The 56,531-nt window shown below is 67.8% G+C and carries 52 protein-coding genes (2 of these 52 cut by a window edge); 30 read left to right on the forward strand and 22 right to left on the reverse strand.

Going from position 1 to position 56,531, the window contains the following annotated elements; translation table 11 throughout:
- Together ACT54L_RS23820 and ACT54L_RS23825 are read left to right on the forward strand one after the other, a co-directional pair.
- Positions 1–531, forward strand: the 3' portion of a protein-coding gene (locus ACT54L_RS23820) for a GNAT family N-acetyltransferase (RefSeq protein ID WP_476088147.1). It extends 9 nt beyond the left edge of the window; only the last 531 of its 540 coding nucleotides appear in the window; the start codon falls outside the window, past its left edge; it ends in the stop codon at positions 529–531.
- Between the two features lie 49 nt (positions 532–580).
- Complete coding sequence (locus tag ACT54L_RS23825) at positions 581–1,162, forward strand: cytochrome b (RefSeq protein WP_476088148.1); 582 nt, start codon at positions 581–583, stop codon at positions 1,160–1,162.
- A 4-nt stretch (positions 1,163–1,166) separates the two neighbouring features.
- Here the strand turns inward: ACT54L_RS23825 and ACT54L_RS23830 are convergent, their stop codons facing one another.
- Positions 1,167–4,322 (reverse strand): multidrug efflux RND transporter permease subunit, encoded by a 3,156-nt coding sequence (locus ACT54L_RS23830; protein WP_476088149.1) that lies wholly within the window; start codon positions 4,320–4,322, stop codon positions 1,167–1,169.
- Positions 4,322–5,491, reverse strand: coding sequence for an efflux RND transporter periplasmic adaptor subunit (locus ACT54L_RS23835; RefSeq protein ID WP_476088150.1), 1,170 nt, complete (start codon positions 5,489–5,491; stop codon positions 4,322–4,324). Before ACT54L_RS23835 ends, ACT54L_RS23830 begins: the two co-directional genes overlap by 1 nt.
- Positions 5,492–5,762: 271 nt before the next feature.
- Between ACT54L_RS23835 and ACT54L_RS23840 the strand changes: the two genes are divergently transcribed.
- The 3 genes from ACT54L_RS23840 (at position 5,763) to ACT54L_RS23850 (ending at position 7,812) form a co-directional block, all read left to right on the forward strand.
- Positions 5,763–6,494 carry a FadR/GntR family transcriptional regulator gene (locus tag ACT54L_RS23840; protein ID WP_476088151.1) on the forward strand — a complete coding sequence of 244 codons (732 nt, stop codon included), beginning with the start codon at positions 5,763–5,765 and terminating at the stop codon, positions 6,492–6,494.
- Positions 6,491–7,210, forward strand: a complete 720-nt coding sequence (locus tag ACT54L_RS23845) for a nitroreductase (RefSeq protein WP_476088152.1) — start codon at positions 6,491–6,493, stop codon at positions 7,208–7,210. The genes ACT54L_RS23840 and ACT54L_RS23845 overlap by 4 nt, the downstream gene beginning before the upstream one ends.
- Positions 7,211–7,299: 89 nt before the next feature.
- A complete protein-coding gene (locus ACT54L_RS23850; RefSeq protein ID WP_476088153.1) occupies positions 7,300–7,812 on the forward strand; it encodes an SDR family oxidoreductase in 513 nt (170 codons plus the stop codon).
- Here the strand turns inward: ACT54L_RS23850 and ACT54L_RS23855 are convergent.
- Complete coding sequence (locus ACT54L_RS23855; protein ID WP_476088154.1) at positions 7,696–8,502, reverse strand: AraC family transcriptional regulator; 807 nt, start codon at positions 8,500–8,502, stop codon at positions 7,696–7,698. The two genes, ACT54L_RS23850 and ACT54L_RS23855, sit on opposite strands and share 117 nt — an antisense overlap.
- Positions 8,503–8,739: 237 nt before the next feature.
- Here ACT54L_RS23855 and leuA point away from each other — a divergent pair, with 237 nt between their 5' ends.
- A complete protein-coding gene (gene leuA / locus ACT54L_RS23860; protein ID WP_476088155.1) occupies positions 8,740–10,419 on the forward strand; it encodes a 2-isopropylmalate synthase in 1,680 nt (559 codons plus the stop codon).
- Positions 10,420–10,484: 65 nt separating this feature from the next.
- Here leuA and ACT54L_RS23865 read toward each other — a convergent pair whose 3' ends face one another.
- The gene (locus ACT54L_RS23865) at positions 10,485–10,955 is read right to left on the reverse strand and encodes a MarR family winged helix-turn-helix transcriptional regulator (RefSeq protein WP_476088156.1); all 471 of its coding nucleotides are present in this window, start codon (positions 10,953–10,955) and stop codon (positions 10,485–10,487) included.
- Between the two features lie 85 nt (positions 10,956–11,040).
- On the opposite strand from ACT54L_RS23865, the gene ACT54L_RS23870 reads away from it, so the two are divergent.
- The 4 genes from ACT54L_RS23870 (at position 11,041) to maiA (ending at position 13,742) form a co-directional block, all read left to right on the forward strand.
- Positions 11,041–11,769 carry an NAD-dependent epimerase/dehydratase family protein gene (locus tag ACT54L_RS23870; RefSeq protein ID WP_476088157.1) on the forward strand — a complete coding sequence of 243 codons (729 nt, stop codon included), beginning with the start codon at positions 11,041–11,043 and terminating at the stop codon, positions 11,767–11,769.
- Positions 11,766–12,227, forward strand: coding sequence for a GNAT family N-acetyltransferase (locus tag ACT54L_RS23875; protein ID WP_476088158.1), 462 nt, complete (start codon positions 11,766–11,768; stop codon positions 12,225–12,227). The genes ACT54L_RS23870 and ACT54L_RS23875 overlap by 4 nt, the downstream gene beginning before the upstream one ends.
- Before the next feature lie 265 nt (positions 12,228–12,492).
- Positions 12,493–12,969, forward strand: coding sequence for a GNAT family N-acetyltransferase (locus ACT54L_RS23880; protein WP_476088159.1), 477 nt, complete (start codon positions 12,493–12,495; stop codon positions 12,967–12,969).
- 119 nt (positions 12,970–13,088) lie between these two features.
- Positions 13,089–13,742: a maleylacetoacetate isomerase gene (maiA, locus tag ACT54L_RS23885; RefSeq protein ID WP_476088160.1), complete on the forward strand. Its 654-nt coding sequence runs from the start codon at positions 13,089–13,091 to the stop codon at positions 13,740–13,742.
- Positions 13,743–13,857: 115 nt separating this feature from the next.
- On the opposite strand, the gene ACT54L_RS23890 is transcribed toward maiA, so the two are convergent.
- Entirely contained in the window at positions 13,858–15,060 is a 1,203-nt protein-coding gene (locus tag ACT54L_RS23890; protein ID WP_476088161.1) for a citrate synthase family protein, read from the reverse strand.
- Between the two features lie 98 nt (positions 15,061–15,158).
- Between ACT54L_RS23890 and ACT54L_RS23895 the strand changes: the two genes are divergently transcribed.
- Complete coding sequence (locus tag ACT54L_RS23895; RefSeq protein ID WP_476088162.1) at positions 15,159–16,610, forward strand: CoA transferase; 1,452 nt, start codon at positions 15,159–15,161, stop codon at positions 16,608–16,610.
- A 391-nt stretch (positions 16,611–17,001) separates the two neighbouring features.
- The gene (locus ACT54L_RS23900) at positions 17,002–17,349 is read left to right on the forward strand and encodes a cupin domain-containing protein (protein ID WP_476088163.1); all 348 of its coding nucleotides are present in this window, start codon (positions 17,002–17,004) and stop codon (positions 17,347–17,349) included.
- A 97-nt stretch (positions 17,350–17,446) separates the two neighbouring features.
- Here the strand turns inward: ACT54L_RS23900 and ACT54L_RS23905 are convergent, their stop codons facing one another.
- Positions 17,447–18,190: a GntR family transcriptional regulator gene (locus tag ACT54L_RS23905; RefSeq protein ID WP_476088164.1), complete on the reverse strand. Its 744-nt coding sequence runs from the start codon at positions 18,188–18,190 to the stop codon at positions 17,447–17,449.
- A 233-nt stretch (positions 18,191–18,423) separates the two neighbouring features.
- Here ACT54L_RS23905 and ACT54L_RS23910 point away from each other — a divergent pair, with 233 nt between their 5' ends.
- The 3 genes from ACT54L_RS23910 to ACT54L_RS23920 all read left to right on the forward strand — a co-directional run bounded on the left by ACT54L_RS23910 (position 18,424) and on the right by ACT54L_RS23920 (position 21,661).
- Complete coding sequence (locus tag ACT54L_RS23910; RefSeq protein ID WP_476088165.1) at positions 18,424–19,236, forward strand: maleate cis-trans isomerase family protein; 813 nt, start codon at positions 18,424–18,426, stop codon at positions 19,234–19,236.
- A gap of 88 nt (positions 19,237–19,324) precedes the next feature.
- Complete coding sequence (locus tag ACT54L_RS23915) at positions 19,325–20,311, forward strand: Bug family tripartite tricarboxylate transporter substrate binding protein (protein WP_476088166.1); 987 nt, start codon at positions 19,325–19,327, stop codon at positions 20,309–20,311.
- 240 nt (positions 20,312–20,551) lie between these two features.
- Positions 20,552–21,661 carry a TRAP transporter substrate-binding protein gene (locus ACT54L_RS23920; protein WP_476088167.1) on the forward strand — a complete coding sequence of 370 codons (1,110 nt, stop codon included), beginning with the start codon at positions 20,552–20,554 and terminating at the stop codon, positions 21,659–21,661.
- A gap of 114 nt (positions 21,662–21,775) precedes the next feature.
- Here ACT54L_RS23920 and ACT54L_RS23925 read toward each other — a convergent pair whose 3' ends face one another.
- Positions 21,776–22,483 (reverse strand): GntR family transcriptional regulator, encoded by a 708-nt coding sequence (locus ACT54L_RS23925; RefSeq protein ID WP_476088168.1) that lies wholly within the window; start codon positions 22,481–22,483, stop codon positions 21,776–21,778.
- 255 nt (positions 22,484–22,738) lie between these two features.
- On the opposite strand from ACT54L_RS23925, the gene ACT54L_RS23930 reads away from it, so the two are divergent.
- The 9 genes from ACT54L_RS23930 to ACT54L_RS23970 all read left to right on the forward strand — a co-directional run bounded on the left by ACT54L_RS23930 (position 22,739) and on the right by ACT54L_RS23970 (position 32,345).
- Positions 22,739–23,641 (forward strand): VOC family protein, encoded by a 903-nt coding sequence (locus ACT54L_RS23930; protein ID WP_476088169.1) that lies wholly within the window; start codon positions 22,739–22,741, stop codon positions 23,639–23,641.
- A gap of 20 nt (positions 23,642–23,661) precedes the next feature.
- Positions 23,662–24,549, forward strand: coding sequence for an alpha/beta hydrolase (locus ACT54L_RS23935; protein ID WP_476088170.1), 888 nt, complete (start codon positions 23,662–23,664; stop codon positions 24,547–24,549).
- Complete coding sequence (locus ACT54L_RS23940; RefSeq protein ID WP_476088171.1) at positions 24,546–25,598, forward strand: Ldh family oxidoreductase; 1,053 nt, start codon at positions 24,546–24,548, stop codon at positions 25,596–25,598. Before ACT54L_RS23935 ends, ACT54L_RS23940 begins: the two co-directional genes overlap by 4 nt.
- A 57-nt stretch (positions 25,599–25,655) precedes the next feature.
- Entirely contained in the window at positions 25,656–26,507 is an 852-nt protein-coding gene (locus ACT54L_RS23945; protein WP_476088172.1) for a fumarylacetoacetate hydrolase family protein, read from the forward strand.
- A 38-nt stretch (positions 26,508–26,545) separates the two neighbouring features.
- Complete coding sequence (locus tag ACT54L_RS23950; RefSeq protein WP_476088173.1) at positions 26,546–27,694, forward strand: ABC transporter substrate-binding protein; 1,149 nt, start codon at positions 26,546–26,548, stop codon at positions 27,692–27,694.
- Positions 27,695–27,768: 74 nt separating this feature from the next.
- Complete coding sequence (locus ACT54L_RS23955; RefSeq protein ID WP_476088174.1) at positions 27,769–28,803, forward strand: branched-chain amino acid ABC transporter permease; 1,035 nt, start codon at positions 27,769–27,771, stop codon at positions 28,801–28,803.
- A 3-nt stretch (positions 28,804–28,806) separates the two neighbouring features.
- Positions 28,807–30,582: a branched-chain amino acid ABC transporter ATP-binding protein/permease gene (locus ACT54L_RS23960; RefSeq protein WP_476088175.1), complete on the forward strand. Its 1,776-nt coding sequence runs from the start codon at positions 28,807–28,809 to the stop codon at positions 30,580–30,582.
- Entirely contained in the window at positions 30,579–31,316 is a 738-nt protein-coding gene (locus ACT54L_RS23965) for an ABC transporter ATP-binding protein (protein ID WP_476088176.1), read from the forward strand. Before ACT54L_RS23960 ends, ACT54L_RS23965 begins: the two co-directional genes overlap by 4 nt.
- Positions 31,317–31,349: 33 nt before the next feature.
- Positions 31,350–32,345: a zinc-dependent alcohol dehydrogenase family protein gene (locus ACT54L_RS23970; RefSeq protein ID WP_476088177.1), complete on the forward strand. Its 996-nt coding sequence runs from the start codon at positions 31,350–31,352 to the stop codon at positions 32,343–32,345.
- Between the two features lie 70 nt (positions 32,346–32,415).
- Here the strand turns inward: ACT54L_RS23970 and ACT54L_RS23975 are convergent, their stop codons facing one another.
- From ACT54L_RS23975 to ssuD, 12 genes are all read right to left on the reverse strand, one after another.
- Positions 32,416–32,817 carry a nuclear transport factor 2 family protein gene (locus tag ACT54L_RS23975; protein ID WP_476088178.1) on the reverse strand — a complete coding sequence of 134 codons (402 nt, stop codon included), beginning with the start codon at positions 32,815–32,817 and terminating at the stop codon, positions 32,416–32,418.
- Between the two features lie 190 nt (positions 32,818–33,007).
- Complete coding sequence (locus tag ACT54L_RS23980) at positions 33,008–33,796, reverse strand: ATP-binding cassette domain-containing protein (protein ID WP_476088179.1); 789 nt, start codon at positions 33,794–33,796, stop codon at positions 33,008–33,010.
- Positions 33,793–34,689, reverse strand: coding sequence for an alpha/beta hydrolase (locus ACT54L_RS23985; RefSeq protein ID WP_476088180.1), 897 nt, complete (start codon positions 34,687–34,689; stop codon positions 33,793–33,795). The genes ACT54L_RS23980 and ACT54L_RS23985 overlap by 4 nt, the downstream gene beginning before the upstream one ends.
- On the reverse strand, positions 34,686–36,713 hold the full coding sequence (gene fhuB, locus ACT54L_RS23990; protein WP_476088181.1) for a Fe(3+)-hydroxamate ABC transporter permease FhuB: 2,028 nt from the start codon (positions 36,711–36,713) through the stop codon (positions 34,686–34,688). Before fhuB ends, ACT54L_RS23985 begins: the two co-directional genes overlap by 4 nt.
- Positions 36,706–37,623 carry an iron-siderophore ABC transporter substrate-binding protein gene (locus tag ACT54L_RS23995; protein WP_476088182.1) on the reverse strand — a complete coding sequence of 306 codons (918 nt, stop codon included), beginning with the start codon at positions 37,621–37,623 and terminating at the stop codon, positions 36,706–36,708. Before ACT54L_RS23995 ends, fhuB begins: the two co-directional genes overlap by 8 nt.
- Positions 37,620–40,067, reverse strand: coding sequence for a TonB-dependent siderophore receptor (locus ACT54L_RS24000; protein ID WP_476088183.1), 2,448 nt, complete (start codon positions 40,065–40,067; stop codon positions 37,620–37,622). Before ACT54L_RS24000 ends, ACT54L_RS23995 begins: the two co-directional genes overlap by 4 nt.
- A gap of 192 nt (positions 40,068–40,259) precedes the next feature.
- Complete coding sequence (locus ACT54L_RS24005; RefSeq protein ID WP_476088184.1) at positions 40,260–41,237, reverse strand: FecR family protein; 978 nt, start codon at positions 41,235–41,237, stop codon at positions 40,260–40,262.
- Positions 41,238–41,331: 94 nt separating this feature from the next.
- Positions 41,332–41,841: an RNA polymerase sigma factor gene (locus ACT54L_RS24010; protein WP_476088185.1), complete on the reverse strand. Its 510-nt coding sequence runs from the start codon at positions 41,839–41,841 to the stop codon at positions 41,332–41,334.
- 254 nt (positions 41,842–42,095) lie between these two features.
- The gene (locus ACT54L_RS24015; RefSeq protein ID WP_476088186.1) at positions 42,096–42,848 is read right to left on the reverse strand and encodes an ABC transporter ATP-binding protein; all 753 of its coding nucleotides are present in this window, start codon (positions 42,846–42,848) and stop codon (positions 42,096–42,098) included.
- Positions 42,848–43,684, reverse strand: a complete 837-nt coding sequence (locus ACT54L_RS24020) for an ABC transporter permease (RefSeq protein ID WP_476088187.1) — start codon at positions 43,682–43,684, stop codon at positions 42,848–42,850. The genes ACT54L_RS24015 and ACT54L_RS24020 overlap by 1 nt, the downstream gene beginning before the upstream one ends.
- On the reverse strand, positions 43,681–44,655 hold the full coding sequence (locus ACT54L_RS24025) for an aliphatic sulfonate ABC transporter substrate-binding protein (protein ID WP_476088188.1): 975 nt from the start codon (positions 44,653–44,655) through the stop codon (positions 43,681–43,683). The genes ACT54L_RS24020 and ACT54L_RS24025 overlap by 4 nt, the downstream gene beginning before the upstream one ends.
- A 24-nt stretch (positions 44,656–44,679) precedes the next feature.
- Positions 44,680–45,894, reverse strand: coding sequence for an FMNH2-dependent alkanesulfonate monooxygenase (gene ssuD / locus ACT54L_RS24030; protein ID WP_476088189.1), 1,215 nt, complete (start codon positions 45,892–45,894; stop codon positions 44,680–44,682).
- Between the two features lie 175 nt (positions 45,895–46,069).
- Here ssuD and ACT54L_RS24035 point away from each other — a divergent pair, with 175 nt between their 5' ends.
- From ACT54L_RS24035 to ACT54L_RS24060, 6 genes are all read left to right on the forward strand, one after another.
- Positions 46,070–47,707 (forward strand): ABC transporter substrate-binding protein, encoded by a 1,638-nt coding sequence (locus tag ACT54L_RS24035; RefSeq protein ID WP_476088190.1) that lies wholly within the window; start codon positions 46,070–46,072, stop codon positions 47,705–47,707.
- A 68-nt stretch (positions 47,708–47,775) separates the two neighbouring features.
- A complete protein-coding gene (locus tag ACT54L_RS24040; RefSeq protein WP_476088191.1) occupies positions 47,776–49,395 on the forward strand; it encodes an ABC transporter substrate-binding protein in 1,620 nt (539 codons plus the stop codon).
- A gap of 5 nt (positions 49,396–49,400) precedes the next feature.
- Positions 49,401–50,369, forward strand: coding sequence for an ABC transporter permease (locus ACT54L_RS24045; protein WP_476088192.1), 969 nt, complete (start codon positions 49,401–49,403; stop codon positions 50,367–50,369).
- Positions 50,370–50,506: 137 nt separating this feature from the next.
- Positions 50,507–51,262, forward strand: coding sequence for an ABC transporter permease (locus ACT54L_RS24050; protein WP_476088284.1), 756 nt, complete (start codon positions 50,507–50,509; stop codon positions 51,260–51,262).
- On the forward strand, positions 51,259–52,272 hold the full coding sequence (locus ACT54L_RS24055; protein WP_476088193.1) for an ABC transporter ATP-binding protein: 1,014 nt from the start codon (positions 51,259–51,261) through the stop codon (positions 52,270–52,272). Before ACT54L_RS24050 ends, ACT54L_RS24055 begins: the two co-directional genes overlap by 4 nt.
- Positions 52,265–53,248 (forward strand): ABC transporter ATP-binding protein, encoded by a 984-nt coding sequence (locus tag ACT54L_RS24060; protein ID WP_476088194.1) that lies wholly within the window; start codon positions 52,265–52,267, stop codon positions 53,246–53,248. The genes ACT54L_RS24055 and ACT54L_RS24060 overlap by 8 nt, the downstream gene beginning before the upstream one ends.
- Before the next feature lie 130 nt (positions 53,249–53,378).
- Here ACT54L_RS24060 and ACT54L_RS24065 read toward each other — a convergent pair whose 3' ends face one another.
- The 3 genes in view from ACT54L_RS24065 to ACT54L_RS24075 are tightly spaced (at most 39 nt apart) and all read right to left on the reverse strand, a layout consistent with a single transcriptional unit that may run on beyond the window.
- Positions 53,379–54,242, reverse strand: coding sequence for an NADPH-dependent oxidoreductase (locus ACT54L_RS24065; RefSeq protein ID WP_476088195.1), 864 nt, complete (start codon positions 54,240–54,242; stop codon positions 53,379–53,381).
- A 39-nt stretch (positions 54,243–54,281) separates the two neighbouring features.
- The gene (locus ACT54L_RS24070; protein ID WP_476088196.1) at positions 54,282–55,685 is read right to left on the reverse strand and encodes an LLM class flavin-dependent oxidoreductase; all 1,404 of its coding nucleotides are present in this window, start codon (positions 55,683–55,685) and stop codon (positions 54,282–54,284) included.
- Positions 55,686–55,699: 14 nt separating this feature from the next.
- A protein-coding gene (locus ACT54L_RS24075) for an acyl-CoA dehydrogenase family protein (protein WP_476088197.1) crosses the window boundary here: on the reverse strand, positions 55,700–56,531 show its 3' portion. Its footprint extends 371 nt past the window's final position; only the last 832 of its 1,203 coding nucleotides appear in the window; its start codon lies off the right edge, out of view; the stop codon is at positions 55,700–55,702.

Raw genomic sequence — 56,531 nt, forward strand, 5'->3', positions numbered from 1 at the left:
GATCACGACATTGTCAGTCTTGAGCCGGTGGCCTCCGCCGACCTGCCACGCTACCGGCAGGCGCTTCGGGAGGCGTTCGCCGTCGCCGCCGAGGCGGAGTTTGGCGCGCTGGCGGAGGCCGCCATCCCGCCAGAGGAGATCATCCGGGAGTCCTGCGAGGCGCCGGGCGCGGAGGTTCTTCACCTTGTTCGGAACGGACACAGGGTGGGCGGAGCGGTGGTGGCCATCGACAGGCTGACCGGCCAGAACGCCCTGGACCTGTTCTTCGTGGCCGTGGGCCATGAAGGCCAGGGCATCGGCAGGCGCGCCTGGTCGGCGATCGAAGCCCGCTATCCGCAAACGCGGGTGTGGACCACCCATACCCCCTATTTCGAGAGGCGGAACATCCACTTCTACGTCAACACATGCGGCTTCAGGATTGTCGCTTATTATCATGCCGGCCACCCCGATCCCCACCGCGACGATCAGCCCGCACTGCCGGGCGGCGGCGGCATGTTCAGGTTCGAGAAGGTCATGGCCGGCCGGACCTAGACCGGCCCTGCGGGCGCGGCACATCGCGACACAGAACAGGAAAAGAGACATGCCTCCATCGCTGCACGCCGCAGACGGCGTCGTCTACCCCCGCTCCATGCGCATCCTGCATTGGGTGCGGGCGGTGCTCATCCTCGCGCTGATCGCGGCCGGCTGGCACATGACCCGCCTCTCCGAAGACGATCCGACCGCCGGCTTCTTCTATGTGAACCACAAGCAGTTCGGCATCCTTGTCTGGCTCGTGGCGCTGGTGCAGTTGACCTTGCGCTGGCGCTACCGGGCCGTCCTCCCCGGCCTGCCCCCGGCTCTGCGGGGCTGGGAGAAGGTGCTGTCGCATGCCATCCACCGCCTGATGATCGCGCTCACCGTGCTCATCCCGCTGCTGGGCTACGCCATGTCGAGCAGCTTCACCCAGAGCGACGGGGTGCCGTTCTTCTTCCTGCCCCACCTGCCCGAACTCCTGCCGAAGAACGACGCGGCCTTCGTCGTGTTTCAGGCGCTCCACAAATATGCGGCCTATCTGCTCCTTACCTGCGTCATCCTGCACGTGGCGGGCACGCTGAAGCACCATTTCGAGGACAGGAACGGCCCCACCGACGTTCTGCCGCGCATGTGGCGCAGGCGCGCCTGACGCCCTAACCTGGGTCGGTGGAGCCGGGCAAAGGATTGGCCAAAGGATCGGCCACGGGGCGGCGCCCGGACCGCCCGGCCAGCCGCTCCGCCAGCCGCGTCACGACGACGAAGAACACCGGCACGAAGAGGACCGCGAGGACGGTGGCGCTGATCATGCCGCCGAAGACGCCCGTGCCGATGGACTGCTGGGTCTCGCTGCCCGCCCCGGAGGCGACCATCAGCGGCACGATGCCCAGCGTGAAGGCAAGGCTTGTCATCACGATGGGCCGCAGCCGCAGCCGCGCCGCCTCCACCGCCGCCTGCGCCGGATCAAGCCCGCGCGCGCGGGCCGCCCGGGCAAATTCGACGATCAGAATGGCGTTCTTGGCCGAAAGCCCGATGATGGTGACCAGCCCGACGGTGAAGAGCACGTTGTTCGGCATGGCGCGCAGCATGACGGCGGCCACCGCGCCGATCAGGCCGAGCGGCACCACGAGCATGACGGCGAGCGGCACCGACCAGCTTTCGTAGAGCGCGGCGAGCACCAGGAACACCACCCCCATGGAGAGGGTGAGCAGCAGCGGCGCCTGCGCGCCGGCCTGCTCTTCCTGCAGGGACTGGCCGGTCCAGGTGACGGCGAAGCCCGGCGGCAGACGGCGCGCCAGCATCTCCATCTCCCGCATGGCCTCTCCGCTGGAGCGACCTGGGGCGGCGGCGCCGGTGATCCGCGCGGCCGGATAGCCGTTGTACCGCACAAGCTGGAGCGGGCCGTTCTCCCAGGCGGGCGTGGCGAGCTCCGACACCTGCACGGCACGGCCACCGGCGGCGCGCACTTCGAGCCCCAGAATGTCGTCCAGGGTCATTCGCGCCGCCGCGTCGGCCTGCACGATCACTTGCTGGACACGGCCAAGATTGGTGAAGTCGTTGACATAGGACGAACCCAATGCCGCGCTGAGCGTATCTGCGATGTCGGCGAAGGAGACGCCGAGGACGTGCGCCTTCCGCCGGTCGATCTCAAGCCGGATGCGGTTTCCGGGCGGCAGGCCCTCCTCATAGACGCCGGTGAGCACGGGGCTCTCCGCCGCCGCCGCCAGCAGCCGGTCCTTGGCCGCCGCGAGCGCGGCCGGTCCGCGGCCGGCGCGATCTTCCAGGCGCAGCGCGAAGCCGGAGGTCGTGCCGAGCCCGTCGATGGCCGGCGGCAACATGCTGACAACACTGCCCTCCCGGATGGACCGGGCCGCCACGTTGGCTTGCGCCACTTCGTCGGCGGCGCTCGCGCCGCGGCGCGCGGTCCAGTCCGTCAGCATGGTGTAGATCATCGCCGTGTTCGGGCCGGAGCCCGAGAATCCGAACCCCATGATGCTCTCGGTGTGACGGACGGCAGGCCGCGTGGCATTGTGGCGTTCCATGGTCTCCACCGCCTCGCGCGTGCGGTTCGCGGTCGCGTCGGGCGGCAACTGGATGGAGGTGAGGAAATAGCCCTGGTCCTCCTCCGGCAGGAAGGCGGAAGGCAGCCGCGCGAAGGCGAGGCCGAGCAGGATCACGATCAGCGCGAAGCCTGCCATCATCCGCCAGGGCCGGCCCACCAGCCGGGCAACCCGGCGGGCGTAGCCGCGCGTCAGCCCATCAAAGCGCCGATCGAACCAGCCGAAGACGCCCCGCTTCTCCCCGGGCCCCGGCATCGGCTTCAGCATGGTCGCGCAGAGCGCGGGTGTGAGCGTAAGGGCGAGGAAAGCCGACAGCAGGATCGACACCGCCATCGTCAGTACGAACTGTCGATAGATGACGCCGACCGACCCCCCCGCCAGCGCGATCGGCACGAACACCGCCGAGAGCACCAGCGTGATGCCGACGATCGCCCCGGTCATTTCGCCCATCGCCCGCAGGGTCGCCTCGCGCGGGGCGAGGCCTTCCTGCGCCATCAGCCGCTCGACGCTCTCCACCACGACGATGGCATCGTCGACGATGATGCCGATGGCCAGCACCATGCCGAACATGGTGAGCACGTTGATGGAATAGCCCGCCGCCAGCATCACGGCGAAGGTGCCGAGCAGCGCGATCGGCGCCACGATCGCCGGCACCAGCGTGCAGCGGACGTTCTGCAGGAACACGAACATGACCAGGAACACCAGCGCCATGGCCTCGAGCAGGGTGACCATCACCTTCTCGATGGAGACGCGCACGAAGGGCGCCGTGTCGAAGGGGATCGAGAAGCTCATCCCCTCCGGCATCGCCTTGGCCAGCTCTGTCATCCGCGCGGCGATGGCCGAGGAGGTGGCCACCGCGTTGGCGCCCGGCGCAAGCTGGACCGCGAGCGTCGCCACGGGCTTGCCGTTGGAGCGGGTCGCGAAAGCATAGGATTGCCCGCCCAGTTCCACCCGTGCGACCGCGCCGAGGGTGAGGCTCGATCCGTCCGGGAGGGCGCGCAGCACGATGGCGCGGAACGCATCGGGCGTCCGCAGCCGTCCATCCACCTCCAGCGGCACGGTGACCCGCTGGCCGGCGGTGGTCGGCTCGGCCCCGAGGGCGCCCGGCGCGATCTGCACGTTCTGCTGCGCGATGGCGGTGGTGACATCGATGACGGTGAGCCCGTGGGCGGACAGCCTGACCGGATCGATCCAGATCCGCATCGCGCGCTCCGTCGCGAACATCTGGACGCGGCCGACACCCGGCACGCGCTTGAGCTCGTCGGCGACGTTGCGCACCGCATAGTCGCCGAGCGTCACCTCGTCATAGCCGCCTTCGGGGGCCGTGATGTCCAGCAGCAGCAGGAAGCCGGAGGCCACCGCCTCGACCGTCAGGCCAAGCTGGCGGACCGCCTGCGGCAGGCGCGGCTCCACGGTCTTCAGGCGGTTCTGCACGTCCACCTGCGCCAGTTCGGGGCTGGTGCCGGGTTTGAACGTCGCGGTGATCGTGGCGGTGCCCGAGGTGTCCGTGGCGCTCTCGAAATAGAGGAGATTGCGCACGCTCGACAGTTCGCGCTCGATCAGGCTGACGACCCCCTCGCTCATCGCCTGCGGCGAGGCGCCGGGGTAGGTCGCATAGATGCTGAGGCTGGGCGGCGCGATGGCCGGATAGCGCTCGGTGGGAAGCTGTGGGATGGCGAGGGCTCCGGCGAGCGCGATGACGATCGCGATCACCCAGGCGAAGACCGGCCGGTCTATGAAGAAAGCGGCCATCAGCGCTGCCCCTCCGCACCCGCCACACGCTCGCCCCGCCAGGGCAGGGCGGTCACCGGGGCGCCCGGCTGGACATGGTCCTGTCCTTCCACGATCACCCGCTCGCCGGGGCGCAGCCCGCGCTCGACCACGATGCGCCCGTCGATCTGCGCGCCGGTCGCGATGTCGCGCCGCGCGACCTGCCCGGGCGCCTCGACAATGCTGACGTATTCCGTTCCGTTGCCGTCACGCTGGACCGCCTGCAGCGGTACCAGCAGGGCTGCCGGCCTGTGCTCCCGCGCCACGCGGGCCCGGACGAACATGCCCGGCAGCAGGAGGCGCTGGGGATTGTCCGCCTCGACGCGCACCAGGACCTCGCCTGTTCCCGGGTCTACGCTGATCCCCGAGAACAGCAGCCTGCCGACCACGGGAGAGACCTTGCCGTCCGCCGAGAGGATATCCACCGCGCCGGCATCCGCTCCCTCGGCCCCCGCCAGCTGCCGCAAGGCATCCAGGCGCCGCGCCGGCTGGCGCAGGTCCACATAGACCTTGTCGATCTGCTGCACGATCGCGAGCGGAGCGGTGCCTGCCGGCGTTGCCAGCGCGCCCTCGCTCGTCAGCGCATGGTCGATCCGCCCGCCAATGGGCGCGCGGAGGGTGGCGAAGCCGAGATCGAGCCTTCTGCGCTCCAGCGCCGCCCGGCCGTGGGCGACATCGGCGGCGGCCTGCTCGCGCGCGGCGATGGCGTCGTCATGGGCCTGCTGGGTCGCGGTGTTGGTCTTGAGAAGCGCCTCGACGCGCCTGACCTGCACCTCCGCCCGATTGAGCACCGCCTCCGCCCGGCGCAGGCTCGCCGCCGCCATGTCGACTTCGGCGGCGAGCGCGGCCGGTTCGATCTGGAACAGCGGTTGGCCCGCCTCGACCTCGCTCCCCTCGCGGAAAAGCCGGTGCTGGACGATGCCGCCCACCTGCGGCCGGATCTCCGCCACCCGATAGGCCACAACCCGGCCCGGCAGCACGTCGTGGACCGTAACGGGCTCGGCCCTCAGCTGCACGACCGAGACCTCGACGGGCTCGAGCGTGGCTGCCGGCTGGTTCTCCGCGCAGGCCGCGAGGGCGATTGCCCCTGCCAGAAACAGGTTGTAAGTCTGGAGCCACACAAGGCATCGGCGCGGACGATCGATTTTCATGGGCAGGGCTATCACGCAGCGTGATTGCCTAGAAATTACAATGCCCGAAGAACGGCCGAATGCGTCGCGCCGAGCGGCCGGACCGCCCATATGCTCCACCTGTCAGCGATCGCACGCAGACCGGCGGCAAGGTGTGTCATGCGGCGGGTGTGGGAGATGGCGCCTGAGTGAGCTGACCTTGCCGAGCTGCCGAAGACCATGACCGGGAAGGTGCAACGCAAGGTATTGTGGGACCTGGAGAAGGCCCGTGCCACCGGGAGGATGGTTTCCGATGACGCTCGCGCTTGATCCGGTGCAGGTGGAGCCCGCATTTCGTCTCGTCGCCCGCACCATCGAGGACAAGATCCTGGCCGGCGAGATCGCGCTTGGGGATCTCCAGCCCTCCGAGGCGGGGCTGGCGGAGCGGCTCGGCGTGAACCGCTCCACCAGCCGCGAAGCCATCCGCATGCTGGAGCAGAACGGCTTCGTCCGGCGCGAGGCGGGTCGCAAGAAGCTCTATGCCTCCATTCCCCAGTCCGGCGACATTTCCCGCCGGCGCACGGCGGCGATGGTGCTGTATCAGGTCAGGTTCGAGGACTTGTGGGAGGCGATGTTCGCCATCGAGCCAGCCGCCTCCGCCGCCCACCGCAGCGATGAGGCCGACCTTGAGGGCCTGGAGCGCAACCTCGAGGACAGGCGCAAGGCGCAGAAGGATTCCACCAGTCTCGCCGCCCTCGACATCGAGTTCCACGACCTGGTGGCCCGCGCCACCCGCAACCGCGCCCTCCAGATGGCGCGCCTGCCCATATCCGAGCTTTTCTATCCGCCCTTCCTAAAGGTGATGTCGCGCCTTAATGCCGGCGAGCGCCTGCTGGTGGCCCATGAGGCGATCTTCGCGGCAATCCGTGATCACGACGAGAAGCGCGCGCGGGAGTGGATGGAAAAGCACATCCTGGACTTCAAACGTGGCTACGAGCTCGCCAATCTCGACATGGCCACCCCCGTGGACATGCCGGAAAAATGAGCCCTCCCGCTTCCTCCGCCACCCCTGTCGCCTCTGGCGCCCTCTCGGCCGCCGATGCCATCCGTTCGCGCCGCTCCATCCGCGCCTTCCTGCCGACGCCGGTCCCCGACGAGACTGTCGCGGCCCTATTGGAGCTGGCGGCCCGCGCGCCCTCCGGAAGCAATATCCAGCCCTGGCACGTGTTGGTCCTGCGGGGCGAGCCGCTGGCGAGGCTCACGCGCGAACTCCATTCCCTCTCCCTCGCCGGCGATCCCGGCGCCGAGGAATATCCCTATTATCCCCGCCAGTGGCGCGAGCCGTATCTTTCCCGCCGCCGCAAGGTGGGGTGGGATCTTTATGGCACGCTCGGCATCGCGAAGGGGGACGCCGAGCGGATGCGCCGCCAGCATGCGCGCAACTTCCTCTTCTTCGACGCGCCGGTCGGGCTGATCTTCACCATCGACCGGGACCTGGAGCGGGGCTCCTGGCTCGACTATGGCATGTTCCTTGAGAACATCATGATCGCCGCGCGGGCGTTCGGTCTCCACACCTGCCCCCAGGCGGCCTTCAATCCCTATGGCGCCGTCATCGCGCGCCGCCTCGCCATTCCCGCCACTCAGATGATGGTCTGCGGCATGGCTCTCGGTTTCGCCGATCCTGACGCCCCGGAGAACGCCTTCACCACGGTGCGCGAGCCCCCGGAGCGCTTTGTGCGTTTCGTCGACACGATCGACTGAGCCACAGGCGAAATTTCATTCCCGACCCTATCGCACGTCCCGCCGCCGCGGGGCGATCGCCGCCCCATACCTTGAGGAATGAGGAAGCCTTGGATCTGAAGGACTACGTTGCCATCGCCACCGCACGCCGCCTTGCCTTGGTGGACCTGACGGCGCCGGGCATGTCGGCCCTCGCGGACGAGACCGGCGCGCTCGCCCTCATCTGCGATGTGACCGACGCAGCAGCGTCGGAGGCCGCCCTTTCCCGGGTCCTGTCGGAACGCGGTCGTCCCCACCTGCTGGTGAATTGTGCCGGCATCGCCCCTGGCGCCCGGATGGTGGAGAAGGAGGGGCCGGGCTCGCTCGCGGCGTTCGAGCGCAGATGGAACCACGTCGCGGTGCCATCTGGTCGGATCGCCCTCTCGACGGCGCGCCCGACAGCGCCATCAGATGTCTCTGCAGCTTGGCCGGCGGACGAGCCGGAGGACGTGGCGTTCGTCCGCCCGTCAATGTCCCGGTCTGCCACGGTCTGCCGCGAGATGATCGCCGGCGGCGCCCTGCCCGGGGCGCTGCTCGAAGTATTCGCGGGGCGTTCGGCCGAGCGAGCGGCGGAACATGGCTGAAAAGGCGCTCGGGCTGTTGTAGCCGCAGGCGAGGGCGACATTCAGGATCGAGTGACCGTCCGCCAGGAGCAAGAGGGCCTGCAGCAAGCGCGCCTGCTGCCGCCAATGGGCGAAACTCAGGCCGGTCTCCCGCTGGAACAGCCGCATGAAGCTCGACCGGCTCATATGAAGCTGGCGCGCGGCCTCCGCCACGGAAAGGGGGCGGGCAGGATCGCGCTGCAGCCCGTCGCAGAAGCGCGCGAGCGGGGCATGCCGAGGCAGGGGCAGGCTCAGCGGCTCCACCGGCAGGACCGCCAGTTCCAGCAGCAGAAGCCGTGTGACGGCACGGGCGAATTCCCCGTCGCGGGGCGCCTCTGCCAGAACCGCGAGCCGCAGGATCAATTCGCGCAAGAGAGGCGTCACCTCCACCACCGCGCAGGCGTCGGGCATGCCCGTGGCCTCGTCTCCATCGATCAGCAACGCACGGAACCGCACGCCGGCGAAGCTGCGGGTCTCATGCTCGGTTCCACCGGGCACCCACACCGCCCGGCTCGGGGGAACGACCCAGGTCCTGCCTGACGCGGTCACCGAAACAACGCCGCTGATCGCATAGATGAGCTGCGCCTGGCGATGGGCATGGCGCGCGCTGGCGAAGCGGTGCGCGTCCTGGCTGACAACCCTGATGCTGCCCGAGACGGCGTCCGGCGACATGGGGATTTGATCCTTTTGCGACGAAATATGCTCCGCACTCGCGAGAGTATCATCCCGGCCCCCGGTACGGTAGCGCCGGTTCCACCAGTGACTGTGCCCTGTCGTGTCTGCGATCGTCCTCCCCAGCCGTCGTTCCCCCGCGCTGCGACTTACAGGCGGTCGTCCGGACTGACGGCATCCTGGCGACCGTATGCAGCCGTGCCCGCCTCTTCCCCTTGCGTGCACCGGACATCGATCATGTTGAAGAACCCGGAAACCAAATATCGCCCGTTCATTTCGCCCATCGTGCTGCCGGACAGGCAGTGGCCCGCGCGCCGCCTGGCGAAGGCACCCCGCTGGCTCTCCACGGACCTGAGGGACGGCAATCAGGCGCTGGCCAACCCCATGGGCGTGGAAAGCAAGTTGCGCTTCTACGACATGCTGATCGGGATCGGCTTCAGGGAAATCGAGGTTGCTTTTCCCTCCGCGTCCCAGACGGAATTCGACTTCGTGCGTCGGCTGATCGAGGAGGACCGGATCCCCGATGATGTGGCGATTCAGGTTCTGACCCAATCTCGGGCCGATCTGATCGCCCGCACCTTCCAATCCCTGGAAGGGGCGCGCCGCGCCATCGTACACCTCTACAATGCAACGGCGCCGCTGTTCCGGCGCGTGGTCTTCGGCATGGAGCGCCATGATATCGTCGCGCTGGCGGTCGCGGGCGTCACGGCGATGCTGGAAGAGAGCCTGAAGCGCCCCGAGACGGCCTGGACCTTCCAGTATTCGCCCGAGACCTTCTGCTTCACCGAACCGGACTTCGCGCTGGAAATATGCGAGCGGGTGCTCGACGTCTGGCAGCCCACACCGGCGCGCCCGGCCATCCTCAACCTGCCGGCGACGGTCGAGGTCGCGATGCCCAACGTCTATGCCGACCAGATCGAATGGTTCTGCCGCAACATCTCGCGGCGCGATGCGGTTGTCATCAGTGTGCATCCGCACAATGACCGGGGCACGGCGGTGGCGGCCGCAGAGCAGGCGCTGCTCGCCGGTGCGGACCGGGTGGAGGGCTGCCTGTTCGGCAATGGCGAGCGGACGGGGAATGTCGACCTGGTGACGCTGGCGCTGAACCTCTACTCGCAGGGCATCGATCCCGGCCTGTCGTTCCCCGCCATGCGCCGGATTGTCGAGACCGTGGAGCAGTGCAACGCCATCCCGGTTCATCCAAGGCACCCTTATGCGGGTGAGCTGGTGCACACCGCCTTTTCCGGTTCCCATCAGGATGCCATCCGCAAGGGCTTTGCCGCCCATGACCAACGCAACGACGACGTGTGGGAGATGCCGTATCTGCCGATCGATCCGATGGACATCGGCGAGACCTATGAGGCCGTCATCCGCGTCAACAGCCAGTCTGGCAAGGGCGGGGTGGCCTGGATCCTGGAGCAGGATCGCGGCCTGAAGCTGCCCAAGCGCTTGCAGGCGGATTTCAGCCCGCATGTGCAGCGCCTGGCCGACGCCATCGGCCGCGAACTCGATGCCGCCGACATCTGGCACTGTTTCGAGACGGCCTACCTGCCGCGCCCGGCCGATCGGTTCGTGCTGGTGGACTATGAGGAGAGGGGGCCTGTCGGCCAGCGGCTTTTCGTCGGCCGCATCGCCATGGATGGCGAGGTTCGCTCGCTGTCGGGACGCGGCAACGGCCTGATCTCCGGCGTCGTGGCGGCGCTGGCGCACGCCGGCGGGCCGGTGCTGGATGTGGCGGACTATCAGGAACATGCCATCGGACGCGGCACGAACGCACGAGCGGCAGCCTATATGGAATGCCGCACGGCCGATGGCCGCACGGTGTTCGGTGTGGGCATCGATCCGGATGTTGCGACCGCCTCCGTCCGAGCGCTCCTCAGCGCCGCCAACACCGCCGCCCAGGCCGCCGGGGCGTGATCTGATCTCCCGCCGGCTGCCCCGGAGCGGCCGGCGGGAGAGGGGCATTGCGGCTGCGTCCGGTTCTAAGGCTGGCTTTTGGCGATGCTCGTAAGCCATCGCCTGACGACCGCCTCGTCCGCTTCCGTGAGCAGGTCGGAGACCTCGCGCTCCAGCACCTGCACGCGTGCCCGACATTGCTGCAAGAGCGCCAGGCCCTCCGGCGTCAGCTCGATCTGCAGGATGCGGCCATGGACATCATGAGGCAGCCGCCGGATCGTCCCGGCGCGCTCCAGATTGGCGACGATGACGCTCACCGTCTGCGGGGTCAGCATGGCCAGCCGGGCAATGTCGGCGCTGGATATGCCGGGATAGCCGTTCAGCATCGTCATCACCGCGAACTGGGGCGGCGTGACGTCGAGATCGGCAAGGGCGCGATCCATGCGGTGGCGATAGGCCCCCGCCGCCTGGCGGAGCAGATAGCCGAGGTACCCATCCTCGCCCCGCTTGCCCTCGCCGGGCTGGGGCAGGATCGGCGCTTTGGGAGGCTTGCGCATAATATCAGAACTCTGATAACTTATTCGTACTCTGATATACACCATCCGACGGCCGGCGCCTATCGGCCCGGAAGGGAGAGGGACCATGGATCGAACGGTTTTCCTCGCCGGCGCCACCGGCGCCATCGGCAGCCGCCTCGCACCGCTGCTCCTCGCCGAGGGGTGGCGGGTTGTGGGCATGACGCGCGCGCAGGACAAGGCCGCGCGGCTGCGCGACCGTGGCATCGAGCCGGCCGTGGTGGATGTCTTTGACGCGCAGGCCCTCCATGCTGCCGTGGCCGCAGCCCAGCCGGAGGTGGTCATCCACCAGCTGACCGACCTCCCGCCGGCGCTCGATCCGGCGCGGATGGCGGAGGCCATGGCCCGCAACGCCAGGATCCGCGAGGAGGGAACCCGCAATCTGATGGCAGCGGCGCTGCGCGCGGGCGCGCGGCGCTTCATCGCGCAAAGCGTTGCCTTCGCCTATGCCGACGGCCCGACACCCCACACGGAAGATGATGCGCTGGCGGTGACCGCAGAGGGGCGCGCCGGCGTCTCGGCGCGGGGCGTCGCCAGCCTTGAGGCGCAGACCCTGACCGCCCCACTTCAGGGCGCCGTGTTGAGATATGGGCGCCTCTACGGCCCGGGAACGGGCTTTCAGGCCCCCGCGGGCCCGGCGCCGCTGCATGTGGATGCCGCGGCAAAGGCGGTGCTCCTGGCGCTCGCCCATGGGGCGCACGGCATCTACAATTTCGCCGAAGACGACGGTGCCGTGAGCAGCGAGAAAGCCAAGCGCGACCTGAACTGGTCGGCGGACTGGAGGATCGGCCTGTGACCGCCTCTCGGTATGCCCCGGGCGAGATCCGATTGATCGAGACCGAAGCGGAGGTGGCGGCCTGTTTTCCGCTCATGCGGCAACTGCGTCCGCACCTCGCCTGCGAAGAGGAATTCGTCGCGCGCTGGCGGCGCCAGGCGGCGACCGGCTACACGCTCCTGGCCTTGTGGAATGGCATCGGCCCCTCCGCCCTTGCTGGCTTCCGCCTTCAGGAAAACCTCTTTCACGGCGTCCATTTCTATGTGGACGATCTGGTCACCGACGAGACGGCCCGCAGCACCGGGCACGGCCGGCGGATGATGGACAGCCTCAAGGCCGAGGCGCGCCGCCGGGGCTGCACGCGGCTCGTGCTGGACACGCCGCTGACCAACATGCTCGGTCACCGCTTTTACTTCCGGCATGGCCTGCTCGCGCGCGCCCTGCGCTTCAGCATCGACCTTGGCGAGGACGCGGCGTGAGCCAGCTGCTGCCTGCCAGCGCCAGCGCGCGGGGAGGCGCATCCCACAGCCGGCGCTTCGGCGGCCAGGTGGTGGCCGCCTTGCGGCATGTGCTCTCGACCATCGGGCTGGTGTCCGTCCAGATCCTGAAGCCGGATCGCCTGGCGCGCGGGCGGCCACCTGGATGGACCATGTGCTGTCAGCCGGCGGTCCGGGCGCACCGCAGGCCCAGGTCGAAAATACCGAGACGGGCGACAGCGGGATGTTGCGAACAGGATCATTGGCCATGGACATTCGCGAGGACAATCTGACGAGCCCCCAGACGCTGCATCTTCTGCGCCTTCATCTGGCCGGGATGAATGCCACTTCGCCGCCGGGTCACGTCTACGCCCTGGACCTCACCGGCTTGAAGCGGCCGGACATCACCGTGTGGAGCGTCTGGGACGGCGACGCCATCTGCGGGATCGGCGCGCTGCGACAGCTCGACGAGGTGGTGGGGGAAGTGAAATCCATGCGCACGCATCCCGCTCATCTCCGCAAGGGGGTCGGGCGCCTGCTGCTGGAGCATATCATCGAGGTGGCGCGCCGCCGGGGCCTGCGCCGCTTGAGCCTGGAGACCGGGAGCGGCGCGGCCTTCCAGCCGGCGCTGCGGATGTATCGCCAGCGCGGCTTCGTCACGGGCGAGGTGTTCGGCGACTATGTCGCCAACGGCTTCAACCAGTTCCTGCATCTGGACATGGCCCCGAGCCCGCCAACGCGCTGATGGCAGGCGGCGGCGCCCCCGCTGCGACCTGTCGGCGAGGTGCGGCTCCGCCGGAATGCTGCGTGCGAAGGGGCGCGCCCGGCGCCTTTCCCGGGATCACCACGGTAGCGAGACATTCAATGACACTGCAGCTCTATGGCTTCTGGCGCTCGAACGCAGCATTTCGCGTTCGTGTCGCGCTGGGATTGAAGCAGATGGCCTTTGAGGAGATCGAGGTCGACATCCTGTCCGGGCGGCAGTTTGACGCCGAATATGCCGCTTTGAATGCGGGGCATGCGGTGCCCACCCTGGTGCATGACGGCCACCGGCTGTCCCAGTCCCTGGCCATCATTGAATATCTCGACGAGATCCAGCCGGAACCGCGGCTTCTCCCCGTGGATGTGCGCGAGCGCGCTTATGCACGTGCACTCGCATTGGTCTGCGCCGCCGATGCGCATCCCCTGACGGTGCCGCGGGTGCGCAAGCATCTCAGCGCGGCGTTCGCCGCCGACGCGGCCGCCGTCACCGCGTGGTGCCGGCATTGGACGAGCGAGGGGCTTGCGGCTTACGAGCGGTTGCTTGCCCGCCGCCCCGCCGCCCCCTTTGCACTGGGCACAACGCCGACCATTGCTGACATCTGCATCGCCAGCCAAATCGCCCTTGCGGATGTCTACCAGGTGGGCCTTGAAGCCTTTCCCTTGGTGGCCAATGTGGGCGAGCGTTGCTTTGCCCTTGCCGAATTCGCGGCCGCCCATCCCTTCCGCCAGGGCGGCTACAAGCGCGCCGGCGCATGATCCCTCGGGCGCGCTTCCTGCATCGCGCGTGCCGGCACTCGCGGCGTCTTGCCGTGCATCTCGGCCGCTCCGCGCGCGTTCCGGCGCGGAGCGGCCTGGTCCAAACGCGCGCGGATCATCGCCTTGAAGCAGGCCTCTCTGGCGGAAGGTATCGGCCCGTATAGGCCGCACGTGGCCGGATGATGTCTGGATTGTCCCGCTGTTCCAGGCCGTGGGCGATCCAGCCAATGGAGCGGCCCAAGGCAAACATGCCAAAGGCGGAGCCAACCGGCAGTCGAAGCTGGCGGCGCAGGGCCACCAGCGCAAAATCGATGGAAGGCGGGGCCCCGGTCAAACACTGTCCATGATGGATGAACGCTTCGCAGTCGCGGTCGAGGGGCGCCATGGACGCCAGCAGCTCGGTCGCGCGTACGTCTCCCGCAGGATACAACCGATGCCCGAAGCCGGGAATGTCGTCCCCTCGCGCCAAGCGCTGGCGCATCTTCGTGCCGACATCTTCCCCGCCGATTTCGTCCCAGAGCGCTTCGCCGCGGGCGGTGGTCGCCCCATGACGCCGGCCCGTCAGCGCGGCCAGCCCCCCAATGATGCCGGCCCTGAGGCTCGCTCCGGTCGAGACGATGCAACGCGCCGTGAAACTCGAGGCATTCAATTCGTGATCGGCGCACAGCACGAGAGCCCTGCGAATGAGGTCCGCCCCCCTGGCATCGACGCCCCAGGCCTGCGCGCATTGCTGATGCAGCGGCTGCGCGCTCGGGTCCCTGCCAAGCAGGCAGGCGGCCAGCATGCGCACCAGATCGACGCAGCCTTCCGCCAGGCGTTGCGGTGATGTCTGCCACAGGGCAGTCCCGGCATCGTCGCTCGCCAAGGTGAAGAGGGGCAACAGCGTCTCCTCGGCACGCCGGCCATGGAAGCTCTGCATCACAGCAGGGAGGGAGCCGGGAGCCAACGGGGCGTTACGGTCGAACGCAGAGATGTTGCTCCGCCACAGATGCGCGGCCGTCTCCTCGACCGTGCGCGTGCGGGCGATCTCCAAGGCATCGACGCCGCGATAATAAAGGCGCTCGTTCTCTATGAGGGTGATCTCCGATTCCAGAACGGGCAGGCCAAAATTCAACGTGGCTTTCGCCACTTCCTTGGGCTTGCGGCCCTTTTCCTTCCGCTCTGCGAGCCGTTCCACGTCGGCGGCAAGGTAGCGGCTTTCACGCTGGCCCGGGCCGGCCTCCGCGTGAAGAAGGCCGCGGCTGACATAGGCATAAAGGGTTTGCCGGGATACCCGCAGATAAGCGGCTGCTTCCTTGGACGTCATGTAGCGCGGCATTCCGAGCCTTCGGCGGACTATATTGACAACATTAATCAACGTTGACAATTATTTACGGGTGGCAAAGTTTGCAACCTCTTTCAAGTTGCGAGGCTGCAATGTCCGGCCATCTTGCCCCTGATCTAACCCCGACCCTGCCCGACGCGGCTTCGGATACGCTCCTCCGGACGGTGTGGACTGCTGTCGGCGGCGCCCCCGACCCGTTGAAGCACGTCACACTCTCCGGGGTCGGTGCGCTTCCATCGGTGTTCCGCGTCACCGATCTGGCGGCTGCCACGATCGGTGCCGCCAGCCTTGCTGTCGCGGAGCTGTCGGCCATGGCCTCCGGGACCTTTCCTGCGGTCGCTATCGATCGGCGTCTTGCGTCCTTCTGGTTCTTGACCTCCCTGCGCCCGCAGGGCTGGTCCCTGCCGCCGCAATGGGACCCGATCGCCGGGGATTACCGGGCGGCCGATGGTTGGATCCGGCTGCATACCAATGCGCCACATCACCGCGACGTCGTCCTGTCCGTCCTGGGAACATCTGTCGATAAGGGGGCGGTCGCGCAGGCGGTCGAAAAGTGGAACGCCGGCGATCTGGAGAGCGCGATCGTCGAGCGTGGCGGCTGTGCGGCCGCCATGCGCACGCAGCAGGCCTGGGCCGAACATCCCCAAGGTCGAGCGGTGAATGACGAGCCGCTGATGCATCTCACATCGGCTGCCGAGGCTGCACCGAGGCAATGGCAGCCCACTGCAGCGCGCCCCCTGCAGGGCATCCGCGTCCTCGATCTGACACGCATCCTCGCAGGTCCGGTCGCCACACGTTTTCTGGCGGCCTTTGGCGCCGATGTCCTGCGGATCGACCCCCATGGCTGGGAGGAGCCTGGAACCGTCCCTGAAGTCGTGCTCGGCAAGCGCTGCGCCCGCCTTGATCTGAAGACGGCCGAAGGGCGCGATCGGCTTTCCCATTTGATTGGAAAGGCCGATGTGATCGTCCATGGCTACAGGCCGGGCGCCCTGGCAAAGCTCGGCTTCGACGTGGCAGAGCGCCGGACGATCAATCCCGGACTGATCGACGTGTGTCTCGACGCCTACGGCTGGACGGGACCTTGGAAAACTCGGCGGGGCTTCGATAGCCTGATCCAGATGAGTACGGGCATCGCCGACACCGGCATGCGTCTGATGGAACGGGACCGCCCGACGCCCTTGCCCGGACAATCCATCGACCACGGGACCGGTTACATGATGGCCGCCGCCGTGGTCCGAGGATTGACCGAGAGGGTGCGCACGGGCCGGGGCCTGGAGGCCCGCGCATCTCTGGCGCGAACGGCCCAATTGCTCACGTCTGCCGGCCGTCCGCCCGCGGAGACCACGGCATTGGATGCAGAGCGACAAGACGATCTTGCCGAAGCGGTCGAGGACACGGCCTGGGGACCGGCGCGGCGCCTGCGGCCGCCCGCGGCGATCGATGGCGTCGTGATGCGCTGGGATCTGCCCGCGTCGAAGCTTGGGACTTCGCCCCCGGCCTGGTCGACCGAGGGATCGACGCTATCGATGGAGTGCAAGCCATGACGCCCACGCCATGACGCCCACGCACCTGAACCGCCTGCCATGGGCAAGACCGCCGGCTCTTTGAGTGCCATCATCACTGTAGCTGGCCGGCACGGCGTCATCTGGCGCAGCCTGGAGCGGGGACGCGGACCCGCCTTCGCTCCCGCTTTGACGCTCTGCCCGCGACGCGAGCTTGGCAAGGGGCATCGTTCCTGACGTGCGAACAACGGCGTTCAATCCGTTGCGGAGCTTAGGTTTGACCTAAACCCAGCCAAGACCTTGTCTGGAAATATGGGCGCGAGGACGACCTGCCCGTGAAGGCATGTCGGGCGTCAGACTTATTTGGGATTATGGGTATCGGCCTATCACGGGACCTGGGCGGGTCGGCTCCCGATGACCATAGGAGGCGGTTGTGAAGCGCAGCATTGAGAATGCCGAGCATTATGTCTGGGGCGGAAATTGCGACGGATGGGTCCTCGCTCCTTCCTCGGATATGATGGTGATCGAAGAAAGAATGCCGGCCGGCGCCCGCGAGCGCAGGCATTTTCATTCCATCGCTCGGCAGTTCTTCTACGTTTTGTCCGGTGAGCTGACGATGGAGTTGGAAGACGTCCATCATTCAATCGCTGCCGGTTCAGGCATCGAAATTCCACCTCAGGCCCGTCATCAGGCGCGGAACGACAGCACCGCCGATGTCCGTTTTCTTGTTGTGTCGAGCCCTTCAACCCGGGGCGACCGGATCGATCTCACGCAAGAATAATCCTCTCGCAACCGGGCGCCCAACGAGGCCGCCAGGCGCCCTGGCGAGATGATCGAAACGGCATGCCCGAATGGGATCTGCCGGCAGCCGGCACCGGTCAGGGTTCGGCGAGGGCTTCCTTGGCCCGCGCGCGCCCGCGGAGGCCTGCCTTGGGCGTCGCACGGCCAGGGGCGCCGGCGTCCGTCGTGTCGATGGCGAAGCCGGCTTCCACCACCTGCTTGCTCTTGTTCTTCAGGTGCTGCTTCAGGATGGCGGCGAGAATGGCTCCGTCCCGGCGGAGGAGGGCATTGAGGATCCCCTCGTGCTCGCTCATGGCCTCGTCCCATCGGTCGAAGGGCATGGCGGCCACGAAGCGCGCGCGACGGATGCGGGCGCTGACCTGCTCATAAAGCCCCTGCAGCACATGTGAGCCCGAGGCCTGGACGATGGCCTCATGTATGCGCCGATTGATGGCGTAATAGGCCGGCAGGTCGCGGCGGGCGTGATAGAGCGCCATCTCGTAATGCAGCGCCTTCAGCTCGGCCACCTCGGTATCGGTGATGCGGGCGCAGGCCAGTTCCCCCGCCAGCGCCTCGAGGGCGCCGGAGACCTCGAACAATTCTTCCACGTCGCGGGTGGTCAGCCGGGTGACCCGTGCGCCCTTGTTGGGCAGGAGGCTGACGTGGCCCTCCGCCGCCAACACCTTGAGCGCCTCGCGCAGCGGCGTGCGCGAAACCCCAAAGCGATCGCACAGGTCCCGCTCCGGCACGCGAGTGCCGGGCGGCAGTTCGCCGTCCACGATCATCGTTCGCAGCTGCGCCACCAGGTCGTCGTGCAGCATCGCAGGGCCGTTGCTTCCCAACACCATCTCCTTGTTCGCCCGCTCCAAACTAGGGTGGTTTGCATGCATTTTGAACCCCTGATCGGCGGCGGCGAGGGGGCACCGGTCCCCGGTCGGGCTGTTTCGAGGCGTTGAAATGGAATTTTTGAATTCATTTTGTCAGTTTTTCCCTTGCGACCCGCGGATTGACTCCGTAGTTTGCAGAAAATGAATTCAAAAACCCGCCCCGGCGGGCATCGCAAGGAGGAAAGACCATGACCACGGCCAGCGCCCTCAAGCAGAGCGACGACCTGCACTCCGCCATCCGCTTCGATGAAGACAGGTTTCCCGATGCCATGGGCTGGCGCGCGAAGTTCGGCGTGCTCACTCCCGCGCCCAACACCATCGTGGAAAATGAATTCCATGAAATGGCCCCGCGCGGCGTCATCAACATCGTCAACCGCTATTATGTGCCCAACCAGAAGGTGCGGTCCGACGACGACTGGCGGCTCATCATGGCCCACACCCGCCGCAATGTGGCGGATGCGGTGGACGCCCTGGTGCAGGGGCAGATGGATCATCTCATCATGGGCATGTCCTCGGAGAGCTTCATGGGCGGCGTTGAAGGCAGCATGGCCCTGCGGCAGGAGCTGAGGGAGCGGGCCGGATGCGAGGTCACCGTGGGCGCCGAGGCCGCGGAGCGCGCCTTCGAGGCGGTGGGGGCCAAGCGCATCGCGCTGCTGACGCCCTATTACCCCGTGATCGACCAGAATGCCGTGCGCTACTTCACCGAGAAGGGCTATGAGGTGGTCGCCGTGGAGGGCCTGAAGTGCAAGAGCATCATCCATGTGGGCTCGCAGCGCGCCGACACGCTCATCCCCGCGGTGAAGGCGTTGGCCGCGCACAAGCCGGACGCCATCATCCAGCTGGGCACCAACCTGCGCTTCGCCCGGATTGCCGATGAAGCCGAACGCTGGCTGGGCCTGCCCGTCTTCTCGGTCGGCACCGCCATCTATTGGACCGCCCTGCGCAAGATGGGGATCAACGACCAGATGAGCGGCTTCGGCAGCCTGCTCGAGCACCACTGAGCTGCAACCGGCGCCGAGCTCGCCAGGAGCCGCGCCCCGCGCGGCTCCAAGAAGCTGGCCGGCGCCAAGGGACCCAAGGAGACACGCCATGCCATTCCGCTTGACCCGAAGGGGCGTCCTCGCCGTCATCGGCACCGGCCTTTCCGCCCTCGCCCTGCCGGCCGCCGCCCAGGAGAAATATCCCATACGCCCCATCACCATGGTGGTGGGCTTCGCCCCCGGCGGCGGCACCGACATCATCGCCCGCCTCATCGCGCCGAAGGTCTCCGAGGTCCTCGGCCAGCCCGTGGTGGTGGAGAACCGCTCCGGCGCCAGCGGCACCATCGCCACGGCGGCGGTGGCCCGCGCCAAGCCCGACGGCTACACCATGCTGATGGGCCATGTGAGCTCGAACGCCATGGTGCCGGCGGTGACGAGTGTCACCTATGACCCCCTGCACGCCTTCACCCCCATCATCATCGTGGGCACCGTGCCGCAGGTGGTGGTGGTGCCGGCCTCCTCGCCGGTGAAATCGCTGCAGGAGCTGATCGCCTATTCCAAGGCCGACAAGCAGCAGCTCAATTACGCCTCGTCCGGCGTCGGCACGCAGCAGCACCTGGCCGCCGAGCTGTTCAAGCAAGCCACCGGCGCGCGGATGATGCACGTGCCCTACAAGGGCAGCGGACAGGCCATCAACGACCTCGTGTCCGGTGTCGTGGACCTGAATTTCGACACGGTGCCCACCGTGCTGCCGCACATCAAGGCCGGCACCTTGCGCGCCCTCGCCGTGACCACGCCACAGCGCGTCGCCGCCCTGCCGGACGTTCCCACCGTGGCGGAAAGCGGGGTGCCGAACTATGACGTGAGCACCTGGTACATGGTCATGGGCCCGGCCGGCCTGCCCGAGCCCATCGTGAAGGCCTGGAACAGCGCGGTGAATACGGCGCTGGAAGATCCCGCCGTCCGCCAGCGCCTGACCGACCTCTCCACCGAGATCATCGGCGGCACGACAGCCGACGCCGTGCGGGTCCTGAACGAGGATGTCGCCAAATGGGCCCGCGTCGTCAAGGACGCCGGTATCAAGGCGAACGATTAGAGCATTTTTGAGCGAAGCAGGACCCGGTTCGCGCGACGGAAATGCGCAAGAACAAAGAGTTGGTCGCTTCCGTGATCCCGAGCCACCTGAAGCGATATTGAGCCGGACCCGATCCGGTTGAACCCACCTGATCGGGCCATCCGTCTCTTACTTCGTGACGGAGCACGCCCCGCGCCAACCGGGCGGCTGCGCTCTGCTTCCTCTCATTCTTCGCAATCTCATTCTTCGGAGACAGCGACCATGACCCATCCTCTCATGGGGCGCCGGCGCGCGCTCGGACTTCTTGCCTCCGCTGCCGGGGCAGGGGCGACCCTGGCCGCGCCCGCCATCGCCCAGACGCCCGCCATCAGCCAGACGTCGGTCATCACCTGGCGCATGGCCACCTCCTGGCCCGCCGGCCTGCCGGTGCTGGCGGACAGCGCCCAGGCCTTCGCGCGCACGGTGGGCGAGGCCAGCGACGGCCGCCTCAGGATCGAGGTGGTCGACCCCTCCGTTCACAAGGCGGCGGGTGGGATCTATGACCTCGTGCGCTCCGGCGCCTACGAGGTCGGCCACACCACCGCCCATTACTACAAGGACAAGGCCCCGGCCTTCGACTTCTTCACCGCCACGCCCTTCGGCTTCACCGCCAGCGAAAACTATGCGTGGCTCTATGGCGCGGACGGATTGGTGCTGATGGACGAGGTGTTTCGTCCGCACGGCATCGTGGCGCTGCCGGCGGGCAACACCGGCGCCCAGATGGGCGGATGGTTCCGCAAGGAGATTTCCAGCGTCGACGACATCCGGGGTGTGCGCATGCGCATTTCCGGGCAGCCCGGGCAGGTATGGGCGCGGCTCGGCGGCGTTGCCGTCTCGCTGCCCGGCGGGGCGATCCCCAAGGCGTTCGCGGACGGACAGATCGATGCCGCAGAATTCGTCGGGCCGGCCATCGACCTCGCGCTCAAGCTGGAGACCTTCGCGGACCATTATTACGGCACCTGGCACGAACCGAGTGTGGAACTGCACGCCTTCATCAATGCCGCCCGCTTCGATGCCTTGCCCGACGACCTGAAGGCGGCGGTCCGCGTCGCCGCCCGGGCCGCCGCGTTGGAGACCTTGAGCGTGTCCATCGCGCGCAACGCGGCCGCATGGCAGCTGGTGAAGGCCAATCCTGCCATCAAGGTGCGCAGCTTCCCGCCGCAGGTGCTCGCGGCCATGAAGGCGGCAAATGCCGAGGTGCTCGCCGAGATCACCGCGAAAGATGCGGACGCCCGCCGGGTCGTGGACAGCCAGACGGCATTCCGCGCGCTCACCCGCGGCTATTTCGCCGTCACCGAACTGGTCGCCATGGGGGGAACGAGCTGCGGCTGAGACCGTGGAAGCAGATCTCCTCGCGTGGCGGCGCGGGGAAGGATGTCTGTGCGCGCGGAACGTCGTCGGAGGGTGGCCTCATGGCCTTGTTCGGCGCCGGTTTCCGCGCGCCGCCTATTCGGCCGCCTCGCCATGGGCCCCGGCGAACAGGTGGCCCGCATGGGCAATCACATTCTCGCTGGTTTCGCGAATATGCCGGGCAATGAGGGCGAGAGCCTTGTCCTCGTCCCGCGCAAGGGCTGCGTCGGCGATCATCTTGTGCTCCACATCCTTCTTGCGCCACTTGGTGCGGAACTGGGACGAGATGCGCCGGTAACGATGCGCCCGCTCGAACAGCTTGTTGCGGATTTCCACGAGGGTGGGGGAGGCGCAGGCCGCCACCAGCGAGGCATGGAAGGCGCCATGCACCTTGCCCCAGTCTTCTGAGAGGTAATATTCGCGCCCGAGGCGCGCCTGCATGCGGTCCATGCGATGGAAGGTGGACAGGATTTCCGCTTCCCATGCATCATCGCCGTGGCGCATGGAGCGGCGCAGCATCTCGATCTCGATCAGCACCCGCGTCTCGGTCAGGTCGTTGAGGTCGGCGATGGAGACGGGCGCCACCATGAAGCCGCGCTGGCCTTCCGCCAACACCAGGTTTTCCGCGGTGAGCCGTGAGAGCGCCTCGCGCAGGGTCGAGAAACTCACGTCATAGCGGGCCCGCAGCGCCTCGAACCGCAGCTTTTCGCCGGGCTTCAGCTCGCAATTGATGATGTCGCTGCGCATCCTCTGGAGGACGTCGCCGGCCCGCGTTTCCTTGCCGGCCTTCTGAATGTCGCTCATGTCCGCCTCGGTTTCCGCTCCCGCAGCCGCAGAGCCTGCCCGCCGGTGACTCTGGCACCCACCCTAACGGAATTTCGAAATCATTCAATCTCAGGCGGATGTCTGATTTTGTCGCAAATCTATCGCGACGGTCGATTGTGTGCCATATTTCGATATAGAAATTTTTTTCGAAAATTATTGCCGACCTCCGAGATTGTGCCTATCACTTGGCCATGGCCGCGCAGAACGGCCGGTCTACCCCCTAGCGAGGAAGCAATGGCGCATATTGTTCACGCCGTTGGCCATCTGAAGGTTCTGGTCAGCGACCCGGACGCCGTCATCCATGACGCGACCGGCATTCTCGGCCTCCACGTCACGCACCGGGAGGACGGGCAGACCTGGCTGAGCTCCAACGGGCGCGCCGCCGAACTGGTCCTGCTCCATTCCGACCACAACGCCACGCACACGATCGGGCTCGAGGCCCTCACCGTGGAGGCGGTCCGGGCGGCCGAGGCCCGCGTTGCCGACTTTGGGTGCCGTATCGAATCCTCACAGCCGAGCCTGCCCTGCATGGCCGCCGGCGTGACGTTCGTCACCCCGGAAGGGCTGCGCTTCGAGATCCACACGCCGGTGCGGGACATCATCTATGGCCGCCGCCAGCCCACCACGGGGGTTGGCGCGAACCGGATGGATCACATCAATCTCATCACCCCCGATCCGGCCGCCACGCGCGCCCAGCTCGAGGGGATCGGCGGCATGCGCCTGTCCGAGCGGCTGGTGGATGACAGCCTGAGCTGGATGTATGGCGGAAATCGCCAGCATCATATTCTCGGTTTGGTGAAGGGCGCCGCCGGCCTGCACCATTATTCGTTCGAGTTCCTCGAATTCAACCAGTATCTGCGCCTCGGAGATACGCTCGACCGCGTCGGAAAGCAGATGTTGTGGGGGCCGGGCCGCCACCGTCCGGGCGACAATACATACGCCTATTATATCGAAGCGTCCGGCGCCATGGTGGAGTGCTCCGGTGCCATGGCCTTGGTGGCGGATGATGCCACCTTCGTGCCGAACGTCATCACCAATCTCCAGCGCCCCGGAAACGTCCGCGAGATGAATGTGTGGGGCACCCCCGCGCCGCTGGAATGGCGCACCCATCACTTCCCCTTCGCCGCCATCGGCTGATCGAGGCCCGGGATACGACCATGCAAGAGAAGCTGACTTTCATGTCGGACGGCCTGAAGCTGTCCGCGGTGCTCCACGTGCCCGAAGGCCGCCGCGCCGGCGAGCGCCTGCCGGCCTTCATCGTCCTCCACGGCTTCGTGGGCTCCAAGGATGAATCCCACGCCGAGATCCAGGCCCGCATGCTGGAGGATTTCGGTTATGTGGCGCTGCGCTTCGATTTCCGCTGCTGCGGGGAGAGCGAGGGCGAGCGGGCACAGGTGCGCTGCTTCGACCAGGTGGCGGACGCCAAGAATGCGCTGACCTTCCTCGCCCAGCGCCCCGAGGTGGACCCCGCGCGCATCGGCGTGGTCGGCCATTCCTTCGGCGCGGCGGTGGCGGTCTATTCGGCGGGTGTGGACAGCCGCTTTGCCTGCGTCATCTCCTCCTGCGGCTGGGGCGACGGGGAGCGCAAGTTCCGCGGCCAGCACCCGACGCCCGAAGCCTGGGCGCGCTTCACCGCGCTACTGGAGGCCGGCCGCAAGCACAAGCGCGAGACCGGGCAGAGCCTATGGATTTCCCGCTTCGACGCGGTGCCGATCCCCGAGCCGCTGCGCCGCAACCTCTCGCCCAAGGCGATCATGGAGATCCCGGTGGAGACCGCGATCAGCATGTATGAGTTCCGGGCCGACGACGTGGTGGGCAATATCGCGCCCCGTCCCGCCCTGTTCTTCCACACGGCGGACGACGGCATCACCCCCACCGAGCAGTCCATCCGCCTGTTCGAGAAGGCGGGCCAGCCGGCGGAACTGATGCTCATCACCGGCACCTCCCATTTCCCGCTCTCCGAGCAGGATGCGCCGCGCACCAAGGTGATGATCAAGTCCTGGCTGGACAAGTTCTTCCCCTCGCCCCTCGGGGGGGCGGCATGAGCGGCACGCCGCTCGCCCTCGCCCCGGACGCGCTCTCGGCCTTTGCCGCGCGCCTGCTGGAGGCCGGCGGCTTCCGCGCGGTCGATGCCGCGCGGACCGCCGACCTGCTGGTCTGGGCCAATCTGCGCGGCGTGGACTCCCACGGCGTGCTGCGCATCCCGCGCTACGTGGAGATGGTGGGGCAGGGCCTCATCAATCCCGACGCCGAGCCGCACGTGGTGCGGGAGCAGGGGGCTGTGGCCCTCATTGATGCCGGACTTGCGCCCGGCGCCTCGGCCATGGCGCTGGTGACGGACAAGGCCGTCGACATCGCCGGCCGGCTGGGCGCGGGGATTTGCGTCGGCCGGAACGTCACCCATGCCGGCGCGGTGGGGTATTTCGCCCACCGCATCGCCGCCGAGGGGCTGGTGGGCATTGTGATGACCGCCTCCAAGCCCCTCATGGCCTATCCCGGCGCACGGGGAGAGGCGGTGTCCTCCAATCCCCTCGCCATCGCCGCGCCCTCCCAGGAGGCCGGCGAGCCGATCGTGCTCGATATGTCCACGGCGGCCGTCGCCCTCGGGCAGGTGCTGGCCGCCCGCGACGCCGGCCGCGCGATCCCGGAGGGCTGGGGCATCGATGCCGCCGGTCGGCCCACCACTGACCCCGCCGCCGTCCAGGCGCTCACCCCCATGGCCGGAGCCAAGGGCGCGGGGCTCTCGCTGATGATCGAAGTCCTCTGCTCCCTGTTGGCGGGGCATCCGCTGATCGCTCCGGCTCTCGCGGGCGACCCGCCGGCCGGCTTCAACGGCTTTGTCGCGGCCATTGATCCGGGGGCCTTCGGCGCGCGGGAGCGCTTCCTGGCGGACGTTCACAGCCTCGCGGCAGCCATCCGCGCCCTGCCTCCGGCGGAGGGGACGCAAGCGGTCCTCGTGCCGGGCGACCGGGGGCGCCGCACGGCTGTTCAGCGCCGCTCCGGCATCCCGCTGGCGCGGGGGACGTCCTCCAAGCTCAAGGAATTGGCTGTCCGCCTCGGGGTGACCATCCCCGACGCGCTGCAAGCGGCCTGAACCGGCAAAAGACCGGGCTTCGGCGGCCAGCCAGCCGCCACGGGAAGGAAACGAGCCATGAAGCTCCTGTCCTACGCGATAGGGGACGAGGAAAGCTGGGGCACCGTGACGGATGACGGGATCGTTGATCTCGCGCGCGTCGTGCCCTCATGCCCGACGCTTGCGGATTTCATCGCCGGCCCGCATTTCGCGGCGCGGGACAGGCTGCTTGCCGGCGCGCCGGGGCCGGTGATCGCCCTGGACCAGATCCGCTACCTGCCGGTCATTCCGCGCCCGGAAAAGATCGTCTGCGTCCTGCGCAATTATCATGAGCCGGACGCCGGTCCCGACGCCGCGCCGCCGCCGGCCTTCCCGCCCATCTTCCTGCGGGTGTGGCGCTCGCAGGTGGGGCATCTGGAGCCGGTCATCCGACCCCGTGTCTCGACGCAGCTCGACTTCGAGGGCGAGCTGGCGGTGGTGATGGGCAGGGCCGGCCGGCATATCCCCGCTGAGACGGCGCTCGATCATGTGGCGGGCTATTCCATCTACAATGATGTGAGCGTGCGCGACTGGCAGCGGCATGCCCAGCAGATCGCCGCCGGCAAGAATTTCGTCGGCACCGGCCCCTTCGGCCCCTGGATGGTGACGGCGGACGAGATCCCCGACCCCTCCGGCCTGACGCTCGTCACCCGCCTCAATGGCGAGACCGTTCAGGCGTCGGACACGTCGCGGCTCATCTTCGACGTGCCGGCGCTCATCGCCTATTGCTCCACCATCTTCGATCTCGTGCCGGGCGATGTGATCGTCACCGGCACGCCGGCCGGCGCGGGCTTCACCCGCAAGCCGCCGCTCTATCTCAAGCCGGGCGACCGGATCGAGGTGGAGATCGCCCGGATCGGCACGCTCAGCAACGACGTCATCGACGAATAGGCCGCACAAGACGGCCAGGATCGGATCGGGAGGAAAACATGAAGCTTCACGCCCTGGCGCTCGGCGCCGCCACCCTCGCCTTCACCGTCACGGCGAGCCTCGCGCAGGAGATCAGGCTCGGCGCCACCCTGTCCACCACGGGGCCGGCGGCCTCGCTGGGCATTCCCATGAAGAACACCCTCCAGATCCTCCCCAAGGAGATCGACGGTGTTCCGGTGTCCTGGACCATTCTCGACGACGGCACGGACACGACCCAGGCGCGGCGCAATGCCGAGAAGCTGGCCTCGGAGAATGTGGACCTGATGATCGGCGGCAACACCACGCCCACGTCCCTCGCCGCCGTGGAGATCGCCGGCCGCACCCAGACGCCGGTGCTCGCCATCGCGCCCTCGCCCGGCATCATCGAGCCCGTGGAGGGGGCGAAGACCTGGGTCTTCAAGGTACCGCTGGGCGAGCGGGAACTGGCCGAGCGGACGCTGGCCAGCATGTCGAGCAGGGGCGTCAAGACCATCGGCTTCATCGGCTTCAACGATGCGCTCGGCGAAGGTTGGCTCAAGGAGTTCGAGCGCTTCGCCCCGAAGTTCGGCATCACCATCTCGGCGGTTGAGAAATTCGCCCGGACGGACACCTCGGTGGTGGCGCAGGTGCTGAAAGTTCTGGCATCGCGCCCGGATGCGGTCTTTGTCGCTGCCACCGGCACACCCGCCGTGCTGCCCACCGCCCAGTTGCGAGAGCGGGGTTACAAGGGCCTGATCTATCAGGCGTCCGGCGTGGTGAATAACGACTTCCTGCGCGTGGGAGGCAAGAATGTGGACGGCGTGCTGATCGCCGCCGGCCCGCTGCTGGTGGCCGGCTCTCTGCCGGACAGCAACCCCAGCAAGGTCACCAGCCTCGACTTCGTGAAGCTCTATGAGGCCGCTTATGGCTCCGGCTCGGCCTCCCTGTTCGCCGGCAATGCCTATGACGCCTGGCTCTTGATCCGCAATGCGGTGTCGTCGGCCCTGAAGGTGGCCAAGCCCGGCACGCCGGAATTCCGCGCGGCCCTGCGCACGGCGCTGGAAAAGACCGACGGCCTCGCCGTGACCAATGGTGTCGTCACCTTCGGCCCGAACAATCATGGCATCTACCCGCCGGGCACGCCGGTGATGCTGACGGTGCGCGATGGCACCTGGGCGCTCGCCAACTGACGGACGCCATCGTCCTGCCGACGGTCCCCCCACGGCGCCGTCGGCCCCTGCCGCGCTTTGCAAAAAGGTCCGTCATGACGTTCGACATCGCGCTGTTCCTGGCGCAGGACGGCATCGTCAACGCCGCCATCTATGCGCTCATCGCCCTCGCGCTCGTGCTGGTGTTCCAGGTCACGCGCATCCTGTTCGTGCCGCAGGGCGAGTTCATCTCCTACGGCGCCCTGACGCTGGCGGCGCTTGAGATCGGGCAGGTTCCCGCCACCATCTGGATCCTGCTCGGCGGCGCGGTGGCCAGCGCGGTGATGACAACCCTGCGGGAGCGGGCGCGGCTCGGCCGGCTGCGGGTCCCGCTGGGGCAGATTGCCCTGGTGGCCTACGCCCTTGTGGTGGTCGCCCTTGTCCTCTGGCTGGCGCCCATGAAGCCGAGCCAGTGGATCGCCATTCCCCTGACGCTCGCCCTCATCGTGCCGCTCGGCCCCATCCTCTACACCACGGTGTTCGAGGGCATCGCGCGGGCCTCCAATCTCACGCTGCTGATCGCGGCGGTGGCCCTGCATTATGCGCTGGTGGGCATTGGCCTCCTGCTGTTCGGAGCGGAAGGCGCGCGCGCGGCCTCGCTGTCGGACGCGGCCTTCGCCCTGGGACCGGTCATCATCACCGGGCAGAGCGTGTTGGTGGTGCTGGCGACGGCGGCCATCATGATGTTTTTGTACGTGTTCTTCAGCCGCTCCATCGAAGGCAAGGCGCTGCGCGCCACCGCTATCAGCCGCGAGGGGGCAAAGCTCGTGGGCATTCGCCCGGTGCATGCGGGGCGCCTGTCCTTCCTGTTCGCGGGGGCCATCGGCACGGTCAGCGGCGTGCTCGTCGCCTCGCTCACCACCTTTTATTACGACTCCGGCTTCCTCGTGGGGCTGAAGGGCTTTGTCGCCGCCATCATCGGCGGGCTCGCCAGCTATCCGATGGCGGTGGCGGGCGCCCTCATCGTCGGCTTCCTGGAATCCTTTTCCTCCTTCTGGCTCAGTGCCTTCAAGGAAGTGATCGTGTTCGCGCTCATCATTCCCGTTCTGCTCTGGCGTTCCCTTCGGGCGCCCCACACCGAGGGCGAATGATCCATGGCCCGCCTTCTTCCCATCTTCGCCCTGCTGGCGGCGGTCCTCGTGGCGCAAGCCCTCACCGGCGGCCATGCGGTTTCCGTGCTGAATTACATCGGCCTCTATGCGCTGGTGGCGTTGGGCCTCGTGGTGCTGACGGGCATCACCGGGCAGACCTCCTTCGGCCAGGCCGCCTTTGCCGGCATCGCCGCTTATGCGGCGGCGGTGCTTGCGACGCGCTACGGGCTCGGCCCGCTGGCAACGCTGCCGGCGGCGCTCATCGCCACCGCGGTGGCGGCCTTCCTCATCGCGGCCATCACGCTGCGCCTGTCGGGGCACTATCTGCCGCTGTCCACCATCGCGTGGGGCATCAGCCTGTTCTACCTGTTCGGCAATATCGAGATGCTGGGCGGCCACACGGGCCTCGACCACATCCCGCCGCTGTCCTTCTTCGGCCATGAACTGACCGAGGGGCGCGAACTGGGCGTGCTCATCTGGGGCTTCGTGGCGCTGGCGATCTGGGCGGTGTCGAACCTGCTGGATTCCGCCCAGGGGCGGGCCCTGCGCGCAGTCAAGGACGCGCCCCTGATGGCCGAGACCTTCGGGGTGGACACGGTGCAGGAGAAGCGCATCGCCTTCGTGCTGGCGGCGCTGCTGGCGGGCCTGTCCGGCTGGCTCTATGCCTATCTGCTGCGGTTCGTGAATCCCTCGCCCTTCAGCCTCAGCATCGGCATCGAATATCTGTTCATGGTGGTGGTGGGCGGGGCGGGCTATGTGTGGGGCGCCATCATCGGCGCCGCCCTCATCACGCTGGCCCGCGAATGGCTGCAGGACCTGCTGCCCGCCTTGCTGGGCGCGAGCGGCAATTTCGAGACGGTGGCCTTTGGCGGGCTCATCATCTTCCTGCTGCATCGCGCCGATGGTGGGGTGGCCGAACGCCTCTCCGGCCTCGTGCGGCGGCTGCCCTTCCTGGCGCCGCCTGAAGCGGGCGGCAGGGCGGACGGTCCCGGCCTTCCGGTGCGCCCGCGGCCGCCTGCGGGCGGGGACCTGCTGGTGGTGGATGGCGCGCGCAAGGAGTTCCCCGGCCTCGTGGCGGTGTCTTCCATCAGCCTCAAGGTGCGGGCGGGTGAAATCCTGGGCCTGATCGGGCCGAACGGGGCGGGCAAGAGCACGCTGTTCAACCTCATCTCCGGCACGCTGCACCTCACCTCCGGAACGGTCACGTTCGCAGGGGAGGTCATCAGCGGGCAGACACCCCGGCAGATCGGAGCGCACGGCCTCGCGCGCACCTTCCAGCACGTGAAGATGATGCCGGGCCGCAGCGTGCTTGAGAATGTGATGCTCGGGGCCCACCGCCGCGCCCATACCGGCGTGGTCGCCTCGTGCCTGCATCTGGAACGCGGCCAGGAGGCGGCGATCCGGGCCGAGGCCATCCATCAGATCCGGCGCGTGGGCCTGGAGGATGTGATGATGCAGCCGGCGGGCAGCTTGCCCCTTGGCAAGCAGCGCATCCTCGAAATCGCCCGCGCCCTTGCCGCCGACCCCATCCTCCTGCTGCTGGACGAGCCCGCCGCCGGCCTGCGCCTGCCGGAAAAGAAGATGCTCTACAAGCTGTTGCGCCAGTTGCGCGGGGAGGGGCTGGCCATCCTCATCGTGGAGCATGACATGGATTTCGTCATGAGCCTGGTGGACCGCCTGGTGGTCATGAATTTCGGTCAGCTCATCTGCGAGGGAGATCCGGCCAAGGTGCAGGGTGACCAGCGGGTGGTGGAAGCCTATCTGGGAGACGCGGCATGAGCCGGCTGCTCGACATCCGCGATCTGCGCGTTGGCTACGGGCAGGTGGAGGCGCTGTTCGGCGTCTCGCTGAACGTCGCCCCCGGCAGCATCGTCACCGTGGTCGGCCCCAATGGCGCGGGCAAATCGACCCTGCTCAATGCGGTCGCGGCCCTCATTCCCAAGCGGTCGGGGAAGATCGCCTTCGCCGGCCAGAGCACGGATGGCCTCGCCACCGAGGAGCTTGCCGCCTGCGGCATGGCCCTGGTGCCGGAGCGGCGGGACCTGTTCGGCAGCATGTCCGTGGAGGACAACCTCCTGCTGGGCGGCTATCTGCGCCGAGCCGACCGTAAGGGCGTGGCCGCAAGTCTCGACGAGGTCTTCACCCGCTTCCCGCGCCTGAAGGAGCGGCGGACGCAGGAGGCCGGCACGCTGTCCGGCGGCGAGCGCCAGATGCTGGCCATCGGCCGCGCCCTCATGTCCCGTCCCAAGCTGCTGCTGCTCGATGAGCCCAGCCTCGGTCTGGCGCCGCAGATCGTGCGCAATGTCTTCGAGGTGATCGGCTCGCTGCGCGCCACCGGCGTGTCCATCCTGCTGGTGGAACAGAATGCCCAGATGGCGCTGCGCATCGCCGATTACGCCTATGTGCTGGAGACCGGCGAAATCGTGAACGAGGGCACCGGCGCGGCGCTGCTGCACGACCCGCGCGTGATGGAAACCTATCTGGGCATCGGCCACGGCAGCTATGCCGAGTGAGACCGGACCGGGGAATAAAGGCAGAGGTAAGACATGAAAGCCGTTCTGGTGCATACCCCCGGTGGCCCCGAGGCCCTGGACTATGTGGATGTTCCAAATCCCGTGCCGGGGCCGCAGGATGTGGTGATCCGCGCGGAGGCGTTCGGGGTCGGCCAGCCCGACGCGCTGATCCGCAGCGGCGTCTATAAATGGATGCCGCCCCTGCCGGCCAATCCGGGGAACGATGTGGCGGGATACATTGAGGCCGTGGGCGGCGCGGTGGTCACGCTGAAGGTGGGGCAGAAGGTGCTGCTCAGCGCCCGCGACCTGTCTCAGCGCGGCGGATGCTATGCGGAGTTTGTCAGAGCCCCGGCGGATGCGGTTCATCCGCTGGCGGATGCCGTGTCGTGCGAGGAGGCGGTGTGCCTGGCCAACTACCAGGTGGCATGGGCCCTGCTGCACGAGGCGTCCGGCCCCAGGCGCCCCCAGACCGTCCTTGTGATCGGTGCGGCGGGGGGCGTGGGCTCGGCCCTGGTCCAGCTGGCGCGACAGGCGGGCATGCGCACCATCGGCTCCGTCAGCACACAGGAGAAGGCCAATTTTGCCCGCGCCATGGGGGCGGACGAGGTGGTGCTCTATCGCACCGAGAATGTGGTGGACCGGACGCTCGAACTGACATCCGGCGCCGGGGTGGACCTTGTGCTGGACCATGTGGGCGGCGCGGAGTTCGCGGCCTTTCTGCGGGCGCTGGGCAAGTGGGGGACGCTGCTCTCCTACAATGCCTTCGCCGGTCTGCCGGAGGAGAATCTGATGGGCGAGATGCGCAAATATCTGGGCAATTGCCCCGCCGTGCGCTGCTTCTCCTTCCACATCTACGACCATGATCGGCCGAACCGTCGGCGCATCATGGGCGAGGTGATCGCGGCGCTGGAAGCCGGCCAGATCCGGCCCGCGATCGCGGCCCGCTTTCCTCTCGCCCGGGTGCGCGACGCCCATGCCATGCTGGAGAGCGGCGCCGCGCTCGGCAAGATCGTGATGACCCCATCCTGAGCCTTGAACGGGCTCTGCGGGGGAAGGATGCCGACGCCGGCCGGCGCCTCCCCTCGCCCAGCCCCGGGTATCAGGCCGAGGGAATGGGTGTCGGCTGGAAGGCCACCATCTTCCACTGCCCGGCTTCCTCGACCCACACCGTGAGCGCGCGGTTGTTCAGGCGCCGCTCGGTCTTGCCTTCCATGATGATGCGGCCCTCCATGCGACCCAGCACCAGCACCGTGGACCCGGTGACGACCAGTTGCTCCTCCGGGTGATCGAGCTCCAGATAGTCGAAATATTTGCTCGCCACCTTCTCAAGATAGCTCGCCTTGTCGTCCACGCTGGCGTTGGAGTGGGTGTACAGCAGGTTTTCGGACAAGAGCGCGTCGAGGGTTGGAATGTCCGCGGCGATCATCGCGGCGTAGCGCTGCCGTTCGAGGGCGCGGATCAGATCCGGGATGGCAGCGGCGGTGGTCGATTGGGCGGGCAAGGCAGCCTCCATGGTGGACAGCCCATGATACAGGGCGCCGGACGGACGGCCCAGGCCCACCGTTCGCCCCATATGGCGTGCGCCAATGCTGAAGGTCGCCGCGGTGATCCTGGCCTGCGGTGCGTCGCCCGTTGCGATGCTGTCATGGCGGGCAGCACGCCCATAAAGTCCCTGCGGCAAGACGGGAGGGTCAGATCCGGGGCAGCGCGATCCGCCGGCCGTCATCGTGGGTCATCACGTCCATGGCGATGCCGTAGAGGCGCGCCAGGGTGGGCGGCGTCACGATTTCCTCCGGCGTGCCGCGCGCGACCAACTGGCCGCTGTGGAGGGCGACGATCTCATCGCAGAACCGCGAGGCCATGTTCACGTCGTGTAGCACCACGACGACGCCGGTGCCGCGCACGCGGCTCAGGCGCCGGATGAGGGCGAGCACTTCCACCTGATGGGCGATGTCCAGTGCCGAGATGGGCTCGTCCAGCAGCAGGCATTCCGCATCCTGCGCCACCAGCATGGCGATCCACACCCGCTGGCGCTCCCCGCCCGACAGGGTGTCGACGATCCGGTCGGCGAAGCCTTCGGTATCGGTGAGGGCCATCGCCTCTTCCACCTTGCGCCGGTCGGCGGCCGTGAAGGGGCCGAGCGCGCCGTGCCAGGGATAGCGCCCGAGCGCAATGAGTTCGCGCCCCGTCATGCCCCCCGTGGCCGGCGTGGATTGGAGCATATAGGCCACCCGGCGCGCGAAGGCGCGGGCACGCCACTGGCTGAGCGGGGTTCCTGCGAAGCGGATGTCGCCGCCGCTTGCCTGATAATGCCGGCCGAGCAGCTTCAGGAGGGTCGACTTGCCCGATCCGTTGTGCCCGATCAGCCCCACCATCCGAGCGGGCGGCACCGAGAGGTTCAGGGGGTGCAGCAAGGTGCGATGGCCCACGCTGAACCGGACGTCGGACAACTCGAAGAGCGGGGCGGGGTTGGCGGTCATCCTGCGTCCCGGCCAAAGGCGAAGCGGATCGCCAGATTCAGGCAGGCGGGCAGGACCGACATGTGCGTCTCGCCCGGCAGCAGCACATATTGGGCCTCAAGCCCGTCCACCTGCGCCAGCCGGTCCGCCATCAGCCGGGTATTGTCCACGATGCGGCTCTCCTCGAAGCTGGCGCGCCGCTGCGCCTCGTCGGGCGCGCCGATCTGGAAGGGGGCGAGGGCCTGCTCATATTCCCCCGCGATCAGCAGGACCCGCCCGTCGCGGGGCTGTGGCGCGGCGGCAAAAGCGCGGGCCGCATCCACAATGCCGGCGCCCTCCCACCAGATGGCGGGGCTGGCGGGAATCCAGCGCTGGAAGGCGTCGGGGCGCTTGAACAGGGCATGCAGCACGAACAGTCCGCCGAAGGAATGGCCGAGGATGGCTTGCCGGCGCGCGTCCACCGGCAGGCGGCGGGCGATCTCCGGCTTGAGCACATCCTCGATGAAGGCGAGGAAATGATCGGCCCCGCCCGTGCGTACCGGCGGCCCGTCCGGCGTATGTGGCGGATAGGTCTGCCCGGGCGGCGGCCCCATGTCCCACGAGCGGCGCACGCTGTCATAGGCGCCGTCGGTGGGATAGCCGATCCCCACCATCACCCCCCGCTCGATGCCGGTGCCGAGCGGATAGGCCGACTGGACACGCATGATGTCTGCGGCGGTGCCGGCCACCGCATTGGCGTCGAGATAATAAAGGATCGGCCATCCCGCCGCCGGCGCCTCGCCGGTTGGGCGATAGAGAAAGATGCGCCAGGGCGCCTGTCCGGGCTGCGCCGAGATCTCGAAGATCTCGGTGTCCGGGATCACGGCCTTGGCGGGCGAGGGGGTGGTTTCCGGGGGCGTTGGGGTGGAGGTCATGAGCGGGAGGGCTTTCGAGACAGAAGCCAGAGAAACACGGGGGCGCCGATCATCGCCGCGACGAGGCCGGCCGGAAGCTGCCAGGGGAAGGCAAGGGTTCGGCCCACGAAGTCGGCGGTCACCATGACCAGTCCACCCACCAGGGCCGCGCCGTAGAGCTCGGCCAGGGGCTGGCGCAGGCCGATGAGGCGAGCGATGTGCGGCGCCACGAGGCCGACGAAGGACAGAGGGCCGACAAGCAGCGTCGCCATGGCGGTCGCCACGGCCGCTAGCGCGAGCAGCGTCATCCGGGCGCCGGTGAGCGGCATGCCGAGCGCGCGCGGGGTCTCCTCGCCGAGCGGCAGCAGGGCCAGCCAGCGCGGCACCAGGGGCAGGCCGGCCAGAAGAAGCAGGGCCGCCAGCAGGCTGGACCCGGCCGCGACCGCGCCGACGCCATAGGTGGAGCCGGTCATCCAGGCGAACAGCAGCACCGCGCGGGGGTCCCCGCTGGCCATGAGCATGCTGACCACGGCATCGAGCAGGGCCCCGATGGCGATGCCCACCAGGACCGCACGTTCCGGCACGGCCTTGGAGGCGCGGACGAACAGCAGCAGCACCAGGAGGACGAGGCCCGCGCCCAGTGCGGCGGCGGCGGTCTGCTCCAGGCGGCTCATGCTGGACATGAGAAATATGGCGACGGTCAGCCCGCCGGCCGCGCCCGCGCTCACGCCCAGCACTTCGGGGCTCGCCATCGGATTCCCGGTGAGGCGCTGGAGCACACATCCCGCAACGGCCAGCATGACGCCGCCGGCGAGCGCGGAGACGGCACGCGGCAAGCGCAGCGGCCAGAGGCCGGCGGGATCGCCCGGCAGGGCGAAGCTCCACCCCTCCAGGCCGGGGCCCGCCGAAGCCGATATGAGCACGGCGAGCAGCAAGACGACACCGAGGACCACGAGCCAGAAAGCCGGCCGCGCAAAGGTGGTCCGTGGCGGCAGGGCGGACCCGGCGATGGCCCCCGCCGCCACCTTCAGCCCCGGCCGCAGGATGATCCACAGGAGCAGCGGCGCGCCCAGGAGCGCGGTGACCGCTCCGGTTGGCACGGTTTCGTCCAGCAGGGCATCCAGGCGTTGCACGCCCTGGTCCGTCGTCCAGAGCAGGAGCGCACCGGTGGCGGCGGAGGCGAGCAGCCAGGGGCCGGTCCGGCGCGCGCCAGACAGGCGGGCGAGGGCCGGTGCGGCAAGGCCGACGAAGCCGATGCAACCGACCGCGGCCACCACGCTCCCGGTCAGCGCCACCGCCACCGCCAGCGCGCCAAGGCGCGCGGCGGCCACCGACAGGCCGAGGGCGCGGGTCTGGGCGTCGTCCATCCCCAGCAGGGTGAGCGGGCGCAGGAGAAGGAGCGCCGCCAGCGCCGCCAGCGCCAGACGCGGCGCCAGGAACAGGGGCGGTTCCCAGCCCTGGAGGCTCAAGGAGCCGGCGCCCCACAGAAACAGCCCGGCGAGATAATGACTGTTGAACAGCGTCAGCAGGGCTGCGAGCGAGGCGCAGTAAAGCCCCACCACCATGCCGGCCAGGATCACCACCAAGGGCGCGAAGCCGCAGCGGCGCGACAGGACGAGAACCAGGCCGATGGCGGCGAGCCCGCCGGCCAAAGTCACCCCTTCCCGTCCCAGGGCGAGCAGGCCCGGTGCCCAGACCAGCGCCAGGGACAAGGCCAGATTGGCGCCGGCCTCGATGCCGAGCGTGGTGGGCGAGGCGATGGGATTGCGCAGCACCTGCTGGAGGATGGCGCCGGCAAGGCCCAAAGCCCCGCCCGCCAGAAGGCTCATGACGAAGCGCGGTGCGAAGCTGTAGGCGGCCAGGAGGTCTGCGGTGTGCGCGGCATCCGGCGAGAGGATGGCGGAGAGCCATCCGCCATCTGGCAGCAGGCTGGCAAGGTTCAGCCAGGTTCCCACCAGACCGGCGATGCAGAGGCCCGCGAGCAGCAGGGGGGAGGCAAGGCTCGTCTTCACGGAGCGGAGAGGCGCCAGGGTGGTTTCAGCCATGGGCGTTGCCGGCGATCAGATGCGCGGTCAGCTGCCGGGCAAAGCGCATGGCCGAGGGCAGCATCCCGAACATCAGCACCGGCGGCAGACGAATGATGCGGCCGGCGGCGACGAAGGGCAGGCTTCGCCACAGCGGACTGGCCGCAAGGCGGTCCAGCGTGTCGGCGGAGATGGGCTCCAGATAGACCAGCGTGCCGGCACCCCCGCCCGCCAGCGCCTCGATGCCGACGGTGGAGAAGCCCCAGAAATTGGAGGGCACGGTCCAGCCGTTCACAAGCCCGGTCTCCACGAACACGTCGCCGAACAGGCTGCCGGCGCCATAGACGCGCACATGACGGGCATCAAGGAAATTGACCGCGAGCACGGCGCGCCCGGCCAGTCCCGCCGCCGCGAGCTGCGCGCGCGCCTCCGCCATGCTGGCCTGCGACCGCGCGATCAAAGCCTCGCCCTCGGCGACCCGGCCGATGGCGGCGGCAAGCTGGCGCGTGGCGGCCACGCTGCGGGCATAGGCGCTGCCTGCCGGCGGGGCATAGACGGACACGGTCAAGGTCGGCGCGAAGCGCTCGAGCAGCGGCGTGATGCCGTCCAGATAGGGCGTGGTGACGATCAGATCCGGCCGCAGGGCCGCCAGCAGCTCCAGGTTCGGCTCGCGGTCCGCACCCAGGTTGACGATGCCGGGCGGCAGCTCCGGCTCGACCACCCATTGGGCCCAGCTTTCTGGATCGGGAAGGGCGAGGGGCGGCGCGCCAAGTGCGATGAGCGTTTCGACGACCCCGAAATCCAGCGACACGATCCTTGGCGTCGCCTGCGCGGGGGCGGCCCGCAGGACGGCTGCCCCGGACAGGGCCAGCAGGCCCGCACCCGCGGCGCGCAGGACGGCCCGACGGCCCAAGGTGTGCACGGCGCTCACCAGCGGTACTTCAGCCCCGCGATGACCGTGCGGGGCGCGCCCATGTAGCAATAGCCGGCATCGCAAGTGACATAGTCCGCATCCAGCAGGTTCTGGGCGTTGATCTGGAAGTTCCAGCCCTTCAGCTTGGGGTCCATGTAGGAAAAGTCATAGCTCAGCTTGGCGTCCACCAGCGTATAGGCGCTGTTCTGGAATGTGTTGAGGGCATTGCCCCAGGTGGAGCCGACATAGCGCACGCCGCCGCCGATGCCGAGGCCGGCCAGCGCCGTGCCGGGCTGGAACTGGTAGTCGAGCCAGACCGCAAAGGTGTGTTCCGGCGTGCCGGACGGCACCAGGCCCACCGTGGCGGGGTCGCCGGCCACGTTCACCATGTCCAGATAGGTATAGGCGCCGCGCCCGCGGAACCCACTGCCAAAATTGGCCACCGCCTCCAGTTCGATGCCCCGCGCCCGCACTTCGCCGGTCTGCACCTGATAGAGCGGGTTGGTGTCGTCGGTGACCAGGCCGTTGTCCTGGTTGATCTGGAACAGGGACACCGCGAAATAGCCGTCAAAGCCCTTCGGCACATATTTCAGGCCGGCTTCTACCTGTCGGGCCGTGGTGGGCACGAAGGCGTTGCCGTTGACGTCCACGCCCACGTTCGGGGAGAAGGACGTGGCATAGCTCGCATAGGGGGCAAAGCCGTTGTCGAACAGATAGGTGATGCCGGCGCGGTAGGTGAATTTGGTGTCATCGGCACTCTGGCTGGTGCCGGTCAGGAGGTTTGCGTTGCGCGACGTCACCCAGTCCTGGCGGCCGGCCAGGGTGAGGATCCAATTGCCGACCTTCGCCTGGTCCTGCAGGTAGAGGCCGAGCTGGTTCTGGTTCTGGTCGTAGCGGGAGGCGTCGAGGGACGGGTCATAGACCGGTCCGAGCGGCTGGAGCGTGGTGAGGTTCACGTCCGAGGCCGTGCCGTAGCCGATGCCGCCATTCAGCCCGAGATACGAATAGTCCAGCCCCACGAGCACCGTGTGCGAGACCGGGCCGGTGTTGAAATTGGCCTGCAGCTGGTTGTCCACCACGAAGGACTGCAGATCGTCCTGGACCATTGCGGAATAGCGGCTTGCCGTATTGGTGGCGGCGTCGACCCCATTGAGGCCGGTGTAGCGGACCGAGGTGTCGGCTGCGCCGTAGCGCAGGTTCTGGCGGACTGTGAAAATGCTGTCGATGTCGTGCTCGGCCAGATAGCCCACACGCCATTGTTCCTGATCGAGGGCGTTATAGTCGCCGAAATTCTTGCTGAAGACGTCCGTCGACGTTCCCGTCCAACTGTAAAAGGGCATTGAGGCCGGGGTGGTGGACTTCTGGTATTCCCCGAGGAAGGTGATGCGGGTGGAATCGTTCGGCTTCCAGGTGAAGGCCGGCGCGATGAACGTCATGTCATTGGTGCCGCCATTGACCACATTGGGTGCGCCGGCATCGCGGTAAAGGCCGGTCAGCCGGTAGAGGAGCGTGCCGTCCTTGTCCGCCGGCCCGCCAATGTCGAATTGCCCCTGCCACCAGTCATAGTTGCCGCCCTGGACCTCCACCTCTCCGAACGCCTTCTCGGTGGGGCGCTTGGAGGTGATGTCGACGATGCCGCCGGGAGACCCGAGGCCATAGAGGGCCGAGCTTGGGCCGCGCAGCACGGTGACGCTCTGGACGCCATAGGGCTCGACCTTGAAGATCGACATGTTCGCGCCCGGCAGCCGCAGCCCGTCGCGATAGATGCCGTTATAGGTCATGTCGAAGCCGCGGACGGTGAAGGTGTCGTAGCGCGGGTCGTAGCCGCTCTGCTGGGAGCGCACGCCGGGCGTATAGGCGACCGCCTCCGTCAGCGTCTGGACGTTCCGGTCGTCCAACTCCTGCCGGGTGATGACCGAGACCGACTGGGGCGTGGACACCAGCGGTGTGTCCGTCTTGGTGCCGGCGAGGCTGGTGCTGGCCACATAGCCGACCGTGCCGTTGCCCTGGGCCTCCACGTCGATGGTGTCGAGCTCGATCACCCCGGCGCCGCTGCTGGTGGGCTGCGTGCTGGGGTCCACGATGGTGACGCGGTTCTCGGCGGTGAAGCGATAGGTCAGCCCCGACCCGCGCAACATCAGGTCGAGCGCCTCCGAGACGCTGTACGTCCCCTGGACCGCGCCCGACCGGCGTCCGCCGAAGCGCGCCGTATCAAAGAAGACGCGAATGCCCGCCTTCTGCGCAAGGGCGAGAACGGCGCCGTTGAGATCCTGGGCGGGGATGTTGAAGCTCATGCGGGCGACGCGGGCGGGCGCCTGTCCTGCCCCCTGTCCTGCCCCCTGTCCCGCCGGCAGGCCCGTGGGCTGGCTTGCCGCCTGGGCCTGGGCGGGCGTGGGTCCGGCGGACTGAAGGGCGAGCGCGAGGCCCCCTCCCAGCAGCCCGGCCTGTGCACATTTGAGCACGAAGGCGCGTCCCGACACCGCACCGAGATGATGCTCTCGCAGGCGTTGAATGGGGGGACGGGCGCCGGTTGTCATCGAATTCGTTCCTTCCTGCAGAAGCGGGGCGCGGCGCACCGCGTGCACGGGCCTACAGGGAGGAAGACAAGCGAGCCGGCAGAGTCCGTAAAAGAAAAATGCCGGTTCGCGGATTTTTCAATAAAGCACTGTCACGAAAGGATAAATTGAACGGGACCCGATGCCCAGTTCCGCCGTGATGGTCTCGATGGCGTCGCCAAGGTCATTGGTGGCGAACACGCCGCTCACGCGCCGGTCCGCCAGGGCGCGGTCGAGGATGATGATCCGGCCCCGCCGATAGCGGTTGAGCGTGTTCACCACCTCGCCGAGCCGCGCTCCGCTGAACACCAGCATGCCCCGCCGCCAGGCGGTGGCGACGGCGACCTCGCGCTCGCGGACCGGACCGAGGCCGGCTCCGCCGCCATAGCCGACCTCCTGCCCGGGCGAAAGGACCACGCTTTGGCCGTCCAGATGCAGGGCGACGGTGATCTGGTGCTCGACGGCCAGGACATCCACGCCCCCGGCATCGCGCTCGACCATGAATTGCGTGCCCAGCGCCGTGGTGGAACCGCCTTGGGCCTCCACCACGAAGGGACGGGGCTCTGACGGGGAGCGGGGCTGTGCGGCGAAGAAGGCCTCGCCCGCGAGCAGCTCCACGCGGCGCTCGGCGGCGCCGAAACGCAAGGCGATGGCGCTGGCGGGGCCAAGCTCGGCCGTACTGCCGTCCGGCAACATCACCGTGCGCACCTCTCCCGGCTCCGTGCGGTGGTCGGCGGCGAGCAGCAGCCATGGGTCGCCGAACTGGAACCGCGCGAGGCCGGTCGCCAGCAGCAGGATGCCGGCCACGGCACCGATCCGGGCGGTCCGCTGGGCTGCCGACAGGCGTCGCCGGCGGGGAACCAGATTGCGCAGGGGGCCGGGATCGTGGCGCAGAAGCGACAGGTCCCGCCATGTGGCGCTCGCCTCTTCAAAGGCGGCCCGGTGGTCGGGATCTTCCTCGAGCCAGAGGCGCAGGGCCTGCTTTTCATCATCGCCCAGCGGCCCGCCATCCAGCCGCGCGATCCATTCGGCTGCGCGTTGCTCTATGGCATCCGCGCGTTCATCGACGCTGTTCACCTTTGGACGTCCCCGGCTCGATGGCTCCCCTTCTATGAGACAATCGACGGGTGCCGATACCGTAATTTTCGCGCAGTTTTTTCGTCGGTCTGCCTCACCGGGCCCGCAGGCGGCGGGTCATATGGGCGATGGCGGTGGCCAGATGCTTCTGAACCGCGCTTTCCGAGATGCCCAGATAGCGGGCCACCTTGGCGTGGGTGAGCCCCTCGATTCGGTTCAGGATGAAGACCTCCTGAGAGCGGCGGGGCAGTTCCTGCACCAGGGCATAGATGCGCTCAAGCTGAAGGCGGGCGTCGGCAATGTCTTCGGGCGAGGGCTGGTCCGCCGGGATCTGCGTGAACGCCTCGGGCGCCATCGTCTCGGTGCGCCGCACGGCTTCCCGCTTGTGATGGTTGATCAGCAGGTTGCGGGCGATGGCATAAAGATAGGCCCGGACATCATGAATCCGGGTGTCGGGATGCTCCAGCACGCTGAGGAACGTGTCCTGCACCATGTCGCTGGCCGTATGCCCATCGCGCAGCCGCCGCTGGAGATAACTCCGCAGCTCACTGCCAAAGGTTGAAAATACAAGCGACATGTCCGGCTGCATGAAATCGTCCGCCACCCCCTATCCCGAAGGGGATGCAGCGATGATTAGCATCACAGGCGAAAGGACGTAAAGTTATGCCGTCATATTTTATGTTTCTCTCATTTTTAACATAGAATAATTTTAATCAGGCTATTCAGTAATCGCTTCCTGATGAGGTGTGATCTCCCCCGTCGACGGGCGTGACCTGCGGTCTCGCAAGCGGACCTGTGCGATCGTGTATCAATGCTGCCGCACTCTTGGCGGGATGATGCGCCAGCACCTGCCAACCCTCAGGCCGCGCTTGCGGGGGTGAGCGTGCCGGCGTGGCGCAAGGCATGCAGCATCGCACGCTTGTCCGCCTCGAAGGCGGGTGAAAGCCGGTCGCGCGGGCGCGGCAAATGCACCGGCATGATGTGCGAGATGCGTCCCGGCCGGGGCTTCATGATGACGATGCGATCTGCCAGGCAAAGCGCCTCTTCCACGTCGTGGGTCACCACCAGCAGGGTGGGGCGGGTGTCGGCCCACAAGTCGAGCAGATGGTCCTGGAGGTCGGCACGCGTGAAGGCGTCGAGGGCGGAGAAGGGCTCGTCCAGAAGCAGCACCCGGGGATGGGCCACGAGGGCCCGGCTCAACGCAATGCGCTGGGCCTGCCCGCCCGACAATTGCCGCGGCCAGCGCGGGCCGTAATCGGCCAGGCCCACCCGTGCGAGTGCCAGCTCGACGCGCCGGGCGCGCTCCGCCCGTGGCAGGTCGTCGAGGCCGAACGCCACGTTTTCCGCCACCGTAAGCCAGGACAGCAGGCGCGGCTCCTGGAACACCAATCCCACGTGGGGATGCGGCCCCTGGATGACGTCCCCGTCCACCCGCACCACGCCCCCGCTGGGCCGCTCCAGCCCCGCCACCAGGCGCAGCAGCGTGCTCTTGCCGCAACCGGACCCGCCGATGATGGCCACGATCTCCCCTTGCGGGACATGCAGGGAGACGTCGGATAGGGCGTGCGCGCCGGTGGAATAGACTTTGCCGAGGCCGTGAATATCCAGCATCAGGCGTGCTCCATCGTATCCTGCCCGCGCAGCAGCGGCGCCGTGAGCGCCACCAGGAGCGCGTCCGTCAACTTGCCGAGGAGGGCGAAAACCAGGATGGCGGCGACGATCTGATCGGGCTTGCCCAGTTGCTGGCCGTCCACCAGCAGATAGCCAAGACCTTCGGATGCGCCCATGAATTCGGCCGCCACCACGAACATCCAGCCGAGCCCCAGCCCGGCCCGCAGCGCGATGACATAATGGGGCAGGATGGCGGGCAGCAGGACGCGGCGGACGAGCTTCAGGCCGGAGAGGCGAAACACGCGGCCCACTTCCACGATCTTCCGGTCCACCGCCAGGATCGCCCCCATGGTGCCGAGATAGACGGGGAAGGCGACGCCCACCGCAATCAAAGTGACCTTTGAGGCCTCGAAAATGCCGAGCCAGAGAATGAAGAGCGGCACCCAGGCGATGGAGGGGATGGCCCGCAACCCCTGAAGGGTGGGATCGATGAGGGCGCGTGCAAGGCCAGATGCGCCGGCGAGGGCGCCGAGCGCCGTGCCTGCCGCCACCCCGACCCCAAACCCCACGCCCACCCGCCAGAGCGTTGCCAGGAGGTGGGGCCAGAGGTCGCCGCTGCGGGCGAGCGCCAGCAGCGTTTCCGCGATCCGGCTGGGCGGCGGCATCAGGCGCCCCTGCACCCATCCCGCGCGCACGGCCGCCTCCCACAGGAGGGCCGCGCCCACCGGGAGCAGCAGGCCGAGGACAAGGCGCCACCGCCGCCACCCCGGTGCCGGCGCGGCGGAGTTGCGAGCGATGCCCTCCGTGGCCAGCCGGTCGGTCTGCGCCAGGCTCATCGCGTGGCCGCCGGCGCCAGATACTGGCTGTCGATGAGGGCATCTACCTTGGCCGCCACGTTCACGTCGGCGGCGATGACGCCGGCCTTCTGCAAGGCGAGGCCCGCCGCCAGGATGCCCTCCTTCTGCTCTGCCCCGATGGGGCCGTAGCTGAGGTCGGTGCGCTGGAGCTGCTTGGCGATCACCGCCTCGGGCAGTTTGGTGGCGGCGACCAGCGTGGTGGCGAGCGCGGCGGGGTTCTTCACCGCCCAGTCGCGGGCCTTCTCATAGGCGGCGAGCACGCGCTTCACGAGGGCCGGGTTCTGGGCGGCGAATTCCTCGCGGACGTTCAGTACACCCCAGGTGTTGGCTTCGGGCTTGCGGAAGAAGAGGATCGCGCCATCCTCCACCTCGGCGGAAGCCATGATGGGGTCGAGCCCCGCCCAGGCGTCCACATCCTTGCGCTGCAGCGCGAGGCGCCCGTCCGCGTGCTGGAGCAGCACCAGCTTGATGTCCTTCTCGGTGAGGCCATTGTCCGCCAGCGCCCGCACCAGGAAGATGTGCGGATCGGTGCCGCGGGTGGCCGCCACCGTCTTGCCCTTCAGGTCGGCGACAGTCTTGATCCCGGTGTCGGGCCGGGTCACGAGCGCGGTCCACTCGGGGCGCGAATAGACATAGATGGACTTGATGGGATTGCCGTTGATCTTGGCGATCAGCGCCGCCGCTCCGGCGGTGGAGCCGAAGTCGAGGGAGCCCGCATTCAGGAATTCCAGCGCCTTGTTGGAGCCCGCCGACTGCACCCAGCGGATGGTGATGCCATCCTTGGCGAACTCGTCCTCCAGGAATTTCTGGTCCTTCAGAACCAGGGAGACGGGATTGTAGGTGGCCCAGTCGATGCGGATTTCCTTCGGCGCCTGGGCGAGGGCGGGGAAGGCGGCAAAAGCGAGGCCGGCAGCGAGGACGAGCCGGCGCGACAGATGGGTCAAGGTCATCTTCGATCTCCGAAAGCGATGGTCTCAGGACGCGCTGGCGGCGGGCGTGCGCGGCACGATGGTGTTGCCGATCATCTCGCCGAAGGGGCCACGATGGGTCGGGGTGACGGGCGGGCGCCCGGTGGTGGCGGCCAGCGGCAGGAGGGGGAAGACCAGCTCCGCGAAGCGATAGGCTTCCTCCAGATGCGGGTAGCCGGAGAGGATGAAGCTATCGATGCCCAGCGCCATATATTCTTTCATACGCGCGGCGACCGTCTCAGGGTCCCCCACCAGCGCGGTGCCGGCGCCGCCCCGCACCAGGCCGACCCCGGCCCACAGGTTGGGGCTGACTTCCAACCGGTCGCGGTGTCCGCCATGGAGGCGGGACATGCGCTGCTGGCCGACGGAATCCATGCGGGCGAAGACGCTCTGGGCCTGCGCGATGGTCTCATCGTCAATATAGGCGATGAGCTTTTCGGCCGCCGCCCAGGCCTCCGCATTGGTCTCCCGCACGATCACATGCAGGCGGATGCCGAAGCTGACCGTCCGGCCGAGCGCCGCAGCGCGGGCACGGATGTCTGCGATCTTGGCTGCCACGTCCGCCGGCGGCTCGCCCCAGGTGAGATATTTGTCCACGGTGCGCGCGGCGACTTCATGGGCGGCCGGCGACGAACCGCCGAAATAGAGCGGCGGATGGGGCTTCTGGACCGTGGGATAGAGCAGTTTCCCGCCTTCGACCGACAGGTGCTTGCCGCTGACGTCGACATCCTCGCCCGTCAGCAGCCGGGTATAGATGTCCAGAAATTCACCCGTGATTTCATAGCGTTCCGCATGGCTGGCGAAGAAGCCGTCGCCCTTGTTCTCCACCGGGTCGCCGCCGGTCACCACATTGATGAGCAGGCGGCCGTTGGAGATGCGGTCCAGCGTTGCCGTCATGCGCGCGGCCACCGCCGGCTGCAGCAGACCGGGACGCACGGCCACGAGAAACCTCAGGCGCTCGGTCAGCGGCGCGAGCGCCGAGGCAATGATCCAGCTGTCTTCGCAGGAGCGGCCGGTGGGCAGCAGTACGCCGAAATAGCCGAGATCATCCGCCGCCTGGGCGATGCGGGCGAGATAGCGCAACGACACCTCACGGGCGCCATGGGACGTGCCGAGATAATGGCCGTCCCCGTGGGTCGGCAAGAACCAGAGGATATTGGCCGCGGATGAGGCCGCGTCCGGGACGGGAAGGGGGGCCTTGGAGGCGGAAATCTCGGTCATGGGCGTCCGTCGCTCGCGAGCGGCCGCATGCCCGGCGCGCAGCGGACAGCCGCAGGCCCTCGATCCGATCCGTCTCGTCATAAACAATAAAAACCATAGAAATTATTGACTAAACAATCGGGCGCTGTCTATCCTTAAATAACACAACATTTTCATGTTATTAGGGGCGCTCCCCATGGGCATCTGGACACGTTGGATCAAAGGCGCGGCACCGCTGCTGGCACTTTCCTTGCTGGCGGGGGCGGCATCCGCCCAGCAGGCCGGAACGGCGGCGCAGGAGCCCCGGCGTGGCGGCACGCTCACAGCCATCATCCAGCCCGAGCCCGTCATCCTCACCGCCGCCCTGAACACGGCGGCTCCCACGGGCGTGGTGACCGGCAACATCTTCGATGGCCTCGTGGACTATGACGCCAATCTCAATCCCATTCCCGCCCTCGCCATCTCCTGGCAGACGGCGCCGGATGGCAAGACCCTGACGCTGAAGCTGCGCGACGGCGTCACCTGGCATGACGGCAAGCCCTTCACCTCGGCGGATGTGAAATGGACCCTGGAGGAGGTGTGGAAGAAGATCCACCCGCGCAACCAGGCCACTTTCGCCAAGGTGACCTCGGTGGATACGCCCGACGACCTCACCGTGGTGCTGCATCTGAGCGAGCCGTCGGTGGCGATCCTCTCGTCGCTGAATTCCAACGGCGCGCAGGTGCTACCCAAGCACCTTTATGAAGGCACCGATATCCTCAACAATCCCTACAACAACAAGCCGGTGGGCACCGGGCCTTTCGTCTTCAAGGAATGGGTGCGGGGCAATTATATCGCTCTCGAGCGCAACCCCAATTACTGGCAGAAGGACAAGCCCTATCTCGATCGCGTGGTGTTCCGCGTGATCCCGGACGCCGCCGCACGCTCCGCGGCGCTGGAGAAGGGGGAAGTGCAATATGCGGTGCTGAGCCCGGTGCCGCTGAAGGATGCCGAGCGCCTCGCCAAGCTGCCGAACCTGCGCGTCTCCACCCAGGGCTATGAATGGCTCTCCCCCTGGCTGTTCGCCGATTTCAACGTGGAGCGGCCCCATCTGAAGGACGCCAAGGTGCGCCAGGCGCTGGCTTATGCCATCGACCGCAACACCATCGCCAAGGTGGTCTGGTTCGGCTTCGCCAAGCCCGCCGTGAGCCCCATCCCGTCCTCGCTCGCCGCCTTCCACGACAATAGCGGCATCACCTACGACTTCGATCCCAAGAAGGCCGAGGCGCTGCTGGACGAGGCCGGCTACAAGCGTGGGGCCGACGGCACCCGCTTTTCCCTCGACATCGACTACATTCCCTATGGCGACGACTACAAGCGCACGGCCGAATATCTCAAGCAGGCTCTGAAGCGCGTGGGCGTGGAAGCCAATGTCCGCTCGCAGGACACCGCCGCCTATACCCGCCGCATCTATGGCGACCGGGATTTCGACATCGCCATCACCTGGTTCGCGGCCTTCTCCGACCCGCAGGTGGGCGTGAACCGCGCCTATTGGTCCGGCCCCATTGGTAAGAACATTCCCTGGACCAACGGCTCCGGCTATCGCAGCGCCGAGGTGGACGCGCTGATCGCGGCCAGCCAGGGCGAGGCCGATCCGCAGAAGCGCATCCAGATCTTCAAGCAGCTGCAGAAGGTGGTGCTCACCGACCTGCCCACCTTGCCCCTGGTGGAGCTGAAATTCTTCACCGTGGAAGCGGCCAACCTGCGCCATCCGCAGCCGCGCGGCGACCAGGTCTATGGCTCCTTCCGCGACTTCTGGTTCGACGAGGCCAAGGCCGAGCCGAAGTCCAATTGAGCTTCCCCTGAGCCTGGGCCGTCCGGCGGATACCGGACGGCCCCTTTTTCCCTTTCGGAGATGCCGCCATGGCCACCCTGTCCCGCCGCGCCTTTCTGGCCGCCACCTCGTCGGTTGCCCTCTTCGCGCTGGCCGGTCCGCTTGCCGCGCAAGCGCCCGCGCCTGCACCCCAGCGCGGCGGCACGCTCAGCATCATCCTCCAGCCGGAGCCGGTGACGCTGACGCCGGCGGCCAATGTGGCCCAGCCGACGCAGGTGGTGGCCGGCAACATCTATGACGGTCTCGTCACCTATGATCTCGACCTGACGCCGCGCCCCAACCTCGCCGAAAGCTGGGAGGTGGCGCCGGATGGGCTGACCATCACCTTCCATCTGCGCAAGGGCGTCACCTGGCACGACGGAAAGCCGTTCACGGCGGCGGATGTAAAATGGTCGCTGGAGAATGTCTGGCGCACCATCCATCCGCGCAACAAGGCGCTGTTCGAGAATGTCTCGGCGGTGGAGACGCCGGACGATCAGACCGTCATCCTGCGCTTCGCCAAGCCGTCCTTGCCCATATTCTCGGTCATTAACGGCGTCGGCGCCCCGATCCTGCCCAAGCATCTCTACGAGGGCACGGACATCCTCAACAATCCCTACAACAACAAGCCCGTGGGCACCGGTCCCTTCGTCTTCAAGGAATGGAAGAAGGGCGAATATGTGCTGCTGGAGCGCAATCCCAATTATTGGGACCCGGCGCGCCCCTATCTCGACAAGCTGGTGTTCCGCGTCATCCCCGATGCCGCCGCCCGCGCCGCAGCCATCGAGAAGGGCGAGATCCAGTACGCGCCGTTCAATCCCGTCCCGTTCCGCGACGTGGAGCGGCTCGCGGCGCTGCCGGGGCTGAAGGTGGAGACGCGCGGCTATGAATGGCTCTCGCCGGTGCTCTATTTCGACCTCAACGTGGACAATGCCTATCTGAAGGACGTGCGCGTGCGCCAGGCCATCGCCCATGCGGTGGACCGGGACGCGCTCACCAAGGTGGTCTGGTTCGGCTATGGCAAGCCGGCCATCAGCCCGGTGCCCTCCACGCTTTCCGCCTTCCACGACACAACCGTGCCGCGTTATCCCTTCGACCTGAAGAAGGCGGAGGCGCTGCTGGACGAGGCCGGCTTCAAGCGCAACGCCGAGGGCGTGCGCTTCTCCCTCACCCACGATTTCCTGCCCTATGGCGACGATTATCGGCGCACCGGCGAGTTCCTGAAGCAGGCGCTGAAGCGGGTGGGCATTGAGGTGAACCTGCGGGCGCAGGATTCCGCTGCTTTCATCAAGCGCATCTATGCAGACCGGGACTTCGACATTTCCTCCTCCTACAATGCCGCCTTCCCCGATCCCCAGATCGGTGTCGTCCGTGAATATTGGTCCGGCTGGCTCGGCACCAAGACGCCCTGGACCAATGGCTCGGGCTATCGCAACCCGCAGGTGGATGCCCTGATCGAGGCGGCCGCCGTGGAGGGCAACCCGCAGAAGCGGGTGGAGGATTTCAAGCAGTTCCAGCAGATCGTCCAGCGCGATGTGCCGACCCTGCCCCTGGTGGAGCTGAAGTTTTTTACCATTCACGCCGCGAACCTCCAGGGCGTCGTCCAGCAGGGCGACCAGGTCTATTCCTCCCTGCGCAATGCCTGGTTCGACACGCCGAAGGGAAATTGACGCCCATGGCGCGCTATCTCAGGCGGGGCCTGTTTCAGATCGCCTTCGTGGTGATCGGCATCGCCATCATCAACTTCTTCCTGCTCCGCCTCGCCCCCGGCGATGCGGCGCAGGTGATGGCGGGCGAGGCCGGCTCGGCCACGCCCGAATATATGGCGGCGCTGCGCCAGCAGTTCGGCCTCGACCAGCCACTCTACGTGCAGTTTCTCGCCTATCTGAAGAATGTGCTGACCCTCAATCTCGGCTATTCGTTCCGGCAGGGCATGCCGGTGTCCGATCTCATCTTCCAGCGGCTGCCCGCTACTCTGCTGCTCATGGGAACGGCCATCACCTTCGCCATCACGGTGGGCGGCACGCTGGGCTTCCTCGCCGCCCGGCAGGCCGGGCGCATCACCGACACGCTCATCTCGGCCCTGGCGCTGCTCTTCTACGCGACGCCGGTGTTCTGGATCGGGGTGATGCTCATCGTCGTCTTCTCGGTGATGCTGGACTGGCTCCCCGTGGGCGGCATGGCGAGCGTTGGCGCCGACCTCTCGGGCCTTGCCTATGCGGGCGATGTGGCCCGCCATCTCGTCCTGCCGGCGGCGACCCTCGGCCTGTTCTACCTTGCCATCTATACCCGCCTGATGCGCGCCTCCATGCTTGAGGTCTACGGGCAGGACTTCGTGCGCACCGCGCGGGCGAAGGGCGTGCGGCCGCGCCGCATCGCGGTCCGCCATGTACTGCGCAACGCCTTGCTGCCCATCGTGACCACCTTGGGTGTCCAGCTCGGCTCCATCCTGGGCGGGGCCATCCTGGTGGAGACGGTGTTCTCCTGGCCGGGGCTGGGCCGGCTGGCGTTCGAGGCGCTGTTCCAACGCGACCTGAACCTTCTTCTCGGCATCCTCTTCTGCTCGTCGGTGGTGGTGGTGCTGGTCAATCTGGCGGTCGACCTTGCCTATACGGTGCTCGACCCGCGCATTGAGCTGTCCTGACCATGGCCTATACGGAAATCGCCACGACCCCGCTGAGATCGGCGCCAAGGCGCGTTGCGCGCGACACTCTCCTCCTGCGCCTGCTGCGCCAGCCCTCCGCCGCTGTGGGGCTGGTGCTGTTCGCCCTTATCGCGGCCATGGCGGCCTCCGCCGGCCTCGTCTTTCCCGACGATCCGCTGGACATGGTGGCCCAGCCCTTCCTGTGGCCGGGAGAGGATGCGGGGTTTCCCCTCGGCACCGACATGCTGGGGCGGGACATTGCCTCCGGCATCTTCTATGGCGCGCGGGTGTCATTGCTCATCGGCGGCGTCGCGACCCTTGTTTCGCTGCTCATCGGCGTCTCCGTCGGCGCCTTGGCGGGCTATTATGGCGGCCGCCTCGATACGGCGTTGATGCGGGTGACGGAGCTGTTCCAGACCGTGCCACCCTTCCTCTTCGCGCTGGCCATTGTCGCCATCCTCCAGCCGTCCATCGCCACCATCACCATCGCCATCGGCATCACCGCCTGGCCGAGTCTCGCGCGGCTCGTGCGGGCGGAGGTGCTGAAGATGCGCCATGGGGAATTGGTGCAGGCCTCCATCGCGCTCGGCGCGTCCGATGCCCGCATCATCGTGCTGCACATCCTGCCGAACACGCTGGCCCCCGTGATCGTGTCCGCCTCCATCCTGGTGGCGAGCGCCATCCTCACCGAATCCTCCCTCGCCTTCCTGGGGCTGGGTGATCCGAACGTGGTGAGCTGGGGCGGCATGGTCGGTGCGGGGCGAGAAGTGCTGCGCACGGACTGGTATGTGGCGACGCTCCCCGGCATCGCCATCGTCGTTGCCGTGCTCGCGCTCAACCTCCTGGGCGACGGCCTGAACGATGCGCTGAACCCGAAGAGGGCGGGCCGATGACCGAGGCTGTCCTGTCCGTCGAGAAGCTCAACATCTCCTTCCACACCCGGGCCGGCACCGTGCGGGCGGTGCGCGATCTGTCCTTCCACGTGGGGCGCGGGGAGACGCTGGCCATTGTCGGGGAGAGCGGGTGCGGCAAGTCCATCACCGCCCTCTCCCTGCTCGGCCTCGTGCCGGCGCCGGGGCGGGTGGAGGGCGCGGCGGTGCGGCTGGAAGGGCGCAATCTCCTGGGGCTTGCCGAGGCGGAGCTGCGGCGCCTGCGCGGTGCGCGCATTGCCATGATCTTCCAGGAGCCCATGACGGCGCTTAATCCCGTGCTCACCATCGGCGAGCAGGTGATGGAGGCCATCCTCGAGCATGAAAAGGTCAGCCGCGCCGCCGCCCGCGACCGGGCGCTCGCCCTGCTGGAGCGGGTGCGCATTCCCGATGCGCGCCGGCGCTTCTCGGATTTTCCCCATCGCCTCTCCGGGGGCATGCGCCAGCGGGTGATGATCGCCATGGCCCTGGCGCTCTCGCCGGCGGTGCTGGTGGCGGATGAGCCGACCACGGCGCTGGACGTAACCATTCAGGCCCAGATCCTTGATCTCATCGACGACTTGAAGCGGGAGAACGGCACCGCCGTCGTCCTCATCACCCATGACCTGGGCGTGGTGGCCGAGCATTCCGACCGGGTTCTCGTCATGTATGCCGGCCGGCAGGTGGAGGCGCGGACCACGGCGGACCTGTTCGCCCGTCCGCTCCACCCCTATACGCGCGGCCTCATCGCCGCCCGCCCCAAGCTCGGCGCCAGCGGCTTTGGCCGGCAAAGGCTGGTGGAAATCCCCGGCACCGTGCCGAGCCTTGCGGTCATGCCCGCCGGCTGTGCCTTCGCGCCCCGCTGCGCCCTGGCGGAAGCCGCCTGCGGCCTTGCCATTCCCCCTCTCATGCCAACTGCGGGCGGGGCTGTTGCCTGCCTGCGCGCGGAAGCCGATCATGTTCCAGAGCCCATCCCCGCGCCCCTCGATGCCTGACCCCGTTCTCCGGGTGGATGAGCTGTCCGTCCGCTTCTCCACCAGCCGCGGCACCGTCCAGGCGGTCAGCGACGTGTCGCTCAGCCTCGCCCCCGGCGAGACGCTGGGGCTGGTGGGGGAGTCCGGTTGCGGCAAGTCCACCCTCGGGCGGGCGGTGGTGCGCCTCATCGCGCCGGCGGCGGGGCGCATCTGGCTGGATGGCGCGGATGTCACCCACCAGCCGCGCCATCGGCTGCGTGCCGCGCGGCGCAAGGTGCAGATGGTCTTTCAGGACCCCTTCGCCTCCCTCGATCCGCGCTGGACGGTGGGGGACCTCATCGCCGAGCCGCTGCACATCCACGGCATCGGAACCCGTGCCGAGCGCCATGCCCGCGTTGCGGACCTGCTGCACAAGGTGGGGCTGCCGGCGGATGCGGCGGAGCGCACGCCCCATCAATTCTCCGGCGGCCAGCGCCAACGCATCGGCATCGCCCGCGCGCTGGCGCTGGAGCCGAACGTGATCGTGCTGGACGAGCCCGTCTCGGCCCTCGATGTCTCCGTCCAGGCGCAGATCCTGAACCTGCTGGTGGACCTCCAGCGCACGCTGGGCGTCGCCTTCCTATTCATCAGCCACGATCTGTCGGTGGTGGAATATGTCAGCGACCGTGTGGCCGTCATGTATCTCGGTCGCATCGTGGAACTGGCGGACCGGGAGACCCTGTGGCGCCGTCCGGCCCATCCCTATACCCGCGCGCTCCTGGATGCGGTGCCCCGCATGAGCGCAGGCGGCCCCCGTCCGGCGCCGCTCAAGGGCGACCTGCCGAGCCCCTATGCGCCGCCGTCCGGCTGCGCCTTCCATACCCGCTGCCCGCTCGCCTTCGATCTGTGCCGGACGCAGGCGCCCGCCTTGCGCCAGATCGGCCCTTCCCATACGGCGGCGTGCCATCTGGCGGACAGCGAAGGGGTCCTGCCGCGCGCGCCCGAGCCGGTGGCGTGAACGGCCGGGCGACCATCACGCCTCCGTCCCGAGAAAAAGGAAAGGGGCTCCAGCCCTTCCGCTGAAGCCCCAGACCTTCGGCGCGCGCATGTATGCCCCCATTCCAGCGCGCCCCGAAGCCGCGAGCGCGTCAGCGCAAGCCGAATCCGAGAGACAGAAGCGCGTCGCGCATGCGGTCCCGGCCGCTCAGGGCTTCCGGCCCCCGGACCCGGTTCAAGGCTGCTTCCATCCATCCCACGTCCGGCAGCTTCTGGCCGCGCTGGAAGCGCTTCAGGCTGGCCTCATAGGCGGCGAGGTCCGCGGGCGGAAGGGAGGGGTCGTAGCGCTCGCGATGCAAGATCAGTGGCTGCGGCAGGCGGGGCTTGACGTCGGCGGGGCGCGCGGGGTCGGGATAGCCGATGGCGAGGCCGAAGACGGCGAGCACATTGGGCGGCAGGCCCAGCAACTCCGCCACCTCCTCCGGCCGGTTGCGCAGGGCGCCGATATAGACCCCGCCGAGGCCTAAGGATTCCAGCGCCACCACCGCATTCTGCGCGGCCAGCGCCGCATCGATGATGCCGACGAACAAGGTTTCCAGATAGGACAGCGCGCCCGTGGGGCGCTCTTCCCGGCGCCCGATCTCCTCCAGCCGCGCGAGGTCGGCGAGCCACACCAGCACCAGCGGCGCCTCGGCCACATGCTTCTGGCCACCGGCAATCTCGGCGAGCCGCACCTTGGTGTCCTGGCGCTCCACCGCCACCAGGCTGAAGGTCTGGAGGTTGGAGGAGGAGGGCGCCGACTGGGCCGCCGCCACCAGCGTCTCGATCAGCCCGTCGGGCAGGGGCCGGTCGGAGAAGGCGCGCACCGAGCGATGGGCCAGCAGGCCGGCAATGGTGTCGGTGAGCAGAATATGCGGCGGTGCTTGTTCGGCACCGTAGCGCTCCGCCAGGAGATGGTCGGCGGAAGGGGGGTCAGACGGGGCGGTTGAGGCCGCAACAGGCGCGGGGGCCGGCATGGAAGACGTCCTTGCGGATAGAGGAATGGCAAACGCACCTCAGGCTGCCGGCTCCGGCGTGCGGGCCGGGCGGCTGGCGCCGGCGCGAAAGCCGGCGGCGGGATGGGTGTCCGGCAAGGTGGCGGCGCGCCCGAACAGCTTCTGGCGCAGCGTGCCGGCCGGATAGGAGGTGCGGTAGACGCCCCGCGCCTGAAGCTCCGGCACCACCAGATCCACGAAGGATTCCAGCGTCTCGTGGGAGACGATGCGGTTGAGGTTGAAGCCGTCCACGTCGGTCTCCCGCACCCAGGCGACGATCTCGTCCGCCACCTCGTCCGGCGAGCCCACGATGAAGGGACCACGGGCGCCGGTGACGGAGAGCGTGGCCAGATCCTTCACCTTGAGCGGCTGGGCGCTGCGCAAGGTGAGGTTCTCGATGGTGGACTGGATGGCGTTGCTCTTCACATAGGAGATGGCCTCCTCGGGATCGAGCGCGGACAGGTCGACGCCGGTCCAGCCGGACAGCAGGGCCAGTTGCCCGGCGGCATGCACATAGGGCGCATATTCCGAGACGAGGTCCAACGCCTCGGCGCGGGTGGGCGCGACGATCACATTGGCGCTGGCATAGAAGCGCACGTCATAAGGATCGCGCCCCACCGCCGCCGCTTCGGTGCGGATGGCCTTCGCGGTCTCGGCGAGCAGGGCCTTGGTCTGGCCGTTGAGGAAAATGGCCTCCGCATGCCGCGCCGCGAACTGCCGGCCCCGGCTGGAGGCCCCCGCCTGGAACAGCACGGGCGTGCGCTGGGGCGAGGGTTCCGCCAGCTGGATGGCGTCCACCTGGTAATAGGGCCCGTCATGCCTGACGCGATGGACCTTGGCCGGATCGGTGAAGATGCGTCCCGTCCGGTCGCGCTTCACCGCGCCGTCCTCCCAGCTGCCTTCCCACAGCTTGTAGACGGCGGCCAGGAAGTCCTCGCCGGCATCATAGCGCGCGTCATGGGCACGGTTGGCGGCAAGGCCCATGCCCTTGGCGCCGCTGTCCAGATAGCCCGTGACAATATTCCAGCCGACCCGGCCCTGGGTGAGATGATCCAGCGTCGCAAAACGTCGGGCCAGGATATAGGGGTGCTCGTAGGTGAGGTTCGCCGTGACGCCGAAGCCGATATGGCGCGTGGCCTGGGCCATGGATGGCACCACAAGGGTGGGATCAAGGCTCGGCGTCTGCGCGGCCGAGACCAGGGCCGTGTTCGGGCTCTGACCATAGACATCATAGGTGCCCAGCACATCGGCCAGGAACACGCCGTCAAACAGGCCGCGCTCGGCGATGCGGGCGAGCGAAATCCAGTAGTCGAGGCTGGTATAGTTGAAGGCGCGGTCGCGCGGATGTGCCCAAAGGCCCGCCCAGGTGTGGCTGGGGGCGGCCATGTTGAAGGCGTTGAAGCGGATCTCCCTTGGCCGGGACATGGCGCTCTCCAGGATCAGGTATAAAGGGGGGTGGGCGTGATGGTCCCGTTGAGGGCGAAATTGCCCACCTCGCGGGCCTTGTAGACCACGGGATCATGCAGGGTATGGGTGCGGATGTTGCGCCAGAAGCGGTCGTATCCGTAGCTGCCTGCCGTGGCCCGCGCGCCCATCAGCTCGAAGATGCGCGAGGTGACTTCCAGCGCCGTGCGGCTGGCATGCACCTTGGCCGCATAGATGGCGGCGGCGGTCACATTGCGCTCCGCCTGCGTGACGGCATTGGCGCGTGCCGCCGCCGCCTCGAACTGGACCGCGGCCACATCCGCCAGCGCCAGGGAGGCGCGCAGTTCCACATCCAGGTTGCCGTAATGCTCGAGGATGTAGGGATCGTGGCTGGCCTTGTCGACGCCGGACACCTGCCAGGGCCGCGAGACCTCGCGGATGTAGCGATTGGCCTCGGCGAGCGCCCCCTCGGCGGTGCCGAGATAGATGTTCACGATCAGCAATTGATGGAAGGGCACCACGAGAGTGGTGCGCGGCGGGGGCGAGGCCGCGGGATCGCCGAGGATCTCGTCCACCCCCACCGCCACATTCTCGAACGTGATGGTGCCGCTCTCCGACAGGCGCTGGCCGAAGGCGTCCCAGTCATTGCCATGGCTGACCCCCGGCCGATCTCCGGGCACCAGGAGGACGACGAAGCCATCCCGATGCTGGGCGCGCAGGGTGATCCGGTCGGCAATCGCCGCATTGGAGGCGAAGGTTTTCCGGCCGGTCAGGCGGTAGCCCTCCTCGGTGTGCACGAGGCGGGATTCCGGGTCGCGCGGATTGGAGGCACCGCCCCAGAACCAG

The sequence above is a fragment of the Aquabacter sp. DMC10 genome (genome assembly GCF_056314145.1).

Bases quoted from the DNA above. Each gene is read 5' to 3' on its own strand.
- maiA (WP_476088160.1), top strand. From the start codon at position 13,089: ATGACACTGCAGCTCTATGGCTTCTGGCGCTCGAACGCAGCATTTCGC.
- ACT54L_RS23985 (WP_476088180.1), bottom strand. From the start codon at position 34,689: ATGACCTCCACCCCAACGCCCCCGGAAACCACCCCCTCGCCCGCCAAG.
- ACT54L_RS23955 (WP_476088174.1), top strand. From the start codon at position 27,769: ATGACGTTCGACATCGCGCTGTTCCTGGCGCAGGACGGCATCGTCAAC.
- ACT54L_RS23920 (WP_476088167.1), top strand. From the start codon at position 20,552: ATGACCCATCCTCTCATGGGGCGCCGGCGCGCGCTCGGACTTCTTGCC.
- ACT54L_RS24040 (WP_476088191.1), top strand. From the start codon at position 47,776: ATGGCCACCCTGTCCCGCCGCGCCTTTCTGGCCGCCACCTCGTCGGTT.
- ACT54L_RS23950 (WP_476088173.1), top strand. From the start codon at position 26,546: ATGAAGCTTCACGCCCTGGCGCTCGGCGCCGCCACCCTCGCCTTCACC.
- ACT54L_RS23915 (WP_476088166.1), top strand. From the start codon at position 19,325: ATGCCATTCCGCTTGACCCGAAGGGGCGTCCTCGCCGTCATCGGCACC.
- ACT54L_RS24015 (WP_476088186.1), bottom strand. From the start codon at position 42,848: ATGCTGGATATTCACGGCCTCGGCAAAGTCTATTCCACCGGCGCGCAC.
- ACT54L_RS23880 (WP_476088159.1), top strand. From the start codon at position 12,493: ATGGACATTCGCGAGGACAATCTGACGAGCCCCCAGACGCTGCATCTT.
- ACT54L_RS23940 (WP_476088171.1), top strand. From the start codon at position 24,546: ATGAGCGGCACGCCGCTCGCCCTCGCCCCGGACGCGCTCTCGGCCTTT.
- ACT54L_RS23835 (WP_476088150.1), bottom strand. From the start codon at position 5,491: ATGAAAATCGATCGTCCGCGCCGATGCCTTGTGTGGCTCCAGACTTAC.
- ACT54L_RS23870 (WP_476088157.1), top strand. From the start codon at position 11,041: ATGGATCGAACGGTTTTCCTCGCCGGCGCCACCGGCGCCATCGGCAGC.
- ACT54L_RS24065 (WP_476088195.1), bottom strand. From the start codon at position 54,242: ATGCCGGCCCCCGCGCCTGTTGCGGCCTCAACCGCCCCGTCTGACCCC.
- ACT54L_RS23925 (WP_476088168.1), bottom strand. From the start codon at position 22,483: ATGAGCGACATTCAGAAGGCCGGCAAGGAAACGCGGGCCGGCGACGTC.
- ACT54L_RS23840 (WP_476088151.1), top strand. From the start codon at position 5,763: ATGACGCTCGCGCTTGATCCGGTGCAGGTGGAGCCCGCATTTCGTCTC.
- ACT54L_RS23945 (WP_476088172.1), top strand. From the start codon at position 25,656: ATGAAGCTCCTGTCCTACGCGATAGGGGACGAGGAAAGCTGGGGCACC.
- ACT54L_RS23960 (WP_476088175.1), top strand. From the start codon at position 28,807: ATGGCCCGCCTTCTTCCCATCTTCGCCCTGCTGGCGGCGGTCCTCGTG.
- ssuD (WP_476088189.1), bottom strand. From the start codon at position 45,894: ATGACCGAGATTTCCGCCTCCAAGGCCCCCCTTCCCGTCCCGGACGCG.
- ACT54L_RS24020 (WP_476088187.1), bottom strand. From the start codon at position 43,684: ATGAGCCTGGCGCAGACCGACCGGCTGGCCACGGAGGGCATCGCTCGC.
- ACT54L_RS23830 (WP_476088149.1), bottom strand. From the start codon at position 4,322: ATGGCCGCTTTCTTCATAGACCGGCCGGTCTTCGCCTGGGTGATCGCG.
- ACT54L_RS23910 (WP_476088165.1), top strand. From the start codon at position 18,424: ATGACCACGGCCAGCGCCCTCAAGCAGAGCGACGACCTGCACTCCGCC.
- ACT54L_RS24050 (WP_476088284.1), top strand. From the start codon at position 50,507: ATGGCGGCCTCCGCCGGCCTCGTCTTTCCCGACGATCCGCTGGACATG.
- ACT54L_RS23865 (WP_476088156.1), bottom strand. From the start codon at position 10,955: ATGCGCAAGCCTCCCAAAGCGCCGATCCTGCCCCAGCCCGGCGAGGGC.
- ACT54L_RS23845 (WP_476088152.1), top strand. From the start codon at position 6,491: ATGAGCCCTCCCGCTTCCTCCGCCACCCCTGTCGCCTCTGGCGCCCTC.
- ACT54L_RS24045 (WP_476088192.1), top strand. From the start codon at position 49,401: ATGGCGCGCTATCTCAGGCGGGGCCTGTTTCAGATCGCCTTCGTGGTG.
- ACT54L_RS23980 (WP_476088179.1), bottom strand. From the start codon at position 33,796: ATGACCGCCAACCCCGCCCCGCTCTTCGAGTTGTCCGACGTCCGGTTC.
- ACT54L_RS23895 (WP_476088162.1), top strand. From the start codon at position 15,159: ATGTCCGGCCATCTTGCCCCTGATCTAACCCCGACCCTGCCCGACGCG.
- fhuB (WP_476088181.1), bottom strand. From the start codon at position 36,713: ATGGCTGAAACCACCCTGGCGCCTCTCCGCTCCGTGAAGACGAGCCTT.
- ACT54L_RS23970 (WP_476088177.1), top strand. From the start codon at position 31,350: ATGAAAGCCGTTCTGGTGCATACCCCCGGTGGCCCCGAGGCCCTGGAC.
- ACT54L_RS24070 (WP_476088196.1), bottom strand. From the start codon at position 55,685: ATGTCCCGGCCAAGGGAGATCCGCTTCAACGCCTTCAACATGGCCGCC.
- ACT54L_RS24060 (WP_476088194.1), top strand. From the start codon at position 52,265: ATGCCTGACCCCGTTCTCCGGGTGGATGAGCTGTCCGTCCGCTTCTCC.
- ACT54L_RS23930 (WP_476088169.1), top strand. From the start codon at position 22,739: ATGGCGCATATTGTTCACGCCGTTGGCCATCTGAAGGTTCTGGTCAGC.
- ACT54L_RS23825 (WP_476088148.1), top strand. From the start codon at position 581: ATGCCTCCATCGCTGCACGCCGCAGACGGCGTCGTCTACCCCCGCTCC.
- ACT54L_RS24035 (WP_476088190.1), top strand. From the start codon at position 46,070: ATGGGCATCTGGACACGTTGGATCAAAGGCGCGGCACCGCTGCTGGCA.
- ACT54L_RS24055 (WP_476088193.1), top strand. From the start codon at position 51,259: ATGACCGAGGCTGTCCTGTCCGTCGAGAAGCTCAACATCTCCTTCCAC.
- ACT54L_RS23890 (WP_476088161.1), bottom strand. From the start codon at position 15,060: ATGCCGCGCTACATGACGTCCAAGGAAGCAGCCGCTTATCTGCGGGTA.
- ACT54L_RS23935 (WP_476088170.1), top strand. From the start codon at position 23,662: ATGCAAGAGAAGCTGACTTTCATGTCGGACGGCCTGAAGCTGTCCGCG.
- ACT54L_RS24025 (WP_476088188.1), bottom strand. From the start codon at position 44,655: ATGACCTTGACCCATCTGTCGCGCCGGCTCGTCCTCGCTGCCGGCCTC.
- leuA (WP_476088155.1), top strand. From the start codon at position 8,740: ATGTTGAAGAACCCGGAAACCAAATATCGCCCGTTCATTTCGCCCATC.
- ACT54L_RS23965 (WP_476088176.1), top strand. From the start codon at position 30,579: ATGAGCCGGCTGCTCGACATCCGCGATCTGCGCGTTGGCTACGGGCAG.
- ACT54L_RS23855 (WP_476088154.1), bottom strand. From the start codon at position 8,502: ATGTCGCCGGACGCCGTCTCGGGCAGCATCAGGGTTGTCAGCCAGGAC.